58 protein-coding genes and 1 pseudogene (2 of these 59 running past the window's edge) are annotated in these 57,671 nt (G+C 40.7%); 7 read left to right on the top strand and 52 right to left on the bottom strand.

Going from position 1 to position 57,671, the window contains the following annotated elements; all coding sequences use genetic code 11:
• From DWW85_RS08620 to DWW85_RS08550, 14 genes are all read right to left on the bottom strand, one after another.
• Nucleotides 1-491, bottom strand: partial view of a DUF6414 family protein gene (locus tag DWW85_RS08620; protein ID WP_117808337.1) — the 5' portion only. It extends 298 nt beyond the left edge of the window; the window shows 491 of its 789 coding nt (coding positions 1-491); the start codon lies at nucleotides 489-491; the stop codon falls past the left edge of the window.
• Between the two features lie 199 nt (nucleotides 492-690).
• The gene (locus DWW85_RS08610) at nucleotides 691-2,115 is read right to left on the bottom strand and encodes an SEFIR domain-containing protein (RefSeq protein WP_117808336.1); all 1,425 of its coding nucleotides are present in this window, start codon (nucleotides 2,113-2,115) and stop codon (nucleotides 691-693) included.
• A gap of 31 nt (nucleotides 2,116-2,146) precedes the next feature.
• On the bottom strand, nucleotides 2,147-3,229 hold the full coding sequence (locus DWW85_RS08605; RefSeq protein ID WP_242996114.1) for an HpaII family restriction endonuclease: 1,083 nt from the start codon (nucleotides 3,227-3,229) through the stop codon (nucleotides 2,147-2,149).
• Complete coding sequence (locus DWW85_RS08600; RefSeq protein ID WP_117808335.1) at nucleotides 3,219-4,220, bottom strand: DNA cytosine methyltransferase; 1,002 nt, start codon at nucleotides 4,218-4,220, stop codon at nucleotides 3,219-3,221. Before DWW85_RS08600 ends, DWW85_RS08605 begins: the two co-directional genes overlap by 11 nt.
• 1 nt (nucleotide 4,221) lies before the next feature.
• The gene (locus tag DWW85_RS08595; RefSeq protein WP_242996112.1) at nucleotides 4,222-4,641 is read right to left on the bottom strand and encodes a very short patch repair endonuclease; all 420 of its coding nucleotides are present in this window, start codon (nucleotides 4,639-4,641) and stop codon (nucleotides 4,222-4,224) included.
• A 41-nt stretch (nucleotides 4,642-4,682) separates the two neighbouring features.
• Nucleotides 4,683-4,895, bottom strand: coding sequence for a helix-turn-helix transcriptional regulator (locus tag DWW85_RS08590; RefSeq protein WP_117808334.1), 213 nt, complete (start codon nucleotides 4,893-4,895; stop codon nucleotides 4,683-4,685).
• 250 nt (nucleotides 4,896-5,145) lie between these two features.
• Nucleotides 5,146-5,541 carry a TnpV protein gene (locus tag DWW85_RS08585; RefSeq protein WP_242996110.1) on the bottom strand — a complete coding sequence of 132 codons (396 nt, stop codon included), beginning with the start codon at nucleotides 5,539-5,541 and terminating at the stop codon, nucleotides 5,146-5,148.
• Nucleotides 5,483-6,835 (bottom strand): plasmid recombination protein, encoded by a 1,353-nt coding sequence (locus DWW85_RS08580; protein ID WP_117808333.1) that lies wholly within the window; start codon nucleotides 6,833-6,835, stop codon nucleotides 5,483-5,485. The genes DWW85_RS08585 and DWW85_RS08580 overlap by 59 nt, the downstream gene beginning before the upstream one ends.
• A gap of 336 nt (nucleotides 6,836-7,171) precedes the next feature.
• Entirely contained in the window at nucleotides 7,172-7,405 is a 234-nt protein-coding gene (locus DWW85_RS08575) for a DUF5348 domain-containing protein (protein WP_117808332.1), read from the bottom strand.
• 17 nt (nucleotides 7,406-7,422) lie between these two features.
• On the bottom strand, nucleotides 7,423-7,656 hold the full coding sequence (locus DWW85_RS08570; RefSeq protein WP_117808331.1) for a complexin-2: 234 nt from the start codon (nucleotides 7,654-7,656) through the stop codon (nucleotides 7,423-7,425).
• A 121-nt stretch (nucleotides 7,657-7,777) separates the two neighbouring features.
• A complete protein-coding gene (locus DWW85_RS08565; protein WP_347470677.1) occupies nucleotides 7,778-8,719 on the bottom strand; it encodes an AAA family ATPase in 942 nt (313 codons plus the stop codon).
• A gap of 139 nt (nucleotides 8,720-8,858) precedes the next feature.
• The gene (locus DWW85_RS08560) at nucleotides 8,859-9,227 is read right to left on the bottom strand and encodes a hypothetical protein (protein WP_117808329.1); all 369 of its coding nucleotides are present in this window, start codon (nucleotides 9,225-9,227) and stop codon (nucleotides 8,859-8,861) included.
• Between the two features lie 3 nt (nucleotides 9,228-9,230).
• Nucleotides 9,231-10,310 carry a site-specific integrase gene (locus DWW85_RS08555; protein WP_117808328.1) on the bottom strand — a complete coding sequence of 360 codons (1,080 nt, stop codon included), beginning with the start codon at nucleotides 10,308-10,310 and terminating at the stop codon, nucleotides 9,231-9,233.
• Between the two features lie 15 nt (nucleotides 10,311-10,325).
• Nucleotides 10,326-10,514: a DNA-binding protein gene (locus DWW85_RS08550; RefSeq protein WP_117808327.1), complete on the bottom strand. Its 189-nt coding sequence runs from the start codon at nucleotides 10,512-10,514 to the stop codon at nucleotides 10,326-10,328.
• A gap of 213 nt (nucleotides 10,515-10,727) precedes the next feature.
• Between DWW85_RS08550 and DWW85_RS08545 the strand changes: the two genes are divergently transcribed.
• Together DWW85_RS08545 and DWW85_RS08540 are read left to right on the top strand one after the other, a co-directional pair.
• Nucleotides 10,728-11,303 (top strand): helix-turn-helix transcriptional regulator, encoded by a 576-nt coding sequence (locus tag DWW85_RS08545; RefSeq protein WP_117808326.1) that lies wholly within the window; start codon nucleotides 10,728-10,730, stop codon nucleotides 11,301-11,303.
• Nucleotides 11,296-12,153 (top strand): hypothetical protein, encoded by an 858-nt coding sequence (locus tag DWW85_RS08540; protein WP_117808325.1) that lies wholly within the window; start codon nucleotides 11,296-11,298, stop codon nucleotides 12,151-12,153. The genes DWW85_RS08545 and DWW85_RS08540 overlap by 8 nt, the downstream gene beginning before the upstream one ends.
• Nucleotides 12,154-12,229: 76 nt before the next feature.
• Here the strand turns inward: DWW85_RS08540 and guaA are convergent, their stop codons facing one another.
• The 23 genes and pseudogenes from guaA to DWW85_RS08425 all read right to left on the bottom strand — a co-directional run bounded on the left by guaA (nucleotide 12,230) and on the right by DWW85_RS08425 (nucleotide 37,373).
• Nucleotides 12,230-13,771 (bottom strand): glutamine-hydrolyzing GMP synthase, encoded by a 1,542-nt coding sequence (guaA, locus tag DWW85_RS08535; RefSeq protein WP_044944527.1) that lies wholly within the window; start codon nucleotides 13,769-13,771, stop codon nucleotides 12,230-12,232.
• Between the two features lie 82 nt (nucleotides 13,772-13,853).
• Nucleotides 13,854-15,101, bottom strand: a complete 1,248-nt coding sequence (locus DWW85_RS08530; RefSeq protein WP_117808357.1) for a S41 family peptidase — start codon at nucleotides 15,099-15,101, stop codon at nucleotides 13,854-13,856.
• A 243-nt stretch (nucleotides 15,102-15,344) separates the two neighbouring features.
• Nucleotides 15,345-16,568, bottom strand: a complete 1,224-nt coding sequence (locus DWW85_RS08525; protein ID WP_242996108.1) for a M23 family metallopeptidase — start codon at nucleotides 16,566-16,568, stop codon at nucleotides 15,345-15,347.
• 13 nt (nucleotides 16,569-16,581) lie between these two features.
• Nucleotides 16,582-17,490, bottom strand: coding sequence for a permease-like cell division protein FtsX (gene ftsX, locus DWW85_RS08520; protein WP_117808324.1), 909 nt, complete (start codon nucleotides 17,488-17,490; stop codon nucleotides 16,582-16,584).
• Nucleotides 17,480-18,166, bottom strand: coding sequence for a cell division ATP-binding protein FtsE (gene ftsE, locus DWW85_RS08515; RefSeq protein WP_021943136.1), 687 nt, complete (start codon nucleotides 18,164-18,166; stop codon nucleotides 17,480-17,482). The genes ftsX and ftsE overlap by 11 nt, the downstream gene beginning before the upstream one ends.
• Before the next feature lie 126 nt (nucleotides 18,167-18,292).
• Nucleotides 18,293-19,381, bottom strand: a complete 1,089-nt coding sequence (locus tag DWW85_RS08510; protein ID WP_021943137.1) for a helix-turn-helix domain-containing protein — start codon at nucleotides 19,379-19,381, stop codon at nucleotides 18,293-18,295.
• A 207-nt stretch (nucleotides 19,382-19,588) separates the two neighbouring features.
• Nucleotides 19,589-20,701 (bottom strand): sn-glycerol-3-phosphate ABC transporter ATP-binding protein UgpC, encoded by a 1,113-nt coding sequence (ugpC, locus tag DWW85_RS08505; protein ID WP_021943138.1) that lies wholly within the window; start codon nucleotides 20,699-20,701, stop codon nucleotides 19,589-19,591.
• A 197-nt stretch (nucleotides 20,702-20,898) separates the two neighbouring features.
• Nucleotides 20,899-21,771 carry a YitT family protein gene (locus DWW85_RS08500; RefSeq protein WP_117808323.1) on the bottom strand — a complete coding sequence of 291 codons (873 nt, stop codon included), beginning with the start codon at nucleotides 21,769-21,771 and terminating at the stop codon, nucleotides 20,899-20,901.
• Nucleotides 21,772-21,930: 159 nt separating this feature from the next.
• Nucleotides 21,931-22,488 (bottom strand): LytR C-terminal domain-containing protein, encoded by a 558-nt coding sequence (locus DWW85_RS08495; RefSeq protein ID WP_021943140.1) that lies wholly within the window; start codon nucleotides 22,486-22,488, stop codon nucleotides 21,931-21,933.
• 350 nt (nucleotides 22,489-22,838) lie between these two features.
• Nucleotides 22,839-23,081, bottom strand: a complete 243-nt coding sequence (locus DWW85_RS08490) for a hypothetical protein (RefSeq protein WP_117808322.1) — start codon at nucleotides 23,079-23,081, stop codon at nucleotides 22,839-22,841.
• Nucleotides 23,082-23,181: 100 nt separating this feature from the next.
• A complete protein-coding gene (locus DWW85_RS08485) occupies nucleotides 23,182-23,916 on the bottom strand; it encodes an SDR family NAD(P)-dependent oxidoreductase (RefSeq protein WP_117808321.1) in 735 nt (244 codons plus the stop codon).
• 27 nt (nucleotides 23,917-23,943) lie between these two features.
• Nucleotides 23,944-25,068, bottom strand: a complete 1,125-nt coding sequence (locus DWW85_RS08480; RefSeq protein ID WP_226801056.1) for a putative manganese transporter — start codon at nucleotides 25,066-25,068, stop codon at nucleotides 23,944-23,946.
• Nucleotides 25,069-25,202: 134 nt separating this feature from the next.
• Nucleotides 25,203-25,637 carry a transcriptional repressor gene (locus tag DWW85_RS08475; protein WP_117808319.1) on the bottom strand — a complete coding sequence of 145 codons (435 nt, stop codon included), beginning with the start codon at nucleotides 25,635-25,637 and terminating at the stop codon, nucleotides 25,203-25,205.
• Nucleotides 25,638-25,774: 137 nt separating this feature from the next.
• Entirely contained in the window at nucleotides 25,775-26,440 is a 666-nt protein-coding gene (locus DWW85_RS08470) for a phage holin family protein (RefSeq protein ID WP_117808318.1), read from the bottom strand.
• A gap of 257 nt (nucleotides 26,441-26,697) precedes the next feature.
• Nucleotides 26,698-28,044, bottom strand: a complete 1,347-nt coding sequence (gdhA, locus tag DWW85_RS08465; RefSeq protein ID WP_117808317.1) for an NADP-specific glutamate dehydrogenase — start codon at nucleotides 28,042-28,044, stop codon at nucleotides 26,698-26,700.
• A gap of 221 nt (nucleotides 28,045-28,265) precedes the next feature.
• A pseudogene (locus tag DWW85_RS08460) lies at nucleotides 28,266-28,526 on the bottom strand (hydrolase); the annotation flags it as partial.
• Nucleotides 28,527-28,669: 143 nt separating this feature from the next.
• Nucleotides 28,670-30,058 carry an NADPH-dependent glutamate synthase gene (gene gltA, locus DWW85_RS08455; protein ID WP_117808316.1) on the bottom strand — a complete coding sequence of 463 codons (1,389 nt, stop codon included), beginning with the start codon at nucleotides 30,056-30,058 and terminating at the stop codon, nucleotides 28,670-28,672.
• Nucleotides 30,058-30,945 carry a sulfide/dihydroorotate dehydrogenase-like FAD/NAD-binding protein gene (locus tag DWW85_RS08450; protein WP_117808315.1) on the bottom strand — a complete coding sequence of 296 codons (888 nt, stop codon included), beginning with the start codon at nucleotides 30,943-30,945 and terminating at the stop codon, nucleotides 30,058-30,060. The genes gltA and DWW85_RS08450 overlap by 1 nt, the downstream gene beginning before the upstream one ends.
• A 150-nt stretch (nucleotides 30,946-31,095) precedes the next feature.
• On the bottom strand, nucleotides 31,096-31,530 hold the full coding sequence (locus DWW85_RS08445) for a hypothetical protein (RefSeq protein WP_117808314.1): 435 nt from the start codon (nucleotides 31,528-31,530) through the stop codon (nucleotides 31,096-31,098).
• Nucleotides 31,531-31,545: 15 nt separating this feature from the next.
• On the bottom strand, nucleotides 31,546-33,072 hold the full coding sequence (locus DWW85_RS08440; protein WP_117808313.1) for a DNA methylase: 1,527 nt from the start codon (nucleotides 33,070-33,072) through the stop codon (nucleotides 31,546-31,548).
• Nucleotides 33,073-33,321: 249 nt separating this feature from the next.
• A complete protein-coding gene (locus tag DWW85_RS08435; RefSeq protein WP_117808312.1) occupies nucleotides 33,322-34,647 on the bottom strand; it encodes a GHKL domain-containing protein in 1,326 nt (441 codons plus the stop codon).
• 1 nt (nucleotide 34,648) lies between these two features.
• Nucleotides 34,649-35,413 carry a LytTR family DNA-binding domain-containing protein gene (locus DWW85_RS08430; protein ID WP_117808311.1) on the bottom strand — a complete coding sequence of 255 codons (765 nt, stop codon included), beginning with the start codon at nucleotides 35,411-35,413 and terminating at the stop codon, nucleotides 34,649-34,651.
• Between the two features lie 736 nt (nucleotides 35,414-36,149).
• Complete coding sequence (locus DWW85_RS08425; RefSeq protein ID WP_117808310.1) at nucleotides 36,150-37,373, bottom strand: SLC13 family permease; 1,224 nt, start codon at nucleotides 37,371-37,373, stop codon at nucleotides 36,150-36,152.
• A 245-nt stretch (nucleotides 37,374-37,618) separates the two neighbouring features.
• On the opposite strand from DWW85_RS08425, the gene DWW85_RS08420 reads away from it, so the two are divergent.
• From DWW85_RS08420 to DWW85_RS08405, 4 genes are all read left to right on the top strand, one after another.
• A complete protein-coding gene (locus DWW85_RS08420) occupies nucleotides 37,619-38,497 on the top strand; it encodes a YitT family protein (protein WP_044944542.1) in 879 nt (292 codons plus the stop codon).
• A gap of 102 nt (nucleotides 38,498-38,599) precedes the next feature.
• Nucleotides 38,600-39,481, top strand: a complete 882-nt coding sequence (locus DWW85_RS08415; RefSeq protein ID WP_347470675.1) for a transporter substrate-binding domain-containing protein — start codon at nucleotides 38,600-38,602, stop codon at nucleotides 39,479-39,481.
• A 145-nt stretch (nucleotides 39,482-39,626) separates the two neighbouring features.
• Nucleotides 39,627-40,337, top strand: a complete 711-nt coding sequence (locus DWW85_RS08410; protein ID WP_117785562.1) for an amino acid ABC transporter permease — start codon at nucleotides 39,627-39,629, stop codon at nucleotides 40,335-40,337.
• Nucleotides 40,321-41,145: an amino acid ABC transporter ATP-binding protein gene (locus DWW85_RS08405; RefSeq protein ID WP_117808308.1), complete on the top strand. Its 825-nt coding sequence runs from the start codon at nucleotides 40,321-40,323 to the stop codon at nucleotides 41,143-41,145. Before DWW85_RS08410 ends, DWW85_RS08405 begins: the two co-directional genes overlap by 17 nt.
• A 249-nt stretch (nucleotides 41,146-41,394) precedes the next feature.
• Here DWW85_RS08405 and sufU read toward each other — a convergent pair whose 3' ends face one another.
• Genes sufU through DWW85_RS08375 form a run of 6 tightly spaced genes read right to left on the bottom strand, consistent with a single transcriptional unit; the run spans nucleotide 41,395 to nucleotide 46,752 of the window.
• A complete protein-coding gene (gene sufU, locus DWW85_RS08400; protein ID WP_008399947.1) occupies nucleotides 41,395-41,817 on the bottom strand; it encodes a Fe-S cluster assembly sulfur transfer protein SufU in 423 nt (140 codons plus the stop codon).
• Nucleotides 41,807-43,024: a SufS family cysteine desulfurase gene (locus DWW85_RS08395; protein ID WP_117808307.1), complete on the bottom strand. Its 1,218-nt coding sequence runs from the start codon at nucleotides 43,022-43,024 to the stop codon at nucleotides 41,807-41,809. Before DWW85_RS08395 ends, sufU begins: the two co-directional genes overlap by 11 nt.
• On the bottom strand, nucleotides 43,005-44,096 hold the full coding sequence (locus DWW85_RS08390) for a SufD family Fe-S cluster assembly protein (protein WP_117808306.1): 1,092 nt from the start codon (nucleotides 44,094-44,096) through the stop codon (nucleotides 43,005-43,007). Before DWW85_RS08390 ends, DWW85_RS08395 begins: the two co-directional genes overlap by 20 nt.
• A 13-nt stretch (nucleotides 44,097-44,109) precedes the next feature.
• Nucleotides 44,110-45,516 (bottom strand): Fe-S cluster assembly protein SufB, encoded by a 1,407-nt coding sequence (gene sufB / locus DWW85_RS08385; RefSeq protein ID WP_021943693.1) that lies wholly within the window; start codon nucleotides 45,514-45,516, stop codon nucleotides 44,110-44,112.
• Between the two features lie 25 nt (nucleotides 45,517-45,541).
• A complete protein-coding gene (gene sufC / locus DWW85_RS08380) occupies nucleotides 45,542-46,303 on the bottom strand; it encodes a Fe-S cluster assembly ATPase SufC (RefSeq protein ID WP_008399954.1) in 762 nt (253 codons plus the stop codon).
• Between the two features lie 23 nt (nucleotides 46,304-46,326).
• Nucleotides 46,327-46,752: an Rrf2 family transcriptional regulator gene (locus tag DWW85_RS08375; RefSeq protein WP_021943695.1), complete on the bottom strand. Its 426-nt coding sequence runs from the start codon at nucleotides 46,750-46,752 to the stop codon at nucleotides 46,327-46,329.
• Between the two features lie 423 nt (nucleotides 46,753-47,175).
• Here DWW85_RS08375 and DWW85_RS08370 point away from each other — a divergent pair, with 423 nt between their 5' ends.
• Nucleotides 47,176-48,504: a sodium-dependent transporter gene (locus DWW85_RS08370; protein ID WP_117808305.1), complete on the top strand. Its 1,329-nt coding sequence runs from the start codon at nucleotides 47,176-47,178 to the stop codon at nucleotides 48,502-48,504.
• Between the two features lie 165 nt (nucleotides 48,505-48,669).
• Here DWW85_RS08370 and DWW85_RS08365 read toward each other — a convergent pair whose 3' ends face one another.
• The 9 genes from DWW85_RS08365 to DWW85_RS08325 form a co-directional block, all read right to left on the bottom strand.
• Nucleotides 48,670-49,785 carry a 5-methyltetrahydropteroyltriglutamate--homocysteine S-methyltransferase gene (locus tag DWW85_RS08365; protein ID WP_021944816.1) on the bottom strand — a complete coding sequence of 372 codons (1,116 nt, stop codon included), beginning with the start codon at nucleotides 49,783-49,785 and terminating at the stop codon, nucleotides 48,670-48,672.
• 167 nt (nucleotides 49,786-49,952) lie between these two features.
• Entirely contained in the window at nucleotides 49,953-50,969 is a 1,017-nt protein-coding gene (locus DWW85_RS08360; RefSeq protein WP_008399958.1) for a LysR family transcriptional regulator, read from the bottom strand.
• Between the two features lie 23 nt (nucleotides 50,970-50,992).
• Entirely contained in the window at nucleotides 50,993-52,648 is a 1,656-nt protein-coding gene (locus DWW85_RS08355; RefSeq protein WP_117808304.1) for a HAMP domain-containing sensor histidine kinase, read from the bottom strand.
• 25 nt (nucleotides 52,649-52,673) lie between these two features.
• On the bottom strand, nucleotides 52,674-53,342 hold the full coding sequence (locus DWW85_RS08350; RefSeq protein WP_021944813.1) for a response regulator transcription factor: 669 nt from the start codon (nucleotides 53,340-53,342) through the stop codon (nucleotides 52,674-52,676).
• 449 nt (nucleotides 53,343-53,791) lie between these two features.
• Nucleotides 53,792-54,103 carry a helix-turn-helix domain-containing protein gene (locus DWW85_RS08345; RefSeq protein WP_021944812.1) on the bottom strand — a complete coding sequence of 104 codons (312 nt, stop codon included), beginning with the start codon at nucleotides 54,101-54,103 and terminating at the stop codon, nucleotides 53,792-53,794.
• A 5-nt stretch (nucleotides 54,104-54,108) separates the two neighbouring features.
• Nucleotides 54,109-54,456, bottom strand: a complete 348-nt coding sequence (locus tag DWW85_RS08340) for a type II toxin-antitoxin system RelE/ParE family toxin (protein WP_008399964.1) — start codon at nucleotides 54,454-54,456, stop codon at nucleotides 54,109-54,111.
• 173 nt (nucleotides 54,457-54,629) lie between these two features.
• Complete coding sequence (locus DWW85_RS08335; protein ID WP_021944811.1) at nucleotides 54,630-56,375, bottom strand: FAD-dependent oxidoreductase; 1,746 nt, start codon at nucleotides 56,373-56,375, stop codon at nucleotides 54,630-54,632.
• A 2-nt stretch (nucleotides 56,376-56,377) separates the two neighbouring features.
• Complete coding sequence (ahpC, locus tag DWW85_RS08330; RefSeq protein ID WP_117785555.1) at nucleotides 56,378-56,941, bottom strand: alkyl hydroperoxide reductase subunit C; 564 nt, start codon at nucleotides 56,939-56,941, stop codon at nucleotides 56,378-56,380.
• 65 nt (nucleotides 56,942-57,006) lie between these two features.
• Nucleotides 57,007-57,671, bottom strand: partial view of a 1-deoxy-D-xylulose-5-phosphate synthase gene (locus DWW85_RS08325; RefSeq protein ID WP_117785554.1) — the 3' portion only. Its footprint extends 1,087 nt past the window's final position; 665 of the gene's 1,752 nt are visible here — the last part of the coding sequence; its start codon lies beyond the right edge, outside the window; the stop codon is at nucleotides 57,007-57,009.

Raw genomic sequence — 57,671 nt, 5'->3', positions numbered from 1 at the left:
AGCATTGCATAATATCCACGTTCACCAAGAACAGCATCATTTAATTTTTCCATATCTATTGGTATCTGATCTTTAGGCACGACATTCAAATAGGAACTATACATTCTATATAGTGCAATGGAATTGGGCGGTGCATATACACCGTCAACCCCAAATTTTTTTACATCAGGATCACTTCTTGCAGTAGAAATATAATCTGTTAAAAGCGTATTCTTTAACGTACTTCCAACAATATTTGACAGACTGCCTTGTGCATCAGTTTTAATTTCCCCAGATAATGCAGCTTTGATTACATTAAAAAGATTAAATCCACCTTTTGCTTTTGCATCTATCTCAGCTATTATTTTTGCTATCTTTTCTTTATTTTCTTCTGTTGTCCAATCAAGACGACCGCCATTTGTAATATCAATATAATCTTGAGCAGCATCTTCATCAAAATATACAACTTTCAGAAACTCTACTTTATCATCTTTACCATTTTCATTTACCATTATTAAGCCACCCCCAGTACTTTAAATACCGCATCCTTTACACCCTTATATGGGATCAGCTGAAATGCACTAATTAAATCTGGTGGAACCGTCGCAAAGTCCACCATGAATGTCTCTGGAATCAGTATTCTCTTTGCACCACTATCCTAACATACCCGCAGAGCATTGGTCAGTTCTTCCACCTTTATCATTGTTCCACTTAGTTTCTTATACCAAGTTCTTCCGACTTCGTATAATTCCAGAAAATGCTTGCTGTTTCAAAAGCACTATTATAACGATATTCTTGCAACTTTCCTTCTTTGAGCATCTCTTCTATACTCTTATATTGCTCCTTGAATTCTTCTACAGAATCAAACCCCAATATATAAACCATATTTTCCAAATGTTCCTTTGATATAAGTTTTTTTGAATATGTCGCAAACATTCCCTGATAAGGGTCTCCATTATATACATATGTTATCGGAAACCATGCCCAATCTTTCTCATAATTCTTAATAATCAAAGATGCACTATGGCAGAACAAATCTCCAGACACAAATTCTTCTTTGTTACAAATATCTATATTAAGATTTTCAATCCATAAAGAAGCGGTACCACTATAGTATTTTTTATCGTCTCTCTCACAAACTGCATTATTTAAATCCGCATTACAAGTGTAAAAACAATTATAACTGTCAGCATCCTCATTAAAACGAGAAGTTCCTGCAAAATATGTTTTATTAAGGATATATCTTAAAGCATCCTTTGTTTTTCTCTTCAAACAATAAGCCACTACATATATAAAACACTCATGCACCAAGGTCTTCTTTAAATTCACAAAATTCGTTTGTTGTTTTCTGATTCCATACATCAATTCTTCCATAAATGACGCAATCTGCTTATATCCTTCTTGCACATATTCTGAGCTTTTTACAAGAAAAAGGAACTCATCTCTAAAGGGTTTTAACTCGAGATAACGTGATATTATTTCAGTCTCCGTATATTCAAAATCCAACAGTTTGCTTTTCAAATCCTGCAAGTTCTCTTCAAATTTATTTTTCTTTACATCATCACTTGCCGTTCCCCGAAAAAAATCACCAGACACCCTAGATTTGTATGATACTTGCGGTACATCTTCAAGCCAAGCTGGAGGGGAACCTAAGTCAGGCTCCTTATAAGTATCAATGCCGTAAAGTGAACGCACCATTCGCTGATACTCTGTATCATATGTATCCGGCGTTGATAAATCGAAATGTAAAATGCCTTTTAAATACCGAGGTTTACACACATTTCCATCTATATCTCTTTCAAAAACAACCGGTATAAACTTCCTCTGTTCTACCTTATTGTATACTTCTGACGAAATAATCTGCGTTTCTGTCCCAACACCTCCAGCTCTTTCGTTTGCTTTCTTTGCATAAATAGGATCCATCAAAATCAAAACATTGGTAATGCTTTCATCCATAACACTTTTCTCCATAAAAGAGAACGTATCATTGCCTTCTTTTAGCTGCCATTTATCAAAAACGACATCCACTCCATCACCTTTAAGATTTGTCGCTAAAGCAATAACCTTCTCATCATGCTCCTGTGATCCCCACGCATAAGAAATAAAGACCTTAGGTTGTTCAATTCTACTCTTCATCTTTCTTTATCCCCCTGTATAACACTTATTCTTACTTAAACCTTATCTGCAAATTTAACTTAATAAACATCTCTCCATTTTTCTCATACAAACTCATATACTCATGCCTGCTTGTAGATGCTCTTTCAAGATATGTGTTATCCAACAAATATTGCTCGAAAAAGTTTCTGTTATATATGTGATATGCGAGTATCTCTCCATCCGCCTTCACAATAATGTATCCACCGTTTGCTTCATCTAATCCATCCCAAGGCTTTGCCGGTTTCATTCCCAATGCACAGGAACAAAGAAATTTTTTGAATTTATATGTATACATCATCGGATCGCCATACCCCAGAGGATCTCTGTCTCCAAGCATATCTACAAGCTTGTCACAGTCCTTCACATCCTCTGTATAGAAATATAGCAACATATTTCCGATAATCTCAGGCATACTGCTGTCTACCATTATCAGATTTCTTTTGAATCCGTCATGGTTCATTCCCCAATACTGAATTTTGCCACCAAGCTCAGCTATTTTTGACATTTTATCCTTAATCTTGGTTCTGGTATCTATAGCGTTAATTTCTTTCGCCTGTTCCATTGATATTCCTGTAACTTTGTAAATAAAGTTCGTTGTAAGTCCTGCATTTAGTAATGTAGGCGGATTGCCAACCTCTGACTTAATTGAAAATCCTACATTTCGAATAAAATTTGTATGTATGTCCTCTATCTGCATAGAAATATCTGTTGTATCAGCAGACGGAGCCTTTATCTTCGTAACTTTTATACCATTCGCAAAATTAGCTATTTCTTCTAATTCAAAACTTCCACTATGACCAGCTATTTCTTCTAAAAGTTCGTTTGCCTTGTTCGTCATTTCAGTTCGGTCTACAGATATAATCTTTTTAGACTGGATTTCAACGCTGATCTGACTATCCTGAATCACATAATCAACAACTTCACCCTTTGTTTCTTCTCTCATAATCTTCAAAATCGGATAATATACTTCATCAATTTTTTCAACCTTTTCATTTGCAGCATATACTCTCCCCTGCCCGAGAAGCTTCATAAATGCATATAATTCTGACCATTCTCCCTTGTTTCCCGACATTCTTCCATCTTTATTTGCCATTCTCCAACACCCTCCTTATCTCCTTAGCTATTGCCTCAATAACATTAACTGTTACACTGTTTCCTAACTGCTTATACAAATGTGTGTCTGCCAATTCAAGCTTAAAGTCATCTGGGAATCCCTGCAATCTTGCCCACTCTCTTGGCGTCATCTTTCTGATTCCCTCTCTGTTGACTTCCCCCTTTATGTGTGTAACAGGTGTAAAATCAGTCAGCCGATTATCAATAATCAAATTTCTTTCACGCCCCATTCCACCACATACAATTGCACCTGCCTTACCGTCAAGATCTCTTATCTCATATCCAAAACCGTTACCTTTTGCTTCATGACGTGCCTTATGTTTTTTCAAAGTATCAATATATACCGTTGAAAGATAATACTTCACACTAACCTCATTTTCTTCCATAATATCCCTGATACAGGTATCCGGATTTGTAGGCTCAGGGAACTTAAAGTCACTACTGTCGATATCATTTCGGAACGCAACAATATATATACGTTCTCTGTTCTGAGGAACACCAAAATCTTTACTGTTCAGTACCTTGTCATACACGGTATAACCTATTTGTTCAAAGGCTTTTTTGATAACCATAAATGTCCTTCCCTTGTCATGGATGGTAAGCCCCTTTACATTTTCACAAAAAATGACTTTAGGTTTATGAAAATCACATATTCTTACAACATCCTGGAACAAGGTTCCTCTGCACATGCCCTTGTAATCATCATCAAATCCCATACGCTTTCCGGCAAGCGAAAATGCCTGACACGGGAATCCGGCAAGGCAGATGTCAAATTCAGGAATGTCTTTTTCATCTATTTGGGTAATGTCACCTGCAATATCAAATTTATCACGATAATTCATCTTGTAAGTCTTCTGTGCAAATTCATCCCATTCGCTTACAAATACAGTCTTAATCTTCTTTCCAAACGCCTTGTCAAAACCTTTTCTAATTCCACCGATACCGGCAAATAAGTCTATTGATTTATACATGTCAAATCTCCTCTATTTCAATATCGTAATCATCATATTTCTGTTCTGATATAACTTCTTCTATTACCCGTACACACTCTTCTGTATTCTTCATAATATCCTTTCCCCAGAAACGTATAACAGTCCATCCTAAAAACTGAAGTTGCTTATTTATATCATCATCACGCTGTTGATTCTTTGATATCTTTTCAATCCAAAACTCTGCATTTTTTCCTTTTTCCAATTGTGGCTTTAGCACTTTCCAGTCTTTTCCATGGAAAAATTCACTATCACAGAAAATAACAATTTTATATTTAGTAAGTACAATATCCGGCTTACCTGGCAATCCTGCATAATTCTTTCTATACCGGTATCCACGTTTCCACAATTCCTTTCGAAGCTTCAACTCTATGGAAGTATCCTTCGACTTAATGTTCTTCATATTTTTATGACGTTGTTCTTTAGTCAGTCTGTCCACTTCACTCACTCCGATTCATCAGGAACAATTTCCAGAATATCTGCTACATCACATCCCAGTGCGACACATATCTTAAGCAGAATATCTGTATTAACATTTTCGTTTCGTCCAAGTTTAGCAATGGACGCATTGCTTATTCCTGCCTTTTCAGCAAGATCCTTTTTCATCATATCTCTGTCTATCAACAGTTTCCATAATTTCTTATAACTAATCTTCATTGTATCCTCCCAAACAAAACATATGTTCGTTTTTATATAATATCATACCACAAGCAACAAGGCAAGTATTTTTTGATAATTATTTGTGAGTTCTCACACTTTATTATCCGTTTAGCTAATCATAGAGGAAGACACACAGGACGCACACAGAATCCAACAGGGTCTATGGGTCTAATCATAATCTGTTTTTGCGTTAGACGTTCAGAGATTAAGATGTATCATCTGGCTATATCATCTAAATCGCCCACTCCTATACCCTATAAATTATCTGCTCCCTCACTATCTCCTCCGCTCTCATCCTTATATTATTCATCCGTCTAACCCACTCCATCTGGTCCGCAGCTTTAAGTTCTTCCGTCACGCTCTCAACTCTCGCCATCTGCTCCACCAACTGGTCAAATGCCTTCTCTGACCGTTCCTGAACCGCCAGCAGATGTTTCATAAGTGTGCCATTCAGCACCATACCTGTATAAATCCCCTTGTGCCATTCCTTCAGATAACTCTGTCTCATCAGTCCGAACTTTCTAAGCTCACCCTCCGGCTCTAGATTTGCCACAATATTCGGTATCAGATAATCTCCATTCTTCTCATACATTATGTTCATAAATACCTCTCTTTCTCCGACCATCCCGATCTGTCTGCTCATGCCTTGCTCTTGCCTCTGCATTCTTCCTGTCTATCCTTTCCTGCATAGTTTCCTGTTCCAGTTTTCTCGTCAGATTCAGAAACTCATGCAGCAGATCCTTCTCCGTCAGAAACTTCTTCATTTCTTTTATACGATTTGTGAATTTCTCCACCCGTGTTTTCAGATAATCCACGGTCTTCTCAAGCTCGGCTATCTTTGCCTCATACTTATCCAGCAGCTTGTTTCTTGTAAGTGCTTTCTCAAATGTCGCCACGATCCTGCTCCATTCGGACTTCTTGACCTTGACATACTCCTCGCCGCCGAATATGAATTTGACAGGCGTTGCCGCTGCCTTTACTATCTTGACCTCTGCTGACACTTCCTTTGATATCTTATCAATCCCATCGGCTCTGATGCCGTATTTATCTATTCTATCCTGTTGCACTTTCTCCTTTGCTTCGAGCTGCTCTATCTGTCCGGCAAGCTCTACCGCACGTTCCTCCAACTGTTCCACATCGGCATTTAGTTTCCGGGCTTCAACTTTCAACTGTATATTTTCATGCCTCTGCTCCATATTATTTTCCTTGATCTTATCTGCCTGATCTTCCAAACCTTCAACCTTCCGCATAGCCGCCTTGTACTCCGGCAAGGTCAGATTATCTCGGCTAATTCCGAGAACATCTATCTCTATTCCCTGCTCCCGGCAAAGTTCCGTCAGATATTCACGTTCCCGCTTCTGCCATGCAACGGTTTCATTCTCATTCCGGCTCTTTGCCTTATCAAATCCCATCTGCTGCAACGCCTTTGTCAGACTGTTCCGTGTCTCCATGCCGGACTTGTATCCGTACGCCACCGGGATATAATCCATGTGCAAATGCGGTGTCGCCTCATCCATGTGCAGCACACAGTTGAACAGATACAGGTTCGGATTTCTCTCCTGAAATGTCTGTGCGTATTTTTCAAGAACCTTCGCCGCCTTTACGGCTTCTTCTGTCATGCAGCCGTTTTTATCTGCAACTGCCGTATCATTTTTCGAACCAATCTGCACCACATTCTCATAAAATATTTTCTCTTTATTTTTGGAATTTCTGATCTCTGTAATATAGTCATGCTTCTGTCGGTCTTTTCGTTTCTGCCTGGCATTATAGTCATTTAGTGCCTGTCCAAAACAGGTATCGTAAGCTGATTCTATGCTCTCTTTCACATAAGTTCGGTTCCAGTCCGTCCGCTCCGGCACTACGTTATTGCTGATGAAATCTCTGTTGTTGTGGCTGATATGCCCTCTGCCTTTTACAAACGATATCGTCTTTCCCACTGCTTCTCACCTCCAATCTCTTACTCTCAAACTTGCCAAGGTCTTGTTACTTCTGACAGAAGTAACGCCTTATTAGTTTTGACACTACGCATCAAAACCAGGCGCTCTCCGAGGGCTCTCATGCGCCGAGGGCTTCTTATGGTATGTGTCTGCCTACACCTCTATTCATCTCTTCCGTCTACACATACACGGCTTTTCCTTAACCATATCTACGAGGGTGTGCCACGCCCCCGTTTTCTATAATTACGGAAATTCCATATCGGATAACCACCACGCTGCCAATGCACATGTAAGCGCACATCTGCCACCTGTGCCACGATTATCCAATGTCACTCCTTATACCCTTGCTCTGACATATTCCAGATCCCCGCAATAAGGAGTGCCAACGAGATACCAGTCATGACTGCCATCATCGTTCCAGCACATTTCCATGCGTGTCTGCACCCATTTGTCATCTACCATGACCTCAAGTCCCTCCCCGCAGTGAAATCCGCTGTGCTCCCACAGATCTGACACAAGCAGTCCATATCTGTCATTTACGCTGTTATATCCAAGTCGTCCTGTTGCCATATTGCATTACCTCCGTTTTACCATCTGAAACTGTCCCGCATTCCAATACAGTCAAGATATTCTTTTCGCGCCTGCTCCCGATCCTGTTCTGTTTGCGCTGTCTTGTATGTCGTGTAAAGCTGTCTTTTTACCATACTGTCAAGCTTGTTTTCCAAGCCTTTCTTTATAGCAGTCGCTTCTGATGGCATATCACACAAATGATATTTCACCAGTGCTATAAACAGCATTTCCGGTATCTGTACCTGTTTCATATCTGCCTCCTGTACGTCTCATATATCAAGACCGCAACATTGCAGTGTCTATATATATTGCAACCTTGCATGGTTCATCTCCGCAATTTCTATATAGATGCATTGTTGCGTTCTTGCCATGTTACTGATTCAAACTGCCAATCTCCCAGTACCAGGAATTATTGACTTTCCTTGCCCTGATTCCCAGCTCTTTCTTGGCATTTTCAAGTGTGCGCTTTGATATACCTTTATAGTCTGCCAGCTCAAATATCTCCTTGCTGGATACGGACTTTGTTTCTTTTGCAAGGTGACACAGCATCTGTTTTGCCTGTTCCAGCTTATTGACCTTCGGCACCAAACCGCCCAGTACATCATCGGCAGTGATGTCATAATCACCAATCCACTTAAAGCCATCGTCTGCAAATTCAAATGCTTTTGGATGTCCAAACGCAGCCAGATTATTCTTGATCTGCACAACTGCCCGCTTGTCCGGTTCTCCCTCAATTCTTCCAACCAGAAGTACACTTCTAGCCACCGCAAAGAAGTCGATAGATCCCATACCTCTGTATGCCGCTTTATTTCCCGAAGCCTTGTTCATATGTCCGATCAAAACGATTGCACATTTATACTTTTCTGCCAGTAAGCTAAGTTTTTTTGTCATTTCTCTGGTCTCATTTGCACGGTTGATATCTATACCACCGCCAAGGTATGCCTGAATAGGATCAAGAATCAGCAGTCTCGCCTTTGTCTGTATCAAAGCCGCCTCTATGCGTTCATCTGCCATAGAAAGCGACTTCCTGCTCTCGTCTATCACAAGTACACGCTCACAGTCCGCCTGAGCAGATTCCAATCTCGGCTTAACCGTATCCGACAAGCCATCCTCCGCTGTCTGATACACGACATTCACAGGCTCACTCACCTTCATATCTCTGTCAAAACCCTCTCCACGTGATAATCTGGCTGCAATGTTAAGCACAAGCGTTGTCTTTCCATCGCCCGGATCACCCTGTACGATTGTGAGCTTGCCATATGGAATAAACGGATACCACAGCCATTCGATTTCCTCTGATTCCACATCAGACATCTTGATTAACCTTAATTCTGTATTTGTATTCTCCAAATAATCTGTCCTCCTTAAAACGTCTTGTTAGATGGAGTAACCTTTGCTATACTTGTATTCGATATGAGGAATTGCAAAGGCTTTTCCAACATCTGCAGTCCTGTCAGTTGCCGCTGTCAGGGCTGTTTTTCTGCCACAGGTATCTTGCACCATCCAGCATCCAGATAACAGCATTGAGCAGATCCGTATATTCCATACTCAATTCTTCCATATCCTCACTTGTAACAGTTGCCGGATTATCTATGATCTGTTGAGCAAGTTCAGCCAAGTGTATGTCCATTTCTTTCAGCTTCTCTACGATTTTATAAACTGTCTCCTCTTTGCCAACAACGCACACACGATTGTATATGCATGATCGTGTAAAATAGTCTTTCTTACTCATGCCACTGACAAGTATCTTAGCCTCAATCTCCTGCCGCTCTCTTTCGCTAACACGAAAACTAATTGTCTTATTCCTGTGTTTTCCACTCAATTTCTACTCACTCCCCTCAAACTGTGCATTTAACATCTGCGCCATCTGTGTCTGTTCTGTAGGGAACATATGCGCATATCTGTATGTTATATCTACACTTTCATGTCCTACTCTGTTTCCTATCGACACCGCTGAAAATCCCATACTTATAAGCAAGGACACATGTGAGTGTCTAAGGTCATGTATGCGAATTTTCTTCACCCCCGCGAGCTCTGCTCCTCTGTACATTTCATGGTGGAGAAAGCTCTTTGTGAATGTAAAAATCCGATCATCCGGCATAAGGCCGTAGACTCTGGACAAATAATCCTTCAACTCCTGACACAAGAAGTCTGGCATTGATACCACTCTCTTACTCTTTGGTGTCTTAGGATCTGTTATTACATCCTCTCCTTTAAGTCTCTGATACGATTTGTTTACCTTGATTACCTTAGCTTCAAAGTCTATATCATTTGGTGTAAGTGCAAGCAATTCACCAAGGCGCAAACCACACCAGTACAAGATCTGAAATGCATGATATGAATACGGCTTATCCTTTACCTGCTCAATAAATTTTAAATATTCTTCCTTTGTCCAAAACAGCATCTCATCTGCTTTCCCTTTACCGAGAGGGCCTGCCTTTTTGACCGGATTATCTTTCAGATTATAAAATTTTACCGCATGATTAAACAGTGCACTTAATTCCGACTGCATAGTTTTCAAATATGTTGGCGCATGCGGTTTTCCCTTTGAATCCCGGTAAGAAATCTGTTCATTCTGCCACTGGATAATATCTTTCGGACTTATATCCCTCATCTTCTTCGCTCCGAAATATGGGAGCAGTTTTGACCTGATTATATGTTCCTTCGTCATCCACGTATTCAGCTTGAGCTTGGGCTTCATATCAATTTCATACTCTTCGACAAAATCCCTGAACGTCATATCCAGATTGGCAGCCTCTTTCATCCGAAAGTGCCGCTCCCACTCTACAGCTTCACGTCTCGTTTTAAATCCTCTTTTGAGCTTACGGCAATTCTTACCGGTCCAATCGTAATAGTGAAAAGAGACATACCAGGAATCTCTCTCCTTATCCTTATATACTGCCAAATCATCCAACCTCCTCTATTCTGTCTGTGCTATGCCATACAGCTTTTCCTCAAAATATTTTCTGCTCACTCTTCCCGCAATTGTGATAAAGCCTTTTGACTCCAGCTCATCATTCATCTGTCTCACCAGCTTATATGCAAATGGCTTTGACACACCTAACTCCTCTGCCACCTCACTGGCAGATAAAAATAAAGCACTTCCCATGTTCTCACCCCCCTTCTTTTGTACTTAGCATATTTGTTAAATGCTATATTTGCATTATATTCTCTATTCTCATTATCTGTCAATAGCTTTTTTGTTAAGTTTAACATTTTTATTAAATTTAGCATTTTTGATAAATTCAAATTGATGGATTATTTTGATTATGATATACTTATTTCTGATATCTTTATTATTCTGAAAGGAGAACGATACTTTATGACATTAGGTGAAAAGATAAAACGAATACGTACTTTTAGAGGTTTAACACAGCGTGATCTTGGACTAAAACTGGGATACGATGAAAAAAATGCTGATGTACGAATTGCACAATACGAATCCGGGTATCGTGTTCCTAAAAAAGACACACTCCTTGCGATGTCTGAAATCATGAATATCAACAGCATTCACCTGACCGGTACAAAATCCGGAACCGCTGAAGAGATCATGCTTACGTTCTTCTGGCTTGATGAGGATAACCGAAATATCTTCCACCTTTTCCAGCTTGTCAGGAATCCGGGAAAGACCAACGCATCTGACGACACTGTTGTCCGTTACAATGACAACGATAACTGGCCAGCACATCCACCAGTTGGTATGTGGATCAACTATGGTCTTGTAAATGACTTTATGCGTGAATGGTGTCTCAGAAAAGAGCAGCTCAGATCAGGTATCATCTCAGAGGATGAATATTTTGAATGGAAAATCAACTGGCCTGCCACAAGCAGCAGTGTTGATGCGAAGGGAAATGACAATAAAAACAACAGTTATCAATGGAGAATAAATAATGGATAATTTACAATATGACAGTTTTTATAAATTTATCGTTTCAGTTGGTGTAGTTTTAATTGTTGCGCCATTATTTTGCTTACATTATTTAATTTCTGGTTCATATGATATTATTATGACACAAGAAGAAGCAAACAATTTATCAGAAATCTCTTCTGACTTTTTAAGTATCAAAATACAATACATTCAAAATATTTTTAAATATCTACCGGGAATTTGTATTATGTTTATTTTTATTGGTGTAATTTTTATTTTCTGGGGATGTTTAAAATGGTTTCAAACACAAAAAACTTTAGACCAAATAACGAAATTAGATTTAGAAGAAAAAGAATTGCATATTCATAATATGTCTGCTCAAGAAATTGCTGAAAAGGTCATAAGTGAAGACATTGAAAACCACGAAAACTCAACCTCTAATTCTAAGGTTATCTCTTCTTATTCAACAGCCTCTTCTCGAATTAGAAAAGCTCTTGAAATAGAAGATGCTTGCTATGATTATCTGAAGAATAAACTCAAGCGAAAATATAATGTCCGCCAAAATGTCAAAGTTGGCAATTGCGATTATGATATTATAGCATCTTCAAAATATAATAATATCGATTTATTGTATGAGATTAAATACTGGAATAATCCTATTTCAAAGGCTACACTTGTCCGCTTAATTAATCAGATCGAAAAGCGTGGCATTTTATATGAAAATACTGCTCACAGAAATTTTCATTTTATAATCTTAATTATATCACAAAAAGATTGTTTTTCAGAAACTAAAGATTATTTAAACGACCTAATTTCACGCAAAAATCTATCGTTTATTTCTATTGAGTTTATGAAGGAAGAACAACTATCCTCTGAATAGGTATCAAAAAGGTATCACGTCACACACCAAGAGCCGAGAAACCCAGCATTTATGCGGGTTCCCGGCTCTCTGTTTACTATTCAAACTCAATCGTTCCAGGTGGCTTACTCGTCAGATCATACATTACTCGATTGACACCCTTCACTTCATTAATAATTCTGGTCATTACTCTCTGCAATACTTCAAACGGAATATCCGCGCAGTCAGCAGTCATGAAATCGCTGGTGCATACGGCCCGAAGTGCAACTGCATAGTCGTAGGTACGTTCATCACCCATAACACCAACCGAACGCATGTTGGTAAGCGCTGCAAAATACTGTCCAAGTCCTTTATCAAGACCTGCTTTTGCAATCTCCTCACGGTAGATATAGTCAGCATCCTGAACGATCTTAACCTTCTCAGCAGTTACCTCCCCAACGATACGGATTCCAAGACCCGGGCCTGGGAATGGCTGACGGCTTACCAGATACTCTGGGATGCCAAGCTCACGACCAGCTTTACGAACCTCGTCCTTGAACAGGAGACGAAGCGGTTCAACGATTTCTTTAAAATCAACATAATCCGGAAGTCCACCTACGTTGTGGTGGCTCTTGATCGTTGCAGATTTTCCAAGACCGGATTCGATCACGTCAGGATAAATTGTTCCCTGTACTAAGAAGTCGACAGCACCGATCTTCTTTGCTTCTTCCTCAAATACACGGATAAATTCTTCACCGATGATCTTACGTTTTGCTTCCGGTTCAACAACTCCTGCAAGTTTCTGGTAGAAACGATCCTGCGCATTTACACGGATGAAGTTCAGATCATATGGACCATCCGGACCAAATACTGCTTCGACTTCATCACCCTCGTTCTTACGAAGAAGTCCCTGATCGACAAATACACAAGTAAGCTGCTTGCCGACTGCCTTGGATAACAGAACGGCTGCAACCGATGAATCTACACCACCGGATAATGCACAGAGCACCTTGCCATTTCCAATCTTCTCACGCAGACTCTTGATCGTATCTTCAACGAAAGAATCCATCTTCCAGTCACCGGAGCATTTACATACATCCATGACAAATGCACGAAGCATCTTCATTCCCTCTTCTGTGTGCATAACCTCTGGATGGAACTGTGTTGCATATAAATTCTTCTCTGCATTTTCCATTGCCGCAAATGGACAGTTTGGAGTCGTTGCAGTTGATACAAATCCTTCCGGTGCTTCTGCGATATAGTCGGTATGACTCATCCAGCAGATCGTTGATTTATTTACATCTTTAAACAAAATGGAATTCTTATCCACTGTTACCTCAGTTCTGCCATATTCACTGACCGGAGCAGTTGCTACCTTGCCACCGAGTACATGTGCCATCAACTGTGAACCATAACAGATTCCAAGGATTGGAATACCCAGTTCAAAAATTTCCTTGCTGTAACTTGGTGAATCAGCCTTGTATACACTATTCGGTCCACCAGTGAAAATAATGCCTTTCGGGTTCATCTTCTTGATCTCGTCAATGCTCATAGTGTACGGATGTACTTCTGCATAAACATTACATTCTCTGACCCTTCGTGCAATAAGCTGATTGTACTGTCCACCAAAGTCCAGTACGATAATCAATTCCTTATTCATGAAAGTTTCTCCTTTATTTTTCTTAACACGTTATTTTTGATTATACCATGTAATTACTCTATTTTCTACACCTAATCCTACTCTATTTTACGTTCCCGCGCAGGACTTCCAGCCCCTTCTGGTACTGTGTATCTTTCTCGCCCTGGAAATCATCGGAAGTATAATCCTCCGGAAGTTCTACTTCGATATCCGGTGCTACACCCTTCTTGTGAATATCATTTCCATTTGGTGTGAAATATTTGGCAGTTGTAAGCTTTATTGCTGAGCCATCAGAAAGCGGAATAACCGACTGTACGATTCCCTTTCCATATGTGTTCTCGCCAACAATCGTTGCTACGCCATATTCTTTTAATGCCGCTGTCATGATCTCGGATGCGCTTGCACTTTCTCCGTTTACAAGCACTACCATCGGTAGATCTAGCTGCTCTTCATCCGTAGACTCATACGTTGATAAGACATTTCCATTCTTATCTTCCTGATATACGATCTTACCGGCAGGAAGCAGATAATCACACATATCAACAACCGTTGATAACATTCCACCCGGATCGGAACGGAGATCGATCATCAGCGCTGTCATTCCCTGTGATTTCAGATCTTCTACTGCTTTTCTGAACAAATCACCTGTATTCGCAACAAACTGTGTTACACGGACATAGCCGATCTTCTTATCTGTATCTGCCATATAATAAGAAACTGTACTGTTTTCCAGTTTTCTTCTTGTAAGGGTTACTGTATAGTACTTCCGTTCGCTTGGTCTGTAGATCTCAAGAGTGACATCCGTACCTTCTTCTCCACGGATCTTTGTAACCAGATAGTCCAAATCATCAGATTCCTGAATCTCATAATCATCGATCTTACAGATCAGATCGTCTGGCTTAATATCAGCTTCTGATGCCGGGGAATCTTCTGTAATGCTGACTGCGATTGCATATCCAGTATCTTCATCCTGTCTCACAACAACACCGATGCCCGCATATTCTCCGGAACTGTCTTCCTGCAATTTTGCAAATTCCTCTGGTGTATAATATTTTGCATATGGATCATCCAATGCCTCGATCAGCCCGGCATACAGACCATTCTGCATATCCTCATCCGATGTATCAAAATAATACGACTGATCAATGATTGTCTCCAGACTTGCAAGCTTCTCCAGTGTATCTTCATCCACAACAGAACCATTGTATTCCAGATCATCATGCCGTTTTCCGGCATCCGTATTCAAATCGCCGCTTTTTGTATTGTCCTTCGTAAAGGAGCATCCCATCATTCCCGCACATCCGGCTATAACTGCCACACCAAGAATCCATTTCTTAAAATTATGCTTCATTTTACCTTTTGCAATGCGCATCGCACATTCTGCATCCTTTCATATTCTTAGAAATAATCATTCATATTCATTTGTATCATGTTAGCCTTTTGAATATCTCCCGAAAATTTCCTTTTATAAACGACAACAGACAAATCCAGCTTTCACCCGATCTGTCTGTTGCTTTATCCTATGTGTAATTCTGTAAAATCTCACAATTCTGACTGGTTATCATACTTGTATGAATCCCAACTTTCTGCCTTTTTACAGGTAATCCAGTGGATTTACATAAGATCCATTAATCATAACTCCAAAATGGCAATGGGAACCCGTACTGTATCCGGTACTTCCTGCCTTGGCAATTACTTGTCCCTGTTCAACACTCTGTCCTACACTGACAACCAACTGGGAATTATGCATATATACTGTCGATACACCATTTCCATGATCGATCATGATGTAGTATCCTGCAGATGAGCTGTACTGTGATACAACAACTGTACCTGCTGCTGATGCAACAATATCACTACCGGTTGGACATGGAATATCAATTCCCTTATGGTTCGAACTTGCACCTGCTGTAGGTGAAGATCTTGGTCCGAAGTAAGAACTGATCCGGCTTCCCTGTGTAGCAGGCCACATGTAAGAACCACCGCTTGGTGTATAGTACTGTGGTTCACTGCTTCCGCTGCTGCCGCCACTCTGCTGCTGTGCTGCACGCTGCTCATCCAGTCGCTTCTGAATGGCTGCCATCTCTGCATCTGCTGCATCAATCTCTTTCTGATACTGTTCAACCATAGCTGCCTGAGCGTCAATATCCTTGGAATACTCTGCAATCTTATTATTCTTCTCTGTAATTGTTGTATTTAGATTATCTTTTTCAGTTTCAAGATCAGCCTTAACACTCTCAACCTCTTTCAGGTCTTTTTCCAGTGTTGCTTCGTAATCCTGAATATCCTGTCTGGTCTGAATCAATGCATTTAACTGTTTCTGGTCATAGCTTGAAATCTGCTCAACATATTCTGATTTATTCAACATATCTGTAAAGGAAGCAGATGACATCAGTGTGTCTATGTATTCTACCTCTCCGTTTTCATAAAGATACTGAATACGCTTCATCATTGCTGCATACTGATTATCTTCCTCAACCTGGGCTTCTGCAAGCTTTTTCTTTGTATCATCGATCTCAGTATTCAACTGATCTTCTTCTTCCTCTTTTGCAGTGATCTTTGTCTGAATATCAGAAACCTGTTTATCAAGCACTTCAACATCACTGATCAACTGGTTCTGTCTCTCCTGCAGACCATCCAGCACATTCTGTGCATCTTTTTTATTTCCCTCAGCTTCATTCTTGCTGTCCTGTGCCTCCTGCATGGTAGTTGCTGAGACATTGGAAACCGGCGGTATTGCCGCAAGTGCAACTGCACATACGACAACAATTGCTGTCTTTTTGAATTTCTTCATCAATGAGATCTGAAATTTCTTCAAAATAAAACCTCCCTTAAACCTTCAAATGTTTTCTGGTAGTGATCAAACTACCAAACAAACCTACACCTATACCAAGTATTAAGCCTACCGGTACCATCGTACGGAACAGTTCCTCTTTGCTTACAAATGCAAATACTGATGTCAGAACTGCAAATCGTCCTGCCACATATTCCAGAATCTTCTGATACATAATATATAACAGATAAAGCGGAATAACAGAACCGACTGCTCCGATAATAATACCTTCTATTATGAACGGTGCACGTACAAAAAAGTTTGTTGCACCGATCAGCTTCATGATCGCAATTTCTTCCTTACGAACGGTAATACCGATCGTGATCGTATTACTGATCAGGAAGATAGATACCAGCATCAGTATCACAACGATACCGACGGAAGCATAACCGACCAGTGATGATAATGTCGAAATACTATCAGCCGTTACCTCTGAGCTTCTGACATTTCTTACACCGTCCAGTCCCTTTGCAAATGCTACAAATTCAGCCTGTTTGGATACATCCTTCAATGTTACCTCATAAGAAGCAGAATTCTTTAACGGATTGTCATCACCAAAAGCTGCTTTTGCTGCTTTCGGATCATCATAGTTCTGCTCACAGAATTTATCAAATGCTTCATCTGCACTGATAAAATCCATTGTGTTCACATAATCGAGAACACGGATCTGCTCTCCGATCAACTGAACCGTTTCATCCGGAATATCTTCATCAAAAAAGATAGATATCGTTACGTTGTTCTCCAGATCCTGCATTCCGGACTGGAAGTTAACAACAACTGCATATACAATACCAAATATAAACAAACACGAAATAATTGTACCGATGGATGCAAGGGAGAACAATATATTTCTTCTGATGTTTGCAAATCCCTGTTTCAGGATATAAAAGAATGTACTAATCTTCATCTATATAACCACCTTGTTTTTCATCGCTGATAACCACACCCTTCTTCAGTGTGATTACTCTCTTTCGCATCTCATTTACGATATCCTTATTATGTGTAACTACAACAACTGTCGTTCCACGTTTATTGATATCGTCCAGCAGCTCCATAATATCCTCTGAGTTCTTCGGATCCAGGTTACCGGTTGGCTCATCGGCAAGGATGATCTCAGGATTATTTACCAAAGCTCTTGCCATGGCAACTCTCTGCTGTTCACCACCGGATAACTCCTTTGGATATGACTTGTACTTATCAGCAAGTCCTACCAGCGTCAGCATAGCAGGTACTCGTCTTCTGATATATCTTGCAGGAGTCTGTATAACTCTCTGTGCAAATGCGACATTCTCATAGATGGTACGATCCTTTAACAGTCGGAAGTTCTGGAATACAACTCCAATCTTTCTTCTGACCTTTGGGATATTCTTCTTTTTGATCGTTTTATAATTATATCCCGCTACACGGATAGAACCGGATGTCGGATCTAGTTCCTTTAATAAGAGCTTGATCAATGTCGTTTTACCAGATCCACTGCTTCCAACGATAAAGACAAACTCGCCTTTTTCTATATTGATATTAACATTCTTCAGAGCCGTCATACCACCCGGGTAGGTCATAGTAACATTCTCTAACTCTATCATAATGGTTTCCTTTCAACTTTAACTGTCTGTACTCTCTCTCTTTGCATTTGCAAGTATATCAACTAAATGTGAAATATATGTGTAAATCATGCATACAATATATTACAAAGAGACCAGCTTTTACCTTTAATAATCTAATGACTCCATATACTTCATGTATTTTACAACCATCAGCGCGATCTTAAATGTGATTGCATCCTCAAATACACGAAGATCCAGACCTGTACTCTTCTGAAGCTTATCCAGACGATAAACCAGAGTATTTCTGTGAATGTATAACTGTCTGGATGTCTCTGATACATTCAGGCTGTTCTCAAAGAACTTATCAATCGTTGTAAGTGTTTCTTCGTCAAATTCATCCGGTGACTTGCCATCGAAAATTTCACGGATAAACATCTTACAAAGCGGAAGTGGAAGCTGATAGATCAGACGTCCGATTCCCAGATTGCTGTATGCGATGATATTCTGGTTCTCGTAGAAGATCTTTCCTACATCCAGTGCCATCTTTGCTTCTTTATAAGAACGGGATACTTCCTTAATCTCATTTACAATCGTACCATAAGATACATGAACAGAAGACATAACCTCTGTATTCAGCATATCTACAACGACCTTTGCAATCTTATTCATATCATCATAGGACTCTGTCTGCTTTACTTCCTTTACAAGAATAATATTCTTCTCATCTACAGCAGTGATAAAATCCTTTGTCTTTGTTGAAAAGATATTACGAACCGTCTCAAGTGCATTGGTATCCTTCTCATTCTTGGTTTCAATGATAAATACGATTCTTCTGACATCTGTATCGATATGCAGTTTCTTTGCTCGGTTGTAAATATCAACAAGAAGCAGATTATCCAGCAGAAGATTCTTGATAAAGTTATCCTTATCAAAACGCTCCTTGTATGCAACTAACAGATTCTGGATCTGGAATGCTGCGATCTTACCTACCATATAGGTATCATCTGTCTCACCTTTTGCAAGTAAGATATGCTCTAACTGGTTATCGTCAAATACCTTGAAGAACTGGTAATCACGAATTGCCTGACTCTCTGCCGGGGAATCCACAAACGCAAGCACTGCCTCTTCGCAGTCATCGACATCCTTAAATGTTGATGCAAGTATTTTACCTTCTGTATCAAGAACACATAAATCGGTTCTTGTAATATTCTTTAATCCATCAATCGTATCCTGAAGTATCTGGTTCGATATCATATATTCTACACTCCTTATTCTTATATTCGGATTCTGTATTCTTTCCTTATCCATTCTGTCCGACGGATAAACCTCCCGGAAAGCATACGAATAACAAAATACACTACTGTCCCTATTCTAAAACATATTTCAAAAAAAAAAAAGAGAAAATGCAGAATTTTCTGCATTTTCCCTCTTTGTTTATAAATATTAAGTATGTAGCATCTATTAGCTTACTAAGATTTCCTCTGTTTCCTTATCAAAGATATGAATCTTGCTTAAGTCAAATGCGAACTGAACTGTATCACCAGGTCTTGCTGTTGTACGAGCATTAACTCTTGCTGTGATATCGAACTGATCGATTGTGAAGTATAAGTAAACTTCTGCACCTAACATTTCATAGATATTGATTCTTGCATCAATAACGCTTTCTGGTGAAGACTCGATGAAGAGCTGCTCATCGTGGATATCTTCTGGACGGATACCAAGAACAACTTCCTTATCAACTGCATCAAGTGCGATAAGTCTCTCAGCCTTGCTGTCTGGAACTTTGATTGAGTGTGAACCGAACATTAAGAGAATGTCTGATCCTGACTTAACTACCTTACAATCAATGAAGTTCATAGGTGGCATACCCATGAAACCAGCTACGAATAAGTTACATGGCTTATCGTATAAGTTCTGTGGTGTATCTACCTGCTGAATGATACCATCCTTCATAACTACGATTCTTGTACCAAGTGTCATAGCCTCTGTCTGGTCATGTGTAACGTAAATGATGGTTGTCTGTAATCTCTGATGTAACTTGGAAATCTCAACACGCATCTGTACACGAAGTTTCGCATCAAGGTTTGAAAGTGGCTCATCCATAAGGAATACCTTAGGCTCACGAACAATTGCACGACCCATAGCTACACGCTGTCTCTGACCACCTGATAAAGCCTTTGGCTTTCTGTCAAGTAAGTGCTCAATGTCAAGGATCTTAGCAGCTTCATGAACAGCCTTGTCGATCTTCTCCTTTGGAACCTTTCTTAACTTAAGTCCGAATGCCATGTTGTCATATACTGACATATGTGGATACAGAGCGTAGTTCTGGAATACCATTGCAATATCTCTGTCCTTAGGCTCTACGTCATTTACAAGCTTGTCGCCGATCCATAACTCACCTGAGCTGATATCCTCAAGACCTGCGATCATTCTAAGAGTTGTTGACTTACCACATCCTGAAGGTCCAACGAAAATGATGAACTCCTTATCTTCAATTTCAAGGTTGAAATCCTTAACAGCATTGAATCCGTTAGGATATACCTTATAGATGTTCTTAAGTGATAAACTTGCCATTCTGCAAATACCTCCGTAAATATTATATAGTATTGTTTTATTTATTCATTCGTTCTGAACATAGTGTCATTTTACAACATTCCCCTTCTTTAAACCATATGATTATTGCCCAAAAAAAATTTTAATGTTTTGTTTGTTTTGTATACGACCGCAAAAAAACTAACATTTTGACGATATTCGCGTCGATTTAAGAACTTTTAAGGCGAGAATTTTGTGAAACCTTCACCAAAAACCTCCGTAACCTGCCCTACAATGAGAAAAGAATTTTCATCAATTGTCCTTATTTTATCTTTTAATTCTACTAATTGCCTACTTGACAAAACAGAAATAATCATTACACGCCCTTCATTCGTGTAACCGCCTCTGGTATTTAATACCGTCACACCTCTTCCAATCTCATTCATGATACAGGCTTTGATCTCTTCACAATGGGAAGAAATAATATATACCAGTTTTCCATGCCGTAGTCCCTGCACGATCACATCGGATAATTTTGTCGATATCGCAATCGCAATAACTGCATACAGCATATTTTCAAATCCAAATGCCAGTCCGCCTGCCACAACGATCGCCAGATCGATCCCGCCAAGAAATAATGGTGCTCCTATATCATGCCGCAGATGATTCAGGATCAATGCCATCAGATCAACACCGCCGGAGGAAGCATTCTGCCGGAACATCAGCCCATAAGCACAGCCAAACATAACACCGCCAAGGATCATATTCAGCAGTTTATCCTGTGTTGCAAGCGAAAATGTGGGAATAGCCGCCATGAATACTGTTGAAACGGCTGTTGTATATGCTGTCCTTATCATGCTCTTCTTTTCCAATAGAAAATATCCGCAGATAAAAAGAGGTATATTGATCACCAGATTACTCAGCCAGACCGGTATGCCTGTTTCTCCGTTTCCCATCCCTTTTGTCAAATTCTCAATTATAATTCCAATTCCTGTCACACCACCCGGCACGATCTGTTCACTGTTAAAAATCCAGACAACCCCAAGCGACATCAGAAATGCTGCCACCGTAAGCAATGCATATGTTTCTATCACTTCGCCAATATTTTTCATATAAACCGCCTTTCATACAGTTTTTTATAGTATGTCCGATTTATTCCAGTGTAGTCATGTGCATCTAAAACAAAAAACAGGTACTGTCACACTTCTGTGACAATACCTGTTTTTTGTATGGGCAACTTGTACAAATACATGTCCTTCCAGTTGTTCTGTTTAATTTTTAATATCGCTAGTTCCTATAATAACGATAATATCATATCCATCAATTGATACATCACAATCAGATGCGCTTACGGAATCTACCGTTGACATCTCCGGCGAAGTTAATTCAGCAGCAAGATCTGCTCCATCATATGAACCGGATACACATACCTTTGAGGTTGCAATTGCAGACTGTGTATACGTACCAACTTCTACAGAAGTATAGCCCTTGCCTTCTAATGCTGTCTTCCATGCACCGGCAACGCCACTTGTTCCTGTCGCATTGATAACAAGGATCTTCGCATCTGTGGAAGCAACAGAACCTGATTCGTCTGAGTCATCTGATCCACTGTTTTCTCCATCTCCATTCTTGAAGGTAGGATCATTTTCATCTCCTGCTTCTGTTACAATTTCTTTTCCGTTTGTTGTTTTCTTACTGTCTTTCAGAGAATTATTCTTTACTAAGGTCTTTATAAGCAGTGCTCCCATAATAACTATTCCGATTGCAAGAATAATTACAAGTGCTCTGAGCATTGTTTCCAGAAATAATCTCAATACTTTTTTTCCCATTTTCTGGCCTCCATTTAATATATACTATAATGCATCCTAGGAACATCCGATTGTTCTTAAAACAGCCTACCAGTTCCATGCATCACAAATGCACCAAAAAAAAATTACTTTTCTATGATTCTTCATTATACCTAAAAATCACCTAATGAGTATACCAAACGTACTTTTAAATTTCAACCTGCATTTCCAATTTCTTATTTATCCGCGGCAAATGATAGACCAATATAATATACAATCCTGTATTTTGTCCATTTCCCAGACATAAAAAAGAATCCTCATATGTTTTCATACAAGAATCCTTTTTCACATCTATACTCTCTGTTTTAAAAATCAACCGATTCCATATATTTTCACTTCTGTACCCGTTTTTTCCCACAGACCTCACAAACTTCTCCACTGTTTACATGTCCGCAGCCCCAACATGTCCACTCCGAAGCCTCTGCTTCCTTCTTCGGCTGCTGACTAGTTGTCATTGTAAAATTCTTCGAAACGATCTCAACATTGCCATCTTTATCTACTGTCGTTCTCAGATCTGCCAATGTATTTGCCGCAGCAACCTCACTCTTTTTCTTTTTAATAAACTTTATTCCCATAATCTCTACCCCATATCTGCGCAACTTTGCATAGATTATTTTATAGCAATATGAACAATTTTTCAATAGAAAATTAGGGAAAATGCAAACGTTTACCAGACTACTGCCAGCCACCATCAAAGGTCAGGACCTGACCGGTCAGATAGCTGCCGGCATTTGCTGTCGTTACAATAAAATCTGCGGCTTCTTTCTCTGTAGCCATCCTGCCAAACGGAATCTCCTCTTCCAGAACGGTTTTTTCTTCCAATGACAGATGTCCATTCATCGCAGTATCAATTGCACCAAATGCGATGGCATTTACCGCTATGCCGCTTGGTGCAAGTTCCTTCGCAAGTGCCTTTGTGAATGCATTGACCGCACCTTTGGTCGCTGAATACGCTACCTCACAGGAGGCTCCAACATTGCCCCATACAGATGAAATGTTGATAATACGTCCCTTATGTGCATGCACCATGTATGGCACAACCTGCCGGCATGTGTTAAATACTGACGTTATATTCGTATCTATAATCCTTTTCCAGTCCATTTCATCCATATCCGTCAGCAGTCCGACATAAGAAATTCCGGCATTATTGACCAACAGATCAATCTTCTCCCCAAACTGTTCGGTTACATGTTCTATAAACTGCTTCACAAATGTAAAATCTCCGGCATCACCGGTCTCTGCATAACAATCTGTGCCCTGCGCAAGTATCTTCTGTTGAACCTCTTTCAGCTTTTCCGGATGACGAAATGACGTTATGGCTATTTTTTTATATTGTTGTGCAAGGGCTTCCGCCGTTGCTGCACCAATTCCTGTTGATGCCCCGATAACTATTGCTGTTTTCTGCTCCATTCTTTCTGTTCTCGCTGTTCTTTCTATTTAAAATGTGATACCCAACAGATTGATCAACAACCCCCAGCACACACTAGTAACATACAAGGTTCCAACGACCATAATGTTTTCTTTCAATCTGTGGCGGTTCATACGGAACAATACCAGAAGTCCTACGCCTGCGCTGACAAGCAGGCCTGACATCATTGCTCCGGCACTGAGCATACCATCCAGATAAAGCTCCGTAATAATAACAGATGGTGCGCAGTTTGGTATCAGTCCAATCAGTGCCGCCATTGCTTCTCCAAGGAACGGTACATCACCAAGAAGTCTTCCAATCGCATCTTCCCCTGCGATACCGATAATAATATTTAACACAAAGGATACCGCCAGGATAAATACCGTAATCTTCAAGGTGTGCTTTAATGCCGACATCCAGATTCCGTCCTCGCAGTTGCAGTGTTCCTGCTCGCACAGATCATGGATATGTTTTTCTTCTATGTCTGTACCATCATAGTGGATATGTCCATGATGTGTGTGTGTACTTTTTTCATCGTCGGTATGAATAATTTTTTCATCATGCACATGCACACTTTTTCCATTATGTGTATGAGTATCTTTATTATGTGTACATTCTGCATTGACTGTCTGTGCTGCCTGAACGGAATATCCAGAATGCTTTGATTCATCTGCACTGTCTGTAATTTTAGAATTATCGTTTTTTGAAGACGCTGTACGCTTCGTTTTTCTTCCTGCCAGATATCTTCTGCGAATATATTTATTTGCAAGATCGACTGCATAACCTGTAACGACCGCAATGCACATTTTTGTAAGCAGGATACGAATAATTGTACCGGCATTCACTGTATGCGAAATAAAGATTGGAAGCATCTCATCAGAGGTTGACATAAATACTGCAAGCAAAACTCCTGCTGTAATCACACCACCACTGTAAAGGTTCGCTGCCACACAGGAAAATCCACACTGTGGAACGATTCCAAGTGCTCCACCTGCCAACGGACCAAACGCACCGGCAGACTGCATATATTGCTTCTGCTTTTCTTCTGTTCTCTGCTCCAACCATTCCATCAGCAGATATGTCACTAATAAAAATGGTATTAATTTTACACTATCGATCAGTGCATCTGAAAACGAATCAAATAACAATTCCATACTATCCATCTCATTCCTAAAAATATAATTTGCAACCAAGTTGCATTATCAGATTATAGCATTATTTTCCCCAATGTCAACTCCTATTATCAGAAATATTCAATTTTCAGCATGGAAATTCCTGTTATCTGGTTTTATTTTTCTATTTCTTTCTTTTCTTTCTTACTGCATTTGTCGCAGACACCATATAAAATGGAATCCTTGCAGCAAAGTGTGAACCCATGATCAGACAAAATGTGCTCTGATATCTCTTTCATGAAATCACAGTCCAGATGGATGACCTTTCCACATTCGGAGCATTGCAGATGTAGATGCTTCTGACATCTGGATGGCTGTTCTACATACTGATATCCTGCTTTTTCGCCCTTATCAGCCACATATTTCATCAGTGTCTTCTCTGCAACCAGCTTATCCAGATATCGGTATACAGTTGTCTTATTTACCGAACACTCTTCCTGATCCATATGCTGTATAATATCCGACACATGAACGGCACGATCTTTATTCCGGATCAGATAATCAAGGATCATCTGTCTGCTCTTTGTCTGATATTCATGTTTACGTTCCATCTCAATTCCTGCTTTCTATCTGTTCTTAAGTCTCCACTATGTAAACTGTTATTCTATGCAGTATCGATCTACTGTCACAGTATCTGCCTTTTGTTACACATTCTATCTATACTTTATCTTCCTACTGCATATTCTAATTACTGCTGCACATTGTCCTGCATCTGCACCGGTACCCCCTGATAATAAGGTGTATTCGGAATATTTCTAAGATCCTGATTTCTCATATACTGAAGATATGCCAGTCCCTCATCAGAATATCCAAATCTCGCATTTGGACATGCCTGTGCAAGTACATTCAACAACTCCTGTTTACTCTTTTTTCCTCTTGCCAGTACATTAATAGCAACACGGTTCTTTGGAAAACGATTTTCGATTACATATTCACTTCCGGTTGGAATAAAGTTCGTCGATGTAGTATGCAGATAAATCAGATATACATCCCAGAGCCAGGTCATCTGTGTCGGCTGTTTCTTATTTGCAAGCACCTTATCAGAAATCAATACATATTGGTCTTCATATATTATATGCGAATATAACTGGTCGGCCATCTCCAAAAGCTGCGGATTATTTTTCAAATAGACGTTTTTTTCAGGTCTTACAATATTACGAATCCCCATTATGATAAATACAATTCCTAATAATGCAAATAAACCAAATAAAATGATCATACCCATTCCGTCATCTGCATTATCTGACATCACACCTATTGTGATCAATCCGAAAATCAGCATTAACACCGCTCCACCGACAATCGCTGTGATTCCACCTTTTTTTATTTTTGCAAGTACAATATCTCTTCCCATATCAACATCCTCCTTTTTATGTAAAAAGCATATAATATCTACATTATACGAAAAGATATCCATAGATTCAATCAAAAACTTTCCATAAAATCATTATAGATTGTATCTGCATATCCCGAAATAAAGCGTTATTGAATTTTCTTTTCTATAATGTCTTTCTCGCAAAGAAAAACCCCGAAACCGCATATCACGATTCCGGGGTCTTATATTAACATTTACTATATAATAATTATCGTCAGATTTTGACCGGCATTTGATTAGCAAACACCCTGAGCAAGCATAGCTTCTACAACCTTTTCGAAACCGGCAATGTTAGCACCTGCAACATAGTCGCCTTCTACACCGTAACGCTTAGCAGCGTCGCTGATGTTAGCGTAGATTGTCTCCATGATTCCCTTTAACTTGCCGTCAACTTCGTCAAATGTCCATGAAAGTCTCTCTGAGTTCTGGCTCATTTCGAGTGCAGACGTAGCAACACCACCAGCGTTAGCAGCCTTACCACCTACAAATAATACGCCATTCTCCTGTAAGTACTTAGTAGCCTCTAATGTTGTAGGCATGTTAGCACCCTCTGTTACAGAGATAACACCATTTGCAACTAATGCCTTGGCATCATCTAAGTCTAATTCATTCTGAGTAGCACATGGTAATGCGATATCACCCTTAACATTCCATACACCGTGCTCGCCGTTCTTCTTCTCATGGTATTCAGCACTTGGTCTGGCTGCTGCATACTCTGTAAGACGTGCTCTCTTAACTTCCTTAACTTCCTTAAGTAAGTCAACATCGATTCCTTCCGGATCATAGATCCAACCTGTTGAATCTGAACATGTTACACACTTAGCGCCTAACTGGTGTGCCTTCTGGATTGCGTAGATCGCAACATTACCGGCACCGGATACGATACAGGTCTTACCAGCGATATCAATACCGTGATCCTTTAATAATGCATTTGTTAAGTATAATAAACCATATCCTGTAGCTTCTGTACGAGCAAGTGATCCACCATATGTAAGTCCCTTACCTGTAAGAACACCTTCGAATGATCCACGAATTCTCTTATACTGTCCGAATAAGAAACCGATCTCTCTTCCGCCTGTTCCGATATCACCAGCAGGAACATCGACATCTGCTCCGATGTACTTGCAAAGCTCTGTCATAAAGCTCTGGCAGAATGCCATAATCTCTCTATCTGATTTGCCCTTAGGATCGAAATCAGAGCCACCTTTACCACCACCGATTGGAAGTGTTGTCAGTGAGTTCTTGAAGATCTGCTCAAATCCAAGGAACTTGATAATACCTAAATTAACTGAAGGATGAAGTCTTAATCCTCCCTTGTATGGTCCAATAGCATTGTTAAACTGTACACGGAAACCTCTGTTTACCTGAACCTGTCCATTGTCATCTACCCAAGGTACTCTGAACATGATCTGTCTGTCCGGCTCTGTGATTCTTTCAAGAATCGCATTCTTTCTGTAGAGCTCCTCGTTTGCATCGATACAAGGTCTAAGTGAATCAAGAACCTCTGTTACTGCCTGTAAAAATTCTGGCTGGTCAGCATTTTTCTTCTTTACGATCTCCAGCACTTCATCAACGTATGACATCTTAAAATCCTCCTTAAATTAATTATAAGTAAATCGCATCTCTGCGAAATTCATTTGGAGTAGTATTTTCTCTTTAAGAAAATTTCCACTTAAGATTATAAACAATAGACTTGAATTTATCAAGTAAAAATATGATTTTTATGAATTTTTTTATCTTTTTAATGAAAAAGCAGGATTTTCTTAAGTTACAATGCGCTAAAGTGCTAGCAAATTAGCGGGATTTACAGGTCTTCCATCTCTGCCTTGATCTCATCCTCCGTTGCTGCCATTGCCTGTAATGTCATGGTCAGAAGCTTCTCAAGCTCCCAGTTAAGCTGTGCAGCACCACGTTCGATCACTTCTCTGGAACAACCTGCAGCAAATCCTTTGCTCTTATATTTCTTCTTCAGTGACTTCAGTTCCATATCCTTTGTACTTTTTGACGGACGCATCAATGCCGCTGCCCAGATCAGGCCTGTCAGTTCATCTGCTGCAAACACCACCATCTCTTATTAAAACAGATCTCAAAAGACCTCAATTATTTTAACCGACGTATTGATTCAAAAATAAATGGATGGTATTACTATTAAACGTCTTGTGGAATAATAGATAATACCATCCTTTATTTTGTTTCAAAGACTATATATTAGTTGAGTCCTTTGAGGTACTCGTCAATGCCCTTTGCTGCTGCCTTTCCAGCTCCCATAGCAAGGATAACTGTAGCTGCACCGGTAACTGCATCACCACCGGCATATACACCTGTCTTTGTGGTCTGTCCGTTTGCTTCATCAGCAACAATACATTTCCACTTATTTGTATCAAGTCCCTTTGTTGTAGATGAGATCAGTGGGTTTGGTGAAGTACCAAGTGACATGATAACTGCATCCACATCCATAACGAACTCAGAATCAGGAATCTCAACCGGTCTTCTTCTACCGGATGCATCCGGCTCACCAAGTTCCATCTTAACACATTTCATGCCCTTAACCCAGCCCTTTTCATCTTCAAGGATCTCAGTTGGATTTGTAAGGAGATCAAAAATGATTCCTTCTTCTTTTGCATGATGTACTTCTTCTACTCTGGCAGGAAGTTCTTCTTCACTACGTCTATATACAATATGTGTCTCAGCGCCAAGTCGAAGTGCTGTTCTTGCAGCATCCATTGCTACGTTACCACCGCCGACAACGGCAACCTTCTTACCAACCATGATAGGTGTGTTAGAGCCTTCCTTATAAGCCTTCATCAGGTTACTTCTTGTCAGGTACTCATTTGCTGAGAATACACCATTTGCATTCTCACCCGGAATACCCATGAACTTAGGAAGTCCTGCACCGGAACCGATAAATACTGCTGAGAAGCCTTCCTCCTCCATTAATTCATCTATCGTTACAGATTTACCAACTACAACGTCAGTCTCAATCTTAACACCTAAGGATTTTACATTTTCGATTTCTTTCTTTACTACGCCATCTTTTGGAAGACGGAATTCAGGGATACCATAAACCAGTACGCCGCCTGTCTCATGAAGTGCTTCAAAGATTGTTACATCGTAACCCATCTTTGCAAGGTCTCCTGCACAGGTAAGACCGGATGGACCGGAACCGATAACTGCAACCTTCTTGCCATTCTTCTCTACTGCCGGTTCCGGCTTAATACCATGCTCTCTTGCCCAGTCAGCAACGAAACGCTCCAGTTTACCGATAGATACAGGATCGCCCTTGATACCTCTGATACATTTACCTTCACACTGTGTCTCCTGTGGACATACACGGCCACATACAGCAGGGAGTGCTGATGATTTGCTGATCACCTGGAATGCCTCTGCAAATTCGCCCTTCTTTACATGAGCGATAAATCCAGGAATATCAATAGAAACAGGACAGCCCTTTACACACTGTGCATTCTTACAGCCGATACATCTTGCTGCTTCTGCCATTGCTTCTTCTTCATTATATCCGTAACATACTTCTTCAAAATTCTTTGCACGAACCGCAGGTTCCTGTTCACGAACCGGTACTCTATTTAAAACGTCCATTATCTGTCACCTCCACACTGTCCGCATCCACCATGATGGGTGTCGCCTTCCTTGGCTGCAAGATATGCTCTGCCTTCCTGTGTCTTATAGATCTGCTGACGCTCCATAGCTTCTTCGAAGTTTACAAGGTGTCCGTCAAATTCAGGTCCGTCTACACATGCGAATTTTACTTCGCCGCCAACTGTTACTCGGCATGCACCACACATACCGGTACCGTCTACCATGATCGGGTTCAGGCTGACAACTGTAGGGATCTCAAGCTCTTTTGTAAGCTTACAAACGAACTTCATCATGATCATCGGTCCGATTGCTACGCATACATCATATTTGTTGCCTGCGTCTACAAGCTTCTGAATCTCATTTGTAACAACGCCCTTGCTTCCATATGAACCATCGTCTGTTGTAATGTAGAGATTTCCGGCAACTGCCTTCATCTGCTCTTCCAGAATGATAAGCTCTTTGGATCTTCCACCGATGATAACATCGGCGGCTACTCCATGCTCATGTAACCATTTTACCTGTGGATATACAGGTGCGGTTCCTACACCACCGGCTACAAATAAGATCTTCTTATTCTTTAATGTCTCTAAATCTTCTTCTACTAATTCCGACGGACGGCCAAGCGGTCCAACAAAATCTGTAAAGCTGTCTCCAACCTTTAAATTCTTCATCATCTCTGTCGCTGCACCTACTACCTGGAATACGATAGTGATCGTGCCTGCTTCTCTTGAATAATCGCAGATTGTAAGAGGAATTCTCTCTCCATCTTCTGAGCCTCTTACGATTACAAACTGACCCGGAAGACAATTCTTTGCTACTCTTGGTGCTTCCACGTCCATAAGATAGATTGCATCTGTCAACGCTTCTGTTCTAACAATCTTAAACACGTTTTTATCCTTCCTTTCTCTTTTCCCGACTCTCCACACAAGACTCAGGAATACTACACTGCCGAAATCGCACAATATAGTCCATTATAGCATCTATTAACAAATACTGTAAAGGTGTAATTTTCAGGCATTTTTCATATCATTTTTACGTTACTCCAAACCAGAAAACAGATTGCTTTCTATCTGACTGATATCTTCAATCGGTATGATTGTTGCATCTGCCATGATTACTGCTCTTCTGTACAGATCAATTCGCTTAACGATACCGGAATGCGTAACATATTCTCCTCCGGCTTTTCTCTCATCCTGTACGAAATAGGTAATATCCACTAACTGTTCTGTACCTATATTGGCTGAAATAATGTTTAGTTTCTCATTCAATTCTTCCAATACTTCATCACTGAGCACCCGTTTCTCATCTGTCCGTCTGGCAGTCTCACGAATCGCCGCCGCATGTCCTGTCAATGCCGCAAACGGCGCAAATTGTGCCGCCCGGTCATAGAGCGTCATCTGCGGATGCGTCTTTGAAACAGGGTGTTCCAAATGAATGATATCATCATATTTATGGTTGTTCTGCTCCTGCATATTATATATACCTCTTTATGCCTTATGTCCGCCGATCTGTGCATTTCTGTCTTTCGCCGTTGCCCCTTCCTGCAGGTTCATGCCCTTCAGGATCGCATTTTTTCCATATTTTTTCTTGATGTTGAGCATGGCTTCCTGCATGTGGCGTTCCCGTTCCAGATCCGCTTCCTCTTTCTCCCTTTGTTTTTTTACAGCCTCATAATCTGTAAAAAAATCAAGTTGCTCATACGCATCGTCATTCGTGACAGTATGTTCATCCACCAGTTTATTCGCGGTAATATTAATCCTCCGGATCAAAAGATCCTTGTCGACGATCCGGTCATACAGTTCCATTACCGCATCCATAAGCATCTGCGTCGATGAAGTCTGCCGCTTGAGATTGATCGTTCCATGTGCATGCTTTGGAACCTTTCGTCCATATCGATCCGTCGTAACCGCCCCTTTATATTTCTTTCTTCTCGCCAGGTCTGTCAGATTATCAATATCATAACCGATCGTAAGCACGATCTGATCTGTAACAAGTCCCTTATCCACCAGATCAAGCGACATAAGATCAGTCATTTCCTTTACAACCAGCCTTGTCTTATCAAAATCATACGGACAGTGCAGTACCTGTCCGGTGCAAATGCTATTCGTCTCCGGTTTATATGCCTTGATCTGCTCCATCGTGCAAGGCTCATATCCCCATGCATGATCGATCAGCAGCTCTGCATTAATGCCAAATAACTTATACAATAAATCTTCATTATATAATTCATTTGTCTTTCCGACCGAGCATCTCGCCACATCGCCCATCGTGTATAGCCCATATTCCGCTAATTTCTTCGCATATCCCTGACCGACACGCCAGAAATCCGTGATCGGCTTGTGACTCCAAAGCTTCCTGCGGTATGCCATTTCATCCAGCTCCGCAATCCGTACTCCGTCCTCATCCGGTTCGATATGCTTCGCCACGATATCCATCGCGATCTTACAAAGATACAGATTGGTTCCGATTCCTGCCGTCGCTGTGATTCCGGTCGTCTTTAACACATCCCGTATCATCATCATGGCTAGTTCTCTGGCTGTCATATGATAGACATTCAGATAGCTGGTCACATCCATAAATACCTCATCGACCGAATAAATATGAATATCCTCCGGCGCAATGTATTTCAAATAAATGTCGTAGATCCGTGTACTGTATTCCATATAAAGTGCCATGCACGGCGGAGCAATAATATAATCCAGCTGAAGAGCCGGATCTGCACTCAGCTTCGTGCTGTCATCCGATGCTCCGGTAAAATGATGATCCGGTATATTCCGTCTTCTTATATTATTTGCTTCCCGCACCTTCTGAACAACCTCAAATAATCTCGCCCTGCCCGGTATTCCATATGCCTTAAGTGATGGAGATACCGCAAGGCAGATCGTTTTCTCTGTCCGGCTCGGATCTGCCACTACTAGATTTGTGGTCAGGGGGTCTCTGTTCCGCTCTCTGCATTCTACAGAAGCATAGAAGGATTTCAGATCGATCGCTATATATGTTTTATTTTCTTCCATTTATCCATGCTCCTTCCGTATATTTTATCCACATCATCCAACGGTTGTTCTGCATTTTATTCCACGCTTCAATTATATGTAAAATGGTTGGTTTTCTCAATGGAAAAATACGGATACAAAGATAAAGTCCCACCTGTTTCCGGCGCTATGTCAGGGATATTATTGGAGCAAAAAAGTCCTATGGTCTGCCAACCGAATTGCACAATCACGCAACAGATCATAGGACTTTTTTGTTTCTAATCAAATTTCTTATATTTCATCTTTTTGCTGTAAGTATATATCTGTAATCACCCACTCCGGTTCTACGATATACTCCAGCTTACCATCATATTTCTTTACAACACGACGCATACTTTCTATTCCATATCCATGATATTCACTATCCTTCTTTGTTGTTTCAAAATCTCCTTTTGAAAGTGCTTTATATCTTGTACTATCATATGTATTCTTAATCTCAAAATGAATCATGTTCTCATAACCTGCAGCTTTGAACAAAACACACTTATCACCATTACTATGTAAACAGGCTTCCGCTGCATTTTCCAAACCATTCGAAAGCAGTCCGCTCAAGTCAACATCCTGGATCATTAATTTCCGTGGCAACTTACCTTCACAATGGAACTTAACATCTGAATAAACCTCTTTCGTAATAATTCCATTTATGATGGCATCCACCATATAATTTCCGGTATATAGCACATTTTTCTTCTTCAGATCCTCATCTTGTTCCGAAAGCTGTGCCAAGTAATCTTTTATTTCCTCCAAATCTCCTTTAGAAGCCAATTCTCTAAGAACCGCCCTATGATGTCTATTATCATGACGATATTGTCGCATATCATCATCCATCATTTCCATATTGGCATATAACGCCAACCGCAGACCATCGTTCTCTTCCTGAACTTCAATATTCTTTGTTTTCAGATCATTTTCTTTTTTCAAATGGTTGGAATATAGGAAAAAGGCGAGAATGCAGGATAGTGTAAGAACGGTTGAAACTGTCAGCAAAATATACAATCTACTTTTAATGATAATATCTCCATATACAGTAAATAATGGAATTATCATGATAATTGCGTATAAACCTATCATTGCTCCATTCAAAAGCAAACATTGAAATATTTGAATTTGGCAAACCAACCAATTCCTATTTACTATTTTTGTATAAACAACTGATATTGCAGCTAATACAGCAATTACAAATATACTTCCATAAACCACTATATTTTGTATGCTATGTATAAAATACCACCATACATTTCCATGAAGTAAAATTCCCATTATTCCATAGCAAAGTGTATCCACATAATTAACTAGAAGAATTGCCAACATAAATAGTAAAATTTTATTTTTTGCATTTCCGTTATACATTACACTTAATGCCGAACCAAATATAATAATTGAAATAATAAAGTCATCGTTTTTCAAACAAAACGAGAAAAATATCACCTCTGCAAATACTATCAAACATCCTATCCATAATCTTTTACTTCTGTAAATTTTTCCTTTTAGCATAATAGAAAAAATTATAAAAAATTTAATTATTTCAACTATATTTGTAATTATTATTAAATTCATTTTATCCCCATTTCATCTTTCTTTTACAAAATTCGAAATATTTCTCTTGACATTCATGCCTATTCGAACGTGGAATATTAAATAACTCCCCATTATTTAATTCAACAACTTTTTCTATCTTTTTAATGTAATTCATATTGACAATAACACTTTTACTAATTTTTAAATAATCGGTGTTTAATTCACTTTTCCAGTCCTTTAATGACTTTCTAATTAGCATCTTATCTGTTTTAATAATTCCTGATGCATTTTCTATTGTGATATATTCTAAATACGTATATACATGTTCTGCCTCTATTGCAATAATTTTATCTTTTCGGATATGCAAATTTCCCTGATCACTCTTAATACATAGAATTTCTTGATTATTTGCTTCCTGTTCAAAAAGTTTTAATTTTTCAATCAAGCAATTCTTATCATGCAAAAAACTAACTTTATCAACAAATCCTATCACATATCTTCCAAATGCTTCCTGCACAAGCTCGTCATGACTTGTCAGATAAATAATACTGCTTCCATACCTGTATCGTTCTAACTCTTTTCTAAGCCATAAGCCATCCCTGCCCGGCATTTCTATATCTAATATAAAGAGATCAATATCCCCCTCTATCTTATCAAGATTTTTCAATAAACTCTCCGCCGACCGGAATCCATATAATTTGACATCCGGAGATAAGCATTCTCTGCATATCAATCCCACATCTTCAATTACTTTTCTTTCATCATCACAAATGACGATATTCATCTTTTGCCCCTTTCCCTTCATACTTAAGTTATATAAAATAATAAATTGTTTTCTGTCTTTTTACAATAATAACTTTGTTGTTCGACATTCTTAGACAAAAATAGTCAAAAAAAATAGTCCAGGAATTCCTGAACTATTTTTCCAGTTGATGCCCCCACCAACTGACGCAGTCATACTTGCTAAAAATATATACCATAATAATTAATTATTATTTTAACACATCCCTACATTGCCTCTAAACGCAATGCCCCTTTTATATCTAAAATAATATATTATAGTCTTAAATTTTCCGTACCTTTTATATATTCTAATATTTCCCCCCTTTTTTCTCAGATAAAGTTTCTATTTCCCAATTCCTAAAAACTTCTTTATCCATTCTAAAAACCCGAGACTATACAACATGAATTTCCCCTTTCCCTTTAGGCGCCATCAGTTGTTTGTTTCGTACGATGGTTTCAGTTTAAAGGGATAAAGTGGTATTTTCTATTTATTTGTTCTGAACTGTCGTTTTTTGTTCTGTAGCAAAAAATCATGTATAAACAATGACTATATTTTGTTATTTTATCCTCTTTAGTAAAAATGTGTCTCGGATCATTCCTTACTGTTGCCTTGTACTGTGTATCTCCCGTATTTATCGGAAGTTCTGTTGCTCCTGCGTAAAGGTTCGATATTCCTGTTTTTATCTCACTTGAGAATTTTGTCAGTTTTGTTCGCTATGTCTACTACTCTCATAGCACGGCTGTTCTACTTGATTATGTTAAGAAAGTAAACGATAAAGAATCATCATTATAAAAAGGAAAATAACATTTACAACTGTAAATTCCAGAAAATATCTGCCCCTAAATGACCGATCCTCTTTTGCAACATATTTGAAGCTGATCAGGCTTGCCATTGATGCTATCAACGTTCCAAGGCCCCCGAGATTGGTTCCGATCACCAGCTCCCGAATATGGTCTGTGAATCCGGATAACAAAATCGCAGCAGGAACATTACTCATTACCTGACTTGCAATTACCGAAGTAACCACCTCCCGTCCGGTCAATATATCCGAAAGCAGTTGACTGAATGCCGGGATACGTCCAAGATTACCGATGAATATAAATAACGCGATAAAAATACATAACAGAGAATAATCAACCTGTGTCAGAATTTTCCGGTCACGCAGAAGCAAATATAAAAATACTAACGCGAAAGGCACACCATACGGAAGAATATGTGAAACCGCAAGCAGACTTATGACAAACAGAATAAGATATGCTGTAAATTTTTCAATCCATTCCGCATCCTTTTTCTCCCATTTTGAACCGGAAGCACCCAACGAATCCTTCTGTCTTTTCGTTGAAGCTTTATCTTCAACAGAATCTAAGCCTTTGTTCTGCTTTATTTCTGTCTGCCCATCATGACTTAACTTTCTTTTTCGAACCATGGATGCCAGACCGATCCATGCCATTAACAAAGCAAATGCGCAGACTGTATACGGCAGCATGATCTTTAAAAACTCCGCAATACCTATACCTGCTTTTCCATACAAATACAGATTCTGAGGATTACCAAGAGGTGTCAACATACTGCCAAGATTCGCCGCAATCGTCTGCATGACAATTACTTTTAGCATCCATTTGCTATCAGTGTCCGGGTTCAGTTTCTTCATTATTATAATTGCAAACGGCACAAATGTAATAAGTGATACATCATTTGTTATAAACATCGACATAAAGAAACACAGGCATACAAGGATTACCGTTACTCCTCCGATCCCATGCACCTTTGCTAACAGCCGTTCTGCTAATTTATCAAACACATCAATATTCCTCAAGCCGGCAACGATACTCATAAGGCAGAACAGGATCGCCAGTGTCCGGAAATCAATATACGAAATATATTCTCTGTCAGGGACTACAAAAAATACTGATATCACTGCCAGCACGACCGCGATCGATAACACGGTTTCCTTCTTTATAAAATATAAAATCTTTTTCATCCTTCTAATCCTCTTAACACATATTTTCTGCTTGCATTATTGTACTGCATTCACTTCCGCCCCACAACCTGTAATTCTACAATTTATGATCAAGTCTTCCTTATATTTTAGATGCTTTTTTACCGGAAATATTTTATACTCTACATATAAATATTTACAAAAGCGTTCCTGTCTTGATAGTATCAACAGGTTGAAGCTCATAATCTACACAAGCTGTACAAATATTAATAAGGGAGGGCATGCATATGAATCTCAAAGACAAAACACTCTGGCAGAGAAATGCTGCTGCGATCGGCGGCATGGTTTTATTTGCCGCTGGAATCAACTTCTTTATCGTCCCCGCCAGTCTGTATAACGGCGGTGTCCTTGGTATCAGCCAGATCATACGAACCTTACTGATCCAAGTATTTCCATCGCTTGCATCAGGAACCGATATCGCAGGTATTATCAACTTTATCTTAAATATACCTTTATTTATCATGGCATATATCTCAATCGGCAAAAGTTTCTTCAGCCGGACACTGGTCTGCCTGATCAGCCAGACGATATTCCTAAGTATATTTCCAATTCCGGCTACACCTCTGGTCAATGACAGCCTGACTGCCAGCATCATGGGTGGACTTCTCGCCGGTACAGGCATCGGTATCTCCTTACGCTCCGGCGGCTCCAGTGGCGGCATGGATATCGTCGGTATGTTCTTTACCAAGAAATACAAAAATTTCAGCGTGGGAAAGGTATCTTTGACAGTCAATGCTGTTGTCTACGGCATCTGTGCAATCCTTTTTGGTATCCCGACAGCCGTATACAGCATTATCTATTCCGCTGTCAGTACTCTGATGACTGACAAAGCACATACGCAGAATATCAATACCGAAGTCGTGATCTATACAAAAGAAGAACCGGAAGCCATCCTTGATTACATCGTAAACGAATTTCACCGGGATGCAACCTGGTGGGAGGCGCGTGGTGGTTATACCGAAGAAACAACTTATATGATCGTTACGATCCTTTCCAAATATGAATGTGTTCATCTCCGCCGTGGACTGAAAAATATCGATGAACATGCCTTTGTTGTTGTAAAAGAAGGTATGCATATTGGCGGAAAATACGAAAAGCATTTATAAAACCTGCATAAAACCTGTAATTTTCAGCATTTTTTTGCATATATAAATTGCATTTTTCAAAACACAATGGTATATTTATTCAGAAAAGAATGAAAGGAAGTAATGAAAATGAAACTTAAAAAATTTTTAGCAATTACGATGTCCGCAGCTCTGGCTATGGCTTCTCTGACAGCCTGCGGAAGCAAGAGCGATGACAGCAAAAAGTCATCCGACAAGAAGACAGCCAAAGTTATCGAGATCGATCTGACAGATGAGCAGTATGCTTTCGGTGTAGATAAGACTCAGCCGGAGTTACTGGATCAGGTAAATGCATTTATCAAGGATATGAATGCAGATGGTTCTTTTGAAGAGATCTGCAATCACTACTTCGGCGATGGCGAACCTGTTGCTGTTGAATCAGCTACATTAGACTCAAGCAAGGATCAGTTAGTTGTAGCAACAAACGCTGCATTCGAACCATTTGAGTATACAAAGGGTGAGAACTACTACGGAATCGATATGGAGATCGCTAAAGCACTTGCTGACAAGCTCGGTAAGGAGCTGGTTATCCAGAACATGGATTTCGATGCTGTATGTCTCTCCGTTGGTCAGCAGAAATGTGATATCGCTATGGCCGGTCTTACAATCAAGCCGGATCGTGAAGAATATGTAGCTTTCTCAGATTCTTACTACAAGGCTTCCCAGAAGCTGATCGTTCCATCAGACAACACAGAATTTGACGAATGTAAGACTGCCGATGATGTAAATGCAATCCTTAACGCTAAGGATTCAAGCAGCAAGATTGGTTTCCAGACAGGTACAACCGGACAGTTCTACTGCGAAGGTGATGATGACTGGGGATTCGCTGGTCTTAAGATGACATCTACCGGTTACAAGAACGGTTCTCTTGCAGTTCAGGATCTGTTAAATGGTAACTTAAATTATGTTATTATTGATTCTGCTCCTGCTGCTGCCATTACAAAATCATTAAATGCTATGCAGTAAAAATATGCTATAAGAATCACGCGTTTCTCGCGTGAAGAAAATATGTGGTAACAGGTAATTGTAAATTGCTAAAACAGTTCTGCTGATTCAGTATATCTATATTTTACAATTACCTGTTATCTGATAGATATTGAAAGGATATTTCATGGGAGACATTTCAAGTAAAATACAAAAGTTCATAGAAATATTCATTGATAACAGAGGATATGTAAAGGTTGTTGAAGGTCTGAAGAATACCGTTATCATCGCCATAACCGGTCTGATCATCGGTATTTTGATCGGAACCATCATTGCAACTGTCCGCGTCATTCCAAAATATAAACGACTGCCACGAGTTTTAGATGCAATCTGCAGCGTCTATGTCGGATTCTTCCGTGGAACTCCTATGGTCGTGCAGTTACTGCTGTTTTACTATGTTCTGCTCCCTATCGTAGGAGGTCATATGAGCGGTGTACAGGTGTCAATGCTTGTATTCGGTCTAAACAGTGGGGCTTATATTTCCGAAATCATGCGAAGCGGTATCCTTTCTGTTGATCCCGGACAGATGGAGGGTGGTCGTGCCATGGGACTTAGTTTTGCAACTACCATGCGCAAGATCGTGATCCCGCAGGCAGTCAAAAATATTCTACCTACTCTGGGAAATGAATTTATATCTTTGATCAAGGAAACATCTGTTGTAAGCTTTGTTGGTGCTACTGACTTATATGTAGCATTTAACTATATTGGTAGTAACAGCTACGAATTCATGATCCCATATCTGGTTATGGCACTGATCTACATTGTGATGGTGCTTCTGATCAGCCTTGGTATCAAACTTATGGAAAGGAGCCTGAGAAAGAGTGATAGACGTCATTAATCTTGAAAAACACTTTGGTGACAATGAGGTTTTACGAGGCATCAATGTCACGATCGATAAAGGCGATATAATGGTTGTAATCGGTCCATCAGGTTCTGGTAAGAGTACATTTCTTCGCTGTTTAAACTGTATGGAAGACCCTACCGGCGGTCAGATCATCTTCAATGGTGTCGATATTGCAGACCCAAAGGTTGATATCAACATCCACCGTCGTCATATGGGAATGGTATTCCAGCATTTTAATCTGTATAACAACAAAACCGTTATTCAGAATATCATGCTTGCTCCTGTACTGGTGCGTTGTCAGGATCTAAAAAAAGCAAAGCGTCATAATCGTATGCTTCCGCTTACGAACCTGTTCCGCAAGGAAAAGCAGGAGAAGATCAATATCACAACCACAAAGGCTCAGATCGTTGCCGAAGCAAGAGCAAAGGCTGAGGAGCTTTTGAAACGGATCGGCCTGGAAGATAAAGCAGATGTATATCCTTCTACTTTATCCGGTGGTCAGAAACAGCGAGTTGCCATTATCCGTGCACTTGCTATGAATCCGGATGTGATTTTATTCGATGAACCGACTTCTGCTCTTGATCCTGAAATGGTTGGAGAAGTTCTCGACCTGATGAAGGATCTTGCAAAAGAAGGAATGACCATGATCGTGGTTACTCATGAGATGGGCTTCGCCAAGGAGGTTGCCAATAAAGTCCTCTTCATCGATGAGGGGCAGATTCTTGAAACCGGAACGCCGGAAGAATTCTTTGGCAATCCGAAGAATCCTCGACTGAAGGATTTCCTTTCGAAGGTGCTTTGATTTTTAACGTAAATAATAAAAGAATGCATGACACCCTTTATTTCGCAAATTGTTTGCACAAATATAATGCAATAAAGCAGAAAAAATAATACAGGGAGCATATATACATTGTGAAGCAAACCTTTCTACACGTCGGTACTTAACGATTCACCGTCAGGTGAAGAGTTTAGAACCGCTACGTGTAGAATAGAACGCGAGTGTTTTGCGGAACAATGTTATATATGACCCCTGTATTATTTTTTGTTAACACTATTTCTTTAACGCTTCTTCCAAAGTATGCCAACCAAGGACTGCGCATTTTACACGGGCAGGCATATGGGAGATATCTTTTAAGGCGGAAGCTTCTTCGAGTTCATCGATTTCTTCATCGGTCGCTTCGCCCTGTATCATCTTTAAGAAAAGTTTTCCAAGCTTCAACGCTTCTTCCTCGGTCTTTCCGACGATCATGCCAAGCATGATATCAGCGGACGCCTGTGAGATCGCACAACCGTCTCCGACAAATGCTCCGTCTTCGATGATTCCGTTTTCTACTTTTAATTTCAACCAGATATCATCCCCACAGTTCGGGTTTACACCTTCCAGTACAATGTTCGCATCCGGAAGATCATGCTTGAACTCCGGTCGGATATTGTGTTCCGTCAGGATCTCATTATAAAAACTTCTATTCTCCATATCCCATTCTCCTTCTGACATTTGCAACACTCTCTACAAATGCATCGACTTCTTCTATCGTATTGTAGAACATAAAGCTGGCTCTTGTTGTATTATACACCTTCAGATAAGTAAGCAACGGCTGTGCACAATGGTGTCCGGCACGAACATCGATACCATCTGCTGCCATGATCTCACTGACATCATGTGGATGTACATTGTCGATCGTAAATGCCACAATACCGGTATGGTTTGCAGGATCTTCTGAGCCGATCACATGAACATGCGGAATCTTTGCAAGTCCTTCCATCGCATGTCGGGTCAGTTCCAGTTCTCTCTGCTCGATTGTCTCAAATCCAATCTTATTAATATATGAAATTGCGGCTGCAAGTCCGGCTGCACCGGCTGCATTTACAGTTCCTGCCTCGAACTTATGCGGAAGCTCAGCCCATACCGCTCCTTCTGTCGTTACGGACTGGATCATCTCGCCACCTGTCATAAATGGCGGCATCTCTTCCAGTAATGCTTCTTTTCCATATAACACGCCGATACCCATCGGTCCCATCAGCTTATGACCGGAAAATGCAAGAAAATCCGCATCCAGATCTTTGACATCGATCGGCATATGCGGTGCGCTCTGTGCCGCATCTACTACAATAACCGCGCCGACCGCATGTGCAAGCTTTGCGATCTTCTTGATCGGATTCACACAACCGAGAACATTGGATACCTGTCCGATCGCTACAAGCTTTGTCTTCTCATTGATTCCTGCTGCAAGTGTCTCATCTGTCAAAGTACCGTCCTTCTCACAGTTCAGATACCGGACCGTTGCACCTGTCATTCTCGCTGCCATCTGCCATGGGAGAATGTTGCTGTGATGCTCCATGATGCTGACTGCGATCTCATCTCCTGCTTTCAAATGACTGCATGCATAGCTGTATGCAACAAGGTTCAGACTCTCTGTTGTATTTCTTGTAAAGACGATTTCTTTTTCAGAATCTGCATGAATAAAATCACACACAACTTTTCTGGCATCTTCATATGCTTCTGTTGCTGCAAGGCTTAGCGGATAGAAGCCACGAAGCGGATTTGCATTGCTTTCTTCATAAAAACGCTTCTCTGCTTCAATTACAACTGCCGGCTTCTGTGCTGTAGCTGCATTGTCTATATAAATGGTTTTATTTGTCTGTAATAACGGAAAATCCTCTTTATAATTCTTCTCTATCATCTGCCATTGCCTCCGCAAGCTGTGCTTCTACCAGCTTCTGTGTCTGCTCGTCTCCTATGTGGCGATATAACATCTCGAATTTGCCGTGGGTCATGATATCCTCCGCAGTCCCCTTGTCGATGCCTCTTGATTCAAAATAAAATAATGTCTCCTCATCCAGTTCACCTATCGTTGCACCGTGAGAACCTTCTACATCCTCCTCTGCACAGAGAATGATCGGGATCGTCTTATTGATCACATCATCCCCAAGCAGTAGTACATTTTCTGTCTCTGCACCTGTGGATTCGGATGCACCGTTCTTGAAATCGATCGTTCCACGAAATACTTTCTCTGCTGCATCCTTTAAAGTTCCGTCCACCTGGATCTCACAATTCGTCTTCTTACCGAAGTGATTTATGATCAGGTTCACATCAATCTTCTGTGTCTTCTGTCCAAGATAACCGATCTCGACCTGTGTATCTGCTCCTGTACCCTTAAGATCTGTACGGATTCCGTTATAGAGATCACCTTTTCCGATAAAGATCTGAAGGATATCGAACTTTGCATTTTCATCGCAGACACAACCAATATCATTTAACAGAGTCTGTTCTTCATCCTGCATAAATACCTGTACCAGACGAACACGGCTGTCTTTCTTTGCCTGTATCATCGTACGATATGCCAGTGAACCTGCCTGCGCACTTTTCTTTGTAAATGTCTCAATTATGGTTGTATCCGTACCTTCTTCTGCCGTCAGATAACATGCACCTGCCGCAGATGTTGCTGTCGTTCCATCAACAGCCAGACGGATTGTTGCCTTCGCGTCTTTGTCCGAAGCAGTCAGAACTGTTTTTTCTGTCTGCGTATCTGCAAAGATCGGATCAGCCTCTCTTCCTGCTCCACTCTCAACTGTGACAAATTCTGCCGCATCCCCGGATATCAGGCTGTTTGTCTCTTTATCTTCAAATGTTTCCTCTACCGTCACCTTACATGGTGCTATCTCCGGATTCCATGAAACCTTTGTATCATTCATATGAAGCCAGTACCATGTTTTGGATGGAAGTTTATTAATATTGATCGTATTCTTGTCCATTGCTCATTTCCTCCTAACCTATACTGCCCTTCATTTCCAGACGGATCAGATTGTTCATTTCCAAAGCATATTCCAGCGGAAGCTCCTTTGATACGTTGTCCGCAAATCCACTGACGATACAAGCTCTGGCATCTTCCTCACTCATACCACGGGACATCAGATAGAATACCGCATCATCACTGATACTGCCGATCTGTGCCTCATGTCCTACATTTGCCTTTCTGGTACGGATATCCATCGCCGGGATCGTATCAGATCTTGAGATAGAATCCAGCATCAGCGACTGACAGGATACTGCTGCCTTGGCATTCTCTGCTTCCTTTGCTACTACAACGGAAGAACGGAAAGTACTGATACCTCCATCCTTTGAAATAGATCTTGTATTAATGTAGGAACTGGTATCCGGTGCACTGTGAACAACCTTTGCTCCGGTATCCAGATTCTGTCCTTTTCCGGCAAACGTGATACCGGTAAATTCCATCTTTGCGCCCTTTCCCTTAAGGATACTCATCGGATATAGGTAGGATACGTGGGATCCGAAGGAACCGGAAACCCATTCGATCGTTCCGCCTTCTTCTACAACTGCACGTTTTGTATTCAGGTTATACATATTCTTTGACCAGTTCTCGATCGTCGAATAACGAAGCTTCGCATTCTTACCGACAAATAATTCCACGCATCCGGCATGGAGATTTGCCACGTTATATTTTGGTGCAGAACAGCCTTCGATGAAATGAAGATCCGCGCCCTCATCCACGATGATAAGGGTATGTTCAAACTGTCCGGCTCCCGGTGCATTCAGACGGAAATAAGACTGCAACGGGATCTCTACCGATACTCCCTTTGGCACATATACAAAGGAACCGCCTGACCATACAGCACCATGAAGAGCTGCGAACTTGTGGTCATTCGGACGAACCAGCTTCATAAAATGCTTCCTTACCATATCTGCATATTCGCCATTTAATGCACTCTCCATATCAGTATATACAACGCCCTTTTCAGCTACCTCCTGACGGACATTGTGGTATACCAGCTCGGAATCATACTGTGCTCCGACACCTGCAAGAGATTTTCTCTCTGCCTGTGGGATGCCCAGTCGTTCAAATGTATTCTTGATATCTTCCGGCACATCAGACCATTTTGCTTTCATATTTGTATTTGGTCTGACATAGGTTACGATGTTGTCCATATTCAGACCTTCAATCGATGGTCCCCAGTCTGGTACTTCCATATTATTATAGATCTGCAGGGATTCCAGACGGAAGGTCTGCATCCATGCCGGATCATGTTTCTCTTTCGAAAGCTGCTCAACGATCTCTGGCGTCAGTCCTGCCTTGATCTTATAAGCATCTTTTTCATCATCTTTGAAGTCATATATATTTCTGTCTATGTCTTCTACATATGTTTTTTCTTTCATATCTATCGGATGCTCCTTTCAAAGACTACTGATTCTGCTCTGTCTTCTCATATTTTGCAAATCCATTCCGGTTGATCTCCTCTACCAGAGATGCATCACCGGTCTGTATGATCTTACCTTCTACCATAACGTGTGTATGATCAACAGATAAGGACTCCAGAATCTTCGTGCTATGGGTAATGATCAGAAGACTGCCCTTGCAATTCTTCTGGTATTCTTCGATACCGGCAGATACTGTTCTTACAGCATCAACGTCCAGACCGGAATCTGTCTCATCAAGGATTGCAAGTGAAGGCTTCAGCATCAGGAGCTGTAAGATCTCTGCCTTCTTTTTCTCACCACCGGAAAATCCGACATTCAGATCACGCTCTGCATAGGATGGATCCATCTGAAGGATCTCCATTGTACGCTCCAACTCTTTTTTGAAATCATATAAACGCTGTCTTTTTCCTGTCTTCTGCTCCAATGCATTTCTGATAAATGAACTTAAAGTCACACCCGGAACCTCTAATGGATTCTGGAAGGACAGGAAGATTCCTGCTTTCGCCCGCTCATTGACAGGCGCCTCTGTAATATTTTTACCCTGAAACCAGATCTCTCCGCTCTTTATGGTGTATCTTGGATTTCCCATGAGTGCATAGCCAAGTGTTGATTTACCTGTTCCGTTTGGTCCCATGAGAACGTGTGTCTCACCCTTTCCGATTGATAGATCTACACCGTGAAGGATCTGCTTCTCCTCTACATCTACATACAAATTCTTTACATTTAATAACTGTTTCTCTGACATATTCGTGCCTCCTGTATATTCATCTATTCTTTCACTGTTTGTCCGGCTTTTCCTGCCACATCGGCAAGTGTCATATTATCAAAATAATTATTGATCAGATCGGCAAGTCCTTGCCAGATCGGTAATGTATAACATAATTCCGACCGGTCACACGGTACTGAATCATCCTTCAGGCAGGATACCGGAGCAAGGGTTCCTTCGGTCAGTTTGAGGATCTCTCCCACACTGTATTCCTCTGGTTCTCTGGTCAGACGATAGCCACCTCCATGTCCGCTTGCCGCTTCGATCAGATGTGCTTTTGACAGCATCCGGGTGATACTTTCCAGATATTTCTGTGACAGCTCTTCGTGTTGTGATATTTCTTTTAATGGTATAAAACTGCCATCATGATTTACCGCCAGATAAACCATAACGCGTAATGCATACCGTCCTTTTGACGAGATGACCATAGTATTTCTCCCTCTTTCCAAATTATGCTACAAAGATAATATTCCTATTCACCTACCATGTCAATAGGTGAATAATATTTTTGTTGCTTTTTCGACTGTAAACCTTTAAACTGGAACAGTATGGCACGTATAGATAATTGCGTAAGCATTAGTTACTAATATGCATAAATGATTCTGACATTACCAACCAGTGGACGCTTCCGCTCGTTTCGTCCTGCAACGGTACTAAGATGCCACTTATGTGCCATCTACACCACAAGGGTGCGCTTTCGTTCTAAGCTCGTGCAAGCACTCACTAAGTACGAAATGTGAGGACCGGCGGACTCAAATGCCACTGTTTTGGTAAGTCAAACCATTCATGCTAGTTTATAAATCTGAATTACGCAATCATCTATATAATAAAGAAATAGATAGGGTTAGTTTATGAGTAATAAAAATACGAAAAGTTTTGGAAGCAGATGGGGGTTCATTCTGGCTTCTGTTGGTTCTGCCGTTGGTATGGCAAATGTCTGGGGATTTCCAAATAAATTGGGAAGTAATGGTGGCGGCGCATTTCTGCTGATCTACCTGCTTTTTATCTTTATATTCAGCTATGTGGCACTTCCGACCGAATTTGCGATCGGACGAAGAGCCGGAACAGGAACACTTGGTGCTTATAAATATGCATGGGAAACAAGAGGTAAAAAAGCCGGTACTGCAGGTGGACTGCTTGGCTGGCTTCCACTTGCAGGCTCCTTATGTATCGCGATCGGTTATGCGATCATCGTTTCGTATATTTTAAAAGCCTTCCTTGATTCTCTGATCGGAACTTTAATGCATGAAGATACAGCAGTCTGGTTTGAGTCATTTTCATCCAAACCGTTCTCCGTGATCCCGCTTCACATTATCGTGGTAGCCGGAACGCTTCTGACTCTGTTCTTCGGTGCACATAGTATAGAAAAGACAAATAAGATCATGATGCCGTTATTCTTCATCATTTTTCTGATCCTTGCAGTCCGTGTTGCTATGCTTCCGGGCGCAGCGGAAGGATATAAGTTCATGTTCGCACCGGACTGGTCAAAGCTTGCTGATCCTATGATCTGGATCTGGGCAATGGGACAGGCATTCTTCTCCCTGTCAGTTACGGGAAGCGGCATGATCGTCTATGGCGCTTATCTGTCAAAGGATGAAGATGTTGTCGGAGTTGCCAGACATACTGCAATCTTTGATACGATCGCTGCCGTTGTCGCAGCACTGGTCATTATCCCGGCATGTTTCTCTTATGGCGTTGATGTCGGGGCAGGTCCAAGCCTTCTCTTTGTTACCCTGCCGACCATCTTACAGAACATTCCGCTCGGACGGTTATTTGCAATTATCCTGTATATAGCAATGATCTTCGCCGGTGTAAGTTCCCTTCAGAATATGTTTGAAGCGGTTGCTGAATCACTCTTACACCAGTTTCCGAAGCTCAGCCGTACCGCAGTCCTGATCATCATCGGTGTGTTATGCCTTGGCTGTGGCATCGGTATGGAGACGATCTCCAAATGGGGACCTTGGATGGATATTGTTTCTATCTACATTATCCCGATCGGCGCAACCATCGGTGCTGTCTCATGGTTCTATGTCATGAAGAAGGATGAACTGCTCGAAGCTGTCAACTGCGGCAGCAAAAAGAATCGTGGCACACTCTGGTATTCCATCGGACGCTACCTCTATGTACCACTTGCCATTGTATTATGTGCAGTTGCGTTGTTTAAACATATATCGTTTTAAAATAAAATCCGCAATATATCAAAACATTGCGGATTTTATTTTATACCTTTATTTCTAAATATGTGATATAAAAACGGCGGGGAGTTTCCCCGCCTGTTCTTTTGGTTGGACCTGGGTCTTTCGACCAGCCCATAACTGTGACCTGTCACATTCTTTATTATAGCTCTACCACACTTCTTCTGCAATCTCTTTTACAAGACGAAGCTTATCCCACTGTTCTTTCTCGGTCAGCTTATTACCGATCTCACAGGATGCAAATCCACACTGTGGGCTGAGATACAATCTGTCAAGTGGAATATAATTTGCAGCCTCCTTTATACGGGCAATTACTTCTTCCTTATTTTCAAGCTTTGGTGATTTCGTTGTAATAAGACCAAGCACAACCTTCTTATCACCGGAAACCTTTGCAAGCGGAGCAAATCCGCCGGAACGTTCATCATCGAATTCCAGATAATACGCATTTACATTTTCCTCTCCGAACAGGATATCTGCCACAGGATCATAAGCACCACTGTTTGCATAAGTAGAATGGAAATTACCACGACATACATGTGTATTGATCGTCAGATCCTTTGGTGCATTTGCGATTACCTGATTATTGATATCCTTATGGATCTTCTGAATTTCCTTTAATCCATCCGCAGTTGTACCATATGCAAGATGTCCGCTCCTGTCTGCCATCATGCCCCAGGTACAGTCATCAAGCTGGATATTTCTGCATCCTGCATTGTACAGATCCTGGATCACTTTTCCATATGCATCTACAATATCCTTTACCAGATCTGCATCGGATGTGTAGTATTTCTCTGTCTCCACACGGTTGAATGGCATCGTAAACTGCGCAAGAAACTGAGCCGGAGATGGCATTGTCTGTTTTGCTACTGTATTCTCATCTTCAAACTGTTTTACGAACTTAAAATGCTCTACAAATGGATGCTCTTTGGATATACCGACTTTTCCGACCAGATAAGTATCATCAACCATAGCTGCTTCACCATGGAATGGAAGGCCTGTCTTTGTAGGTGTATGTCCGATTCCATCAAATCCCCACATAAAATCAAGATGCCAGGTTGCACGACGGAATTCACCATCTGTAATAACATGATAGCCTGATTCTTTTATCTTTGTTATAAGCTCTGTGATCGCTTCATCTTCTACTTTCTTTAATTCATCGTATGAGATATTTCCCTTATCAAACTGTCTTCTCGCCTTCTTTAATTTTGCAGGGCGAAGAAAGCTTCCTACATAATCATAACGAAATGGTGTCTGTAACTGACTCATTGCTTTATCCTCCATATAATTCAAATCATTTCCATAATAACCACTCTGCTTATTTTCCAGCCGTGATTTCCCGCTTATTATATGACAACGGACAAGATCTGTATAATACAAAAAGGATTCTGTTTGCCATAGTTTTAAACTATATCAAAACAAAATCCTTTTTGGTTTTATTTCAGCTTCTTTATATGTTCATCTATCTTATCTGTAACATCCGTCAGCATTTCCCCATCTCTGCCAAGTTCATTAAAGCGTCCCCGATGTTCCAGTTTTCGTCTGGGCGGTTCCGGACCCAGATATTTTTTCAGAACCTCCAAATATGTATTTCCCAGCCGGCTGATCATTCCTTTCTTATGTGTGATATATCCGATCCGCATATCACTCTCATCTGCAAGAGGAACTGCTATGATGTCTCTACCATTCAGTTTCTTATCGATCACACCGCTGCACACGGTATAGCCATTTAACCCGATCAGCAGGTTAAATAACGTAGCTCTGTCCCGGACACGGATATTCCGTTTCCGCTCAAAAGATGAGAAAATCTCTTCTGAAAAATAAAAGGAATTATGCTCTCCCTGTTCAAATGAGAGATATGGATAGTCCTCAAGTTCTTCATTTGTTATGACCGTCTTGTCGGCAAGTGGATGTTTTCTGCTGATAAATACATGCGGTCTGGCTACAAACAGCAAATGAAATTCCAGATCATGCGAACGCAGGAGCTTACGCAATACTGCTTCATTAAAATCATTCAGGAATAAGATTCCGATCTCACTTCTCATCCTTGCTACATCTTCGATGATCTCATAAGTCTGTGTCTCCCGTATACTGAAATCATATTCATCCTGTCCATACTGCTTGACCAGATCTACAAACGCATTAACGGCAAATGAATAATGCTGGGTTGATACACAGAACTGTTTCTTGCCACCATCATTTCCCTTATATTTGTCTTCTAAAATAGCCGCCTGCTCTAAAACCTGTCTTGCATATCCTAAGAATATCTCTCCTTCCTTTGAAAGACTGATACCCTTATTCGTCCGGTTGAAAATGACGATATTCATTTCCTTTTCCAGTTCATGGATCGCATTTGTCAGACTTGGCTGCGAAATATACAGCTTATTTGCTGCTTCCGTGATCGTTCCAGTATCCGCTACTGTTATCACATATTTTAACTGTTGTAATGTCATTGCCGGCACTCCTTATTATTAACTTATCTGAAGTCCACCTTTACTTCCACACCATCATCTGCATTTTTCATCTCACAGGTAAATCCATGGCGATCCATGATGGTTTTGACGATGGATAAGCCAAGCCCGGTTCCTTTGTGTCCATGTCTGCTGTTATCCCCTTTGACAAATGGATTCCAGATACTCTTTAAAACATCTTCCGGAATCGGCTTGCTTGTATTCTGAATGGAAAGGCTCTCATTGCTCATCTGAACTGTGATCTTTCCATCCTTTGTAACATACTTAACCGCATTATCCATCATATTCATAACTGCCTGATACATCAGAGTCTCGTCTGCATCGATCTGGCAGCTTCCCTGAATGTCAAGCCTGATATTTTTAGTTTTAATTGTTTCCGCATATACCTCTGCTGCCGTATTTATGATGCTTCCAATATCAACTTTAGTCTTATGAAGCTCTGTATTTACATCCTCTGCCTTTGCCATATCAAGGATGGATGCAACCTGTTCATTCATTGCCTTTACTTCATTTAATATCCCTTCCATATAATACTGGTTCTTCTCAGGATTCTTTCCTGATTTCAGATTCTCGGCATACAGAGAAATAACGGCAAGCGGGCTTTTGAGATCATGCGCCATCGCATTTGAAGTTGTTCGTCTGTACTGCTCCATATCATACGCTGATTTATAAGATCTGTACATTATATATGCGATCACAAGTGAGATCAATGCACTTCCAAGCACTACTCCAAGCCATGTGTAAATGATCATATGTCCCATCAATGACTTTGCAATATTATAATGATAATCTATGACCGCAAAAGCAGTATTATCATTGTTGATAGGAAATGCATAGACTGTATGTGTGCCGTATGCACATTTTTCTATATCTTCCACATATTCCCAATTGGAATTATTCTGATAATCATTCACGATATCATCCGTACCTGTATACCGATCAACCTTTAACGATGTTGGTATACAGCCAACGACTCCATGCGGAATGGTAAATTCCGAACTCTGATCCAGCTTCACATAACCATCCGGTATCTCTGATACCGTTCTTTCCTGTTCCTCCCCATCTGCAAAACAGGTATAGGAAGCCGGATAAAACTGCATTCCTGACACATAGACCTCATTCATTTTATCGAATGAAAAATCCGCAGACATATCCTTCATTTCAGGAACAGCAGTTCCAAATATATCATTATCACAATACAACATATATTTGTTCTCAGATGTATCATTGATCTGAAGAAATACCTTATCCTTCTGATCCGTGATCTCGGTCAGATTACCGGCATCGTCCTTCTGATACAGATGAATAAATCCCTGCATACTGACCACCTCGCTGTCATTTAACACAGCCATTGACAGATTATTCAAATATATCATATTTCCAATATAATGATTATACGGTGTCTGGAACTCGTACTCTGCGTCTTTCTGTTCTTCAAGCTCCGTCTGATAAATATCCCAGTATTTCACGCCTGCCTGACGGATCGTCTTTTCTGCTGCCTGCACATTGCTCGATATATTATTCTGAAATGTCAGGTTTAAAAATGCTGTAATGATACCCCCAAGTATCGATGTTACAATAATAAACGGAATAAAAATCTTTAAAAAGAAGGAATAAAACTTCTTCTTTTTTCCATAATATTTCTTTTCTTTTTTCTTCATATAATAGTCCACCTCTCTGATCTGATTACTCCATCCGATATCCTTTTGCAAATACAGTCTTTACCAGTTTACCGCTGTCACCAAGTGCTTTGCGAAGCTTCTTTACATGGTTGTCAACCACACGGTCACCACCATCGTAATCATACCCCCATAACCGGACAAGCATATCATCCCTTGTCACGATCATGCCCTTATGCTCCATCAGGTATTTGAGCATCGCATATTCTTTTGGTGCAAGCCGGACCTCTTCTCCTGCTGCCTCAACAAGCAGTCTGTCCGGATACATCTTGATGTCTCCCACCTGGATCACCTGATTCTTCGTCCACAAGCCTTTCGACCTACGCAAAAATGACTGGATCTTCGCCTGAAGCTCTGCCATGGAAAATGGTTTCACAACGTAATCATCACAACCGAGATCGTACCCATAAAGCCGGTCTTCTTCTCTGCCTCTGGCGGTCAGAAAAATGATCGGAACGTAACTCTTTGCCCGGATGGCTCTGCATATCTCAAATCCATCTGCCCCCGGCAGCATCACATCTAAAAGTGCCAGATCATATTCATGTTCGTACACCAGAGCAAGTGCCTCGTCTCCGTCCGCCGCCCAGGTAAATGTGATCTCACTCTCTTTCATGTAATCCATGATGCCCTCTGCAATTCCTGCTTCATCTTCTACCAGTAAAATGTTGTAACTCATAGCGCTCCCCATTTCCAGAATTCATTTTTTAATCTCTCGATATCTTAGATTCTGAACCTATCATACATGGCAATTATATCCTATTTGTATCCTGTTGTACACAAATGTAAGTTTTCAAAACGAAAAGAACGTCCTTCTGCCTGGTATCAATGCCCATTATATAACTCGTTACGATTTCTGTTTGTTGCACATAACTTATTCGTAAATACTCCTGTGCTAACTCGCCTGCGGCTGAGCGGAGCACTTAGTGAAGACGAGCGTTAACACGAAGTCTGAGGTTAGTGCGTGCCATGTAAGTACACTTAGTGAAAACAAGCATTAGCGTAGTTTGAGCTTAGTGTAGCTTACTCTGATCTGGTTATGTGCACCGCACAACGAAATCTCACTGATGTTATATTAATGAACATTGATACCAGGCAGAAGGACGTTCTTTTTATTTTTTCTTCTTATTATTTTGCTACTACAAATTCTGTTTCATCCAGATCTTCGGAAGCTAAGATATCAAGCAAACGAAACGCTGGTCCGGTTGGGTGTGTTCTGCCACACTCCCATGCCTCTACTGTTTTCTTCGAAACACCCATATAAGATGCAAAAACTCCCTGTGTCATTCCTGCCCGCATCCTGATCTCACGAATTTCTGTATTTGAATATTCTTTCACTGGCATTATCATATATGTTTTTACGCGAGCTTTTCCCTGTCCTTTTTCATACTCTATTGCTTCTTCCAATCCCTGTTTTAAATCATCAAATAATGAACCCATAGAAATCATCTCCTATTCTTTGCCGTTTCCTCTTTCAAAGATTTTACCAACTTCTTAAGTACATTTTTTTCTTCATTTGTCAGATTTTCCTGACTTTTCTTTTCAAATGCAGTTATTAGATAGGTAACTTCATATTCTGCAAAATCCGTATAACATACACGAACACTACCACTCTTTCCTCTATTTTCTAATGGGAACCGTACCTTACGTATTCCACCAGTTCCTTCCATTACCGGTCCTGATTCTGGATTTTTTAATAGCATAATTTGCAATGCTCGTAACTCATCTTCCCCAAGCCCTATTTCTTTCCACCGTTTTGTAAATAATGGTATTTCAATAAATGTTCTTATCATTCGCTAATTCATCCCTCCTTTTTTCTAAATAGTATACCCTATTTTGTAGGGTGTCAATCTTTTTATTTAATCTGTTTTGTCTAATATCCTATTTTACACGATCACAAATTATTCAAAATAAAAGGAGCATCCCTTTACCGAATATATATCCAGTAAAGAGATGCTCTATTATTTTATAAAATCTCATCCAAATAGTCTAATAGCTCCGGTAATGTCTTTCTTCCAAATGCTACATGTTCATCGTTCACAACAAGGCATGGTACGCTCATAACCTTATAGCGTTTCTGATAAGATGGATATAGCATCACATCGTAAATCTCTGCTGTAACCTGTGGATTTTCTGCGGCTATTTTCTGTGCTGCGATGACAAGATCGGGGCACATGGAACAGGCAAGTGTTACAAGAATCTTGATATGAAGCGGCTTTTTGATCGCATGAATACGCTCCATAATCTGTGCATCCACTTCTTGTCCCGGTCCGGCAGCATTATACAATCCAATCACAAAAGAAGTGAATTCATGTCCACCCGGTACACCATGGAAGCCAAGCCCGGTATCACTTCCGTCTTCTCCCAAAATCCTGACAAATGGTCGTTCGTTTGCCGGAACAGAATCCCCGTCTGCCCCTTCCTCTGCTACGATTACACTGAGCTTTTCGGTTCGTCTGCTCATAGCTTCCATATATTGTTTTAGCTGCACTGACTCCTGCTTCTGATTCAGATATAATTTCAGGATCAGCGGATGCGCCATGCGGTCAAAGACCTCATCTAACTGCTTTTCCGTCTCTTCATCAAAGAACTCGTCCGACAATGAATCTTCTGCTTCCGGCTGTTTCTGTTGTCCCGTTTTATGCATTTCATATCCGGTATTTTCAGCGACCACAGGCTGCATTCCTTCACGCTTTTTCTCCTGTGTAACATTCTTCTCCTTTGATTGTTTATTTTCCCGCAAATTCCGTGATGGCTTTGCTCCATTCTTTTTCTGCATGGCTGCCACATACCGTTCAAGCTCTGTCGCTGCAACTGCACCATCACCGACTGCCGTCACTACCTGACGAAGATTTTTCTGGCAGACATCGCCAGCCGCATAAACACCCGATATACTGGTCTGTCTGGAAGCATCCGTAATTACATATCCCTTTTCATCAATCTCTGCTTTTCCCTGTAGCAACGAAGTCTCCGGCTCGTATCCGGCAAATACGAAAATACCAAACGTATCTCCTTTTGGCGCATGATATACACTTTCTTCTCCTGTTTTCACATTTTTATACACCAGTGTTGTCAGGACATCTTCACCCTCCGCGCGGACGATCTCAGTACTGGTAAGCACCGTAATTTTTTCATTTGCTCTGGCTTTATCCGCCGATGACTTAGGGCAGGAAAAATCTTCGCCCCGGATCAATATCGTCACATGGCTGGCATACTTGGTAAGGAATACACTTTCCTCCGCAGCAGCATAACCGCCACCCACAACAAATATTTCCTTGCCGGTGAAGAACTCTCCATCACAAGTTGCGCAATAAGCTACGCCCCGTCCTTTAAACCGTTTCTCCCCCTCAAATCCGATCATTCTCGGATGTGCTCCGGTTGCGAGCAGAATTCCATAACAGGAAAAGTCGCCCTTATTTGTATGCACGATTTTATATTCTCCATCTACATCCAGCTTTTCAACCTCTGCCATCAGGAATTCTGCACCAAAATTCTTTGCCTGTCTGTACATAGCAGCGGTCAGGGATTTTCCATCTGTTTTCTCTATTCCCGGATAGTTCACCACCTCTTCTGTGATCGTGATCTGTCCACCAATCTTCTCTTTCTCGACAACAAGCACCCGGTAACAGGCTCTCGCCAGATAAATAGCTGCTGTAAGCCCCGCCGGTCCCGCGCCTGCAATCATCACATCATACATATTTTCATTCTTCATTCTTACAATCTCCCTACAAGATCCAGACTTGGACGCAGTGTAGCTTCTCCCGGCTGCCATTTGGCAGGGCAGACCTCGTCTCCATGCTCCGCAACAAACTGGCATGCCTGCAATTTACGAAACAGTTCATCTGCATTTCGCCCGACATTGCCTGCACTGACTTCATAGGAAACAATTCGCCCTTCCGGGTTGATGATGAAGCTGCCACGTTCAGCCATCCCATCTGATTCGATCATCACTTCAAAATCTTCACATAATTCATGATTTGGATCTGCCAACATCGGAAACGTGATCTTTCCAATCTTTTCCGATGTATCATGCCATGCCTTATGCACAAAATGCGTATCTGTTGATATGGAATAAACCTCACAGCCGGCAGCTTTAAAATCCTTATATTTATCCTGCAGATCTGACAGCTCCGTCGGGCAGACAAATGTAAAATCTGCGGGATAGAAGAAAAATACACTCCATCCGCCTAATATGTCGTCCCTGGTTACCGTTTTAAATTCACCATTTTGATATGCATGCACAAAAAAATCGCTTACTTCTCTGTTAATCATCGACATTGTTTAATCTCCTTTATCAAACATTATTTCTGATTAATATTACCTGTAAGCGATTTTTTATACTGTTAAACCTTCTTCACATCTTCTGCAATCTGTTCTGCTGTCAGATGATTTTCTTTTAATACTTCATTTACATCGTAGCGGTCATAGAAGAATTTCTTTAAACCGTAATTCAGAACCTTCATATCAGAATCACCATAGAAGCCGGCGATTCTCTGACCGAAGCCACCTTCCAGATAACCATCCTCTAATGTAATTACGATATCATGATCTTTCTTCAGATCATTCAGAAGTTCTTCATCCATACCGGAAACATACAGTGGGTTAATGATGGTTGGCGCAACTCCTGTCTGCTCCTCGATCAGTGCTGCCGCATCTGTTCCAAGCTGATAGAAAGTACCTGCACCGATAACGGCAATCTTGCTTCCCTTTTTAGTTACTTCGTATTTATTTAACTGACTGAAATTCTTTGTTACAGCCTTTCCGTCCGATACCATCGCAGCTCCCGGAAGCTTGATTGCAACCGGATGCTCTGTCTGCTCCACGCTCCAGTCAAGCATTGCCAGATATTCCTCTTTGGTTGTCGGTGCCAGATACACAAGCCCCGGAATACTTGTAAGCATCGGAATATCCTGTAATCCAAGATGTGTCACATCATTCATTCCATATACAGATCCCGCAAATACAACGATCGTTGCAGGGTTGTTATTGATACACAGATCCTGTGTCA

It is taken from the genome of Clostridium sp. AF17-21AC, from assembly GCF_003461365.1.
Taxonomy (GTDB): Bacteria; Bacillota; Clostridia; order Lachnospirales; family Lachnospiraceae; genus Coprococcus; species Coprococcus ammoniilyticus.
Note: the sequence above shows the minus strand (reverse complement) of the source record. Positions and strands in the feature narration are given on the sequence as shown.

Excerpts from the sequence above, each read along its gene's own strand:
- DWW85_RS08610 (WP_117808336.1), bottom strand. The coding sequence starts at position 2,115 with ATGAAGAGTAGAATTGAACAACCTAAGGTCTTTATTTCTTATGCGTGG.
- DWW85_RS08605 (WP_242996114.1), bottom strand. The coding sequence starts at position 3,229 with ATGGCAAATAAAGATGGAAGAATGTCGGGAAACAAGGGAGAATGGTCA.
- DWW85_RS08600 (WP_117808335.1), bottom strand. The coding sequence starts at position 4,220 with ATGTATAAATCAATAGACTTATTTGCCGGTATCGGTGGAATTAGAAAA.
- DWW85_RS08595 (WP_242996112.1), bottom strand. The coding sequence starts at position 4,641 with ATGAAGAACATTAAGTCGAAGGATACTTCCATAGAGTTGAAGCTTCGA.
- DWW85_RS08590 (WP_117808334.1), bottom strand. The coding sequence starts at position 4,895 with ATGAAGATTAGTTATAAGAAATTATGGAAACTGTTGATAGACAGAGAT.
- DWW85_RS08585 (WP_242996110.1), bottom strand. The coding sequence starts at position 5,541 with ATGAGCAGACAGATCGGGATGGTCGGAGAAAGAGAGGTATTTATGAAC.
- DWW85_RS08575 (WP_117808332.1), bottom strand. The coding sequence starts at position 7,405 with ATGGCAACAGGACGACTTGGATATAACAGCGTAAATGACAGATATGGA.
- DWW85_RS08570 (WP_117808331.1), bottom strand. The coding sequence starts at position 7,656 with ATGAAACAGGTACAGATACCGGAAATGCTGTTTATAGCACTGGTGAAA.
- DWW85_RS08565 (WP_347470677.1), bottom strand. The coding sequence starts at position 8,719 with ATGTCTGATGTGGAATCAGAGGAAATCGAATGGCTGTGGTATCCGTTT.
- DWW85_RS08550 (WP_117808327.1), bottom strand. The coding sequence starts at position 10,514 with ATGGGAAGTGCTTTATTTTTATCTGCCAGTGAGGTGGCAGAGGAGTTA.
- DWW85_RS08545 (WP_117808326.1), top strand. The coding sequence starts at position 10,728 with ATGACATTAGGTGAAAAGATAAAACGAATACGTACTTTTAGAGGTTTA.
- DWW85_RS08540 (WP_117808325.1), top strand. The coding sequence starts at position 11,296 with ATGGATAATTTACAATATGACAGTTTTTATAAATTTATCGTTTCAGTT.
- guaA (WP_044944527.1), bottom strand. The coding sequence starts at position 13,771 with ATGAATAAGGAATTGATTATCGTACTGGACTTTGGTGGACAGTACAAT.
- DWW85_RS08530 (WP_117808357.1), bottom strand. The coding sequence starts at position 15,101 with ATGAAGCATAATTTTAAGAAATGGATTCTTGGTGTGGCAGTTATAGCC.
- ftsX (WP_117808324.1), bottom strand. The coding sequence starts at position 17,490 with ATGAAGATTAGTACATTCTTTTATATCCTGAAACAGGGATTTGCAAAC.
- ftsE (WP_021943136.1), bottom strand. The coding sequence starts at position 18,166 with ATGATAGAGTTAGAGAATGTTACTATGACCTACCCGGGTGGTATGACG.
- DWW85_RS08510 (WP_021943137.1), bottom strand. The coding sequence starts at position 19,381 with ATGATATCGAACCAGATACTTCAGGATACGATTGATGGATTAAAGAAT.
- ugpC (WP_021943138.1), bottom strand. The coding sequence starts at position 20,701 with ATGGCAAGTTTATCACTTAAGAACATCTATAAGGTATATCCTAACGGA.
- DWW85_RS08500 (WP_117808323.1), bottom strand. The coding sequence starts at position 21,771 with ATGAAAAATATTGGCGAAGTGATAGAAACATATGCATTGCTTACGGTG.
- DWW85_RS08495 (WP_021943140.1), bottom strand. The coding sequence starts at position 22,488 with ATGGGAAAAAAAGTATTGAGATTATTTCTGGAAACAATGCTCAGAGCA.
- DWW85_RS08490 (WP_117808322.1), bottom strand. The coding sequence starts at position 23,081 with ATGGGAATAAAGTTTATTAAAAAGAAAAAGAGTGAGGTTGCTGCGGCA.
- DWW85_RS08485 (WP_117808321.1), bottom strand. The coding sequence starts at position 23,916 with ATGGAGCAGAAAACAGCAATAGTTATCGGGGCATCAACAGGAATTGGT.
- DWW85_RS08480 (WP_226801056.1), bottom strand. The coding sequence starts at position 25,068 with ATGGAATTGTTATTTGATTCGTTTTCAGATGCACTGATCGATAGTGTA.
- DWW85_RS08475 (WP_117808319.1), bottom strand. The coding sequence starts at position 25,637 with ATGGAACGTAAACATGAATATCAGACAAAGAGCAGACAGATGATCCTT.
- DWW85_RS08470 (WP_117808318.1), bottom strand. The coding sequence starts at position 26,440 with ATGGGAAGAGATATTGTACTTGCAAAAATAAAAAAAGGTGGAATCACA.
- gdhA (WP_117808317.1), bottom strand. The coding sequence starts at position 28,044 with ATGTCATACGTTGATGAAGTGCTGGAGATCGTAAAGAAGAAAAATGCT.
- gltA (WP_117808316.1), bottom strand. The coding sequence starts at position 30,058 with ATGGACGTTTTAAATAGAGTACCGGTTCGTGAACAGGAACCTGCGGTT.
- DWW85_RS08445 (WP_117808314.1), bottom strand. The coding sequence starts at position 31,530 with ATGCAGGAGCAGAACAACCATAAATATGATGATATCATTCATTTGGAA.
- DWW85_RS08440 (WP_117808313.1), bottom strand. The coding sequence starts at position 33,072 with ATGGAAGAAAATAAAACATATATAGCGATCGATCTGAAATCCTTCTAT.
- DWW85_RS08435 (WP_117808312.1), bottom strand. The coding sequence starts at position 34,647 with ATGAATTTAATAATAATTACAAATATAGTTGAAATAATTAAATTTTTT.
- DWW85_RS08430 (WP_117808311.1), bottom strand. The coding sequence starts at position 35,413 with ATGAAGGGAAAGGGGCAAAAGATGAATATCGTCATTTGTGATGATGAA.
- DWW85_RS08425 (WP_117808310.1), bottom strand. The coding sequence starts at position 37,373 with ATGAAAAAGATTTTATATTTTATAAAGAAGGAAACCGTGTTATCGATC.
- DWW85_RS08420 (WP_044944542.1), top strand. The coding sequence starts at position 37,619 with ATGAATCTCAAAGACAAAACACTCTGGCAGAGAAATGCTGCTGCGATC.
- DWW85_RS08415 (WP_347470675.1), top strand. The coding sequence starts at position 38,600 with ATGAAAATGAAACTTAAAAAATTTTTAGCAATTACGATGTCCGCAGCT.
- DWW85_RS08410 (WP_117785562.1), top strand. The coding sequence starts at position 39,627 with ATGGGAGACATTTCAAGTAAAATACAAAAGTTCATAGAAATATTCATT.
- sufU (WP_008399947.1), bottom strand. The coding sequence starts at position 41,817 with ATGGAGAATAGAAGTTTTTATAATGAGATCCTGACGGAACACAATATC.
- DWW85_RS08395 (WP_117808307.1), bottom strand. The coding sequence starts at position 43,024 with ATGATAGAGAAGAATTATAAAGAGGATTTTCCGTTATTACAGACAAAT.
- DWW85_RS08390 (WP_117808306.1), bottom strand. The coding sequence starts at position 44,096 with ATGGACAAGAATACGATCAATATTAATAAACTTCCATCCAAAACATGG.
- sufB (WP_021943693.1), bottom strand. The coding sequence starts at position 45,516 with ATGAAAGAAAAAACATATGTAGAAGACATAGACAGAAATATATATGAC.
- sufC (WP_008399954.1), bottom strand. The coding sequence starts at position 46,303 with ATGTCAGAGAAACAGTTATTAAATGTAAAGAATTTGTATGTAGATGTA.
- DWW85_RS08375 (WP_021943695.1), bottom strand. The coding sequence starts at position 46,752 with ATGGTCATCTCGTCAAAAGGACGGTATGCATTACGCGTTATGGTTTAT.
- DWW85_RS08370 (WP_117808305.1), top strand. The coding sequence starts at position 47,176 with ATGAGTAATAAAAATACGAAAAGTTTTGGAAGCAGATGGGGGTTCATT.
- DWW85_RS08365 (WP_021944816.1), bottom strand. The coding sequence starts at position 49,785 with ATGAGTCAGTTACAGACACCATTTCGTTATGATTATGTAGGAAGCTTT.
- DWW85_RS08360 (WP_008399958.1), bottom strand. The coding sequence starts at position 50,969 with ATGACATTACAACAGTTAAAATATGTGATAACAGTAGCGGATACTGGA.
- DWW85_RS08355 (WP_117808304.1), bottom strand. The coding sequence starts at position 52,648 with ATGAAGAAAAAAGAAAAGAAATATTATGGAAAAAAGAAGAAGTTTTAT.
- DWW85_RS08350 (WP_021944813.1), bottom strand. The coding sequence starts at position 53,342 with ATGAGTTACAACATTTTACTGGTAGAAGATGAAGCAGGAATTGCAGAG.
- DWW85_RS08345 (WP_021944812.1), bottom strand. The coding sequence starts at position 54,103 with ATGGGTTCATTATTTGATGATTTAAAACAGGGATTGGAAGAAGCAATA.
- DWW85_RS08340 (WP_008399964.1), bottom strand. The coding sequence starts at position 54,456 with ATGATAAGAACATTTATTGAAATACCATTATTTACAAAACGGTGGAAA.
- DWW85_RS08335 (WP_021944811.1), bottom strand. The coding sequence starts at position 56,375 with ATGAAGAATGAAAATATGTATGATGTGATGATTGCAGGCGCGGGACCG.
- ahpC (WP_117785555.1), bottom strand. The coding sequence starts at position 56,941 with ATGTCGATGATTAACAGAGAAGTAAGCGATTTTTTTGTGCATGCATAT.